This window comes from Massilia polaris (genome assembly GCF_012927275.1).
In the GTDB taxonomy this organism is placed as follows: Bacteria; Pseudomonadota; Gammaproteobacteria; order Burkholderiales; family Burkholderiaceae_D; genus Telluria_A; species Telluria_A polaris.
Genome location: NZ_JABBGG010000006.1, coordinates 53484 through 110442, shown reverse-complemented (window position 1 = coordinate 110442; position 56959 = coordinate 53484). Strand labels below are relative to the sequence as shown.

At 65.1% G+C, this 56959-nt stretch carries 53 protein-coding genes and 1 pseudogene (1 of these 54 running past the window's edge); 32 read left to right on the top strand and 22 right to left on the bottom strand.

The features are described 5' to 3' along the window. A protein-coding gene (locus HHL21_RS11900) for an NAD(+) synthase (RefSeq protein ID WP_169466063.1) crosses the window boundary here: on the bottom strand, positions 1-370 show its beginning. The gene continues 1682 nt to the left of window position 1, outside the view; the window shows 370 of its 2052 coding nt (coding positions 1-370); its start codon is at positions 368-370; its stop codon lies beyond the left edge, outside the window. A 35-nt stretch (positions 371-405) separates the two neighbouring features. On the opposite strand from HHL21_RS11900, the gene HHL21_RS11895 reads away from it, so the two are divergent. Continuing rightward, positions 406-1551, top strand: a complete 1146-nt coding sequence (locus HHL21_RS11895; RefSeq protein WP_169466061.1) for a GNAT family N-acetyltransferase — start codon at positions 406-408, stop codon at positions 1549-1551. A 70-nt stretch (positions 1552-1621) separates the two neighbouring features. Here HHL21_RS11895 and HHL21_RS11890 read toward each other — a convergent pair whose 3' ends face one another. Further along, positions 1622-2560: a LysR family transcriptional regulator gene (locus HHL21_RS11890; RefSeq protein WP_169466059.1), complete on the bottom strand. Its 939-nt coding sequence runs from the start codon at positions 2558-2560 to the stop codon at positions 1622-1624. A gap of 265 nt (positions 2561-2825) precedes the next feature. On the opposite strand from HHL21_RS11890, the gene HHL21_RS11885 reads away from it, so the two are divergent. The 10 genes from HHL21_RS11885 to HHL21_RS11840 all read left to right on the top strand — a co-directional run bounded on the left by HHL21_RS11885 (position 2826) and on the right by HHL21_RS11840 (position 13692). Continuing rightward, complete coding sequence (locus HHL21_RS11885) at positions 2826-5126, top strand: TonB-dependent receptor (RefSeq protein WP_169466056.1); 2301 nt, start codon at positions 2826-2828, stop codon at positions 5124-5126. 122 nt (positions 5127-5248) lie between these two features. Continuing rightward, positions 5249-6121, top strand: a complete 873-nt coding sequence (locus tag HHL21_RS11880; RefSeq protein WP_169466054.1) for an alpha/beta fold hydrolase — start codon at positions 5249-5251, stop codon at positions 6119-6121. A 26-nt stretch (positions 6122-6147) separates the two neighbouring features. Then, on the top strand, positions 6148-7341 hold the full coding sequence (locus tag HHL21_RS11875) for a substrate-binding domain-containing protein (protein ID WP_169466052.1): 1194 nt from the start codon (positions 6148-6150) through the stop codon (positions 7339-7341). Between the two features lies 1 nt (position 7342). Next, positions 7343-8104, top strand: coding sequence for an ABC transporter ATP-binding protein (locus tag HHL21_RS11870; protein WP_169466050.1), 762 nt, complete (start codon positions 7343-7345; stop codon positions 8102-8104). Continuing rightward, positions 8097-8837: an ABC transporter ATP-binding protein gene (locus tag HHL21_RS11865; RefSeq protein WP_169466048.1), complete on the top strand. Its 741-nt coding sequence runs from the start codon at positions 8097-8099 to the stop codon at positions 8835-8837. The genes HHL21_RS11870 and HHL21_RS11865 overlap by 8 nt, the downstream gene beginning before the upstream one ends. A 47-nt stretch (positions 8838-8884) precedes the next feature. After that, positions 8885-9871 carry a branched-chain amino acid ABC transporter permease gene (locus tag HHL21_RS11860; protein WP_169466472.1) on the top strand — a complete coding sequence of 329 codons (987 nt, stop codon included), beginning with the start codon at positions 8885-8887 and terminating at the stop codon, positions 9869-9871. A gap of 9 nt (positions 9872-9880) precedes the next feature. Continuing rightward, a complete protein-coding gene (locus tag HHL21_RS11855) occupies positions 9881-10939 on the top strand; it encodes a branched-chain amino acid ABC transporter permease (protein ID WP_169466046.1) in 1059 nt (352 codons plus the stop codon). A gap of 246 nt (positions 10940-11185) precedes the next feature. Beyond that, the gene (locus HHL21_RS11850) at positions 11186-11842 is read left to right on the top strand and encodes a choice-of-anchor J family PEP-CTERM protein (protein WP_169466044.1); all 657 of its coding nucleotides are present in this window, start codon (positions 11186-11188) and stop codon (positions 11840-11842) included. A 22-nt stretch (positions 11843-11864) separates the two neighbouring features. Beyond that, the gene (locus HHL21_RS11845; RefSeq protein ID WP_169466042.1) at positions 11865-12272 is read left to right on the top strand and encodes a post-PEP-CTERM-1 domain-containing protein; all 408 of its coding nucleotides are present in this window, start codon (positions 11865-11867) and stop codon (positions 12270-12272) included. Further along, positions 12259-13692 carry a PA domain-containing protein gene (locus tag HHL21_RS11840; protein WP_169466040.1) on the top strand — a complete coding sequence of 478 codons (1434 nt, stop codon included), beginning with the start codon at positions 12259-12261 and terminating at the stop codon, positions 13690-13692. The genes HHL21_RS11845 and HHL21_RS11840 overlap by 14 nt, the downstream gene beginning before the upstream one ends. 157 nt (positions 13693-13849) lie before the next feature. Here the strand turns inward: HHL21_RS11840 and ppa are convergent, their stop codons facing one another. The 5 genes from ppa to hemC form a co-directional block, all read right to left on the bottom strand. Continuing rightward, positions 13850-14389 carry an inorganic diphosphatase gene (gene ppa, locus HHL21_RS11835; protein ID WP_169466038.1) on the bottom strand — a complete coding sequence of 180 codons (540 nt, stop codon included), beginning with the start codon at positions 14387-14389 and terminating at the stop codon, positions 13850-13852. A gap of 97 nt (positions 14390-14486) precedes the next feature. Continuing rightward, positions 14487-15683 (bottom strand): heme biosynthesis protein HemY, encoded by a 1197-nt coding sequence (locus HHL21_RS11830; RefSeq protein WP_169466036.1) that lies wholly within the window; start codon positions 15681-15683, stop codon positions 14487-14489. A gap of 3 nt (positions 15684-15686) precedes the next feature. Beyond that, complete coding sequence (locus HHL21_RS11825; protein WP_169466034.1) at positions 15687-16844, bottom strand: uroporphyrinogen-III C-methyltransferase; 1158 nt, start codon at positions 16842-16844, stop codon at positions 15687-15689. Further along, positions 16841-17611 carry a uroporphyrinogen-III synthase gene (locus HHL21_RS11820; RefSeq protein ID WP_169466031.1) on the bottom strand — a complete coding sequence of 257 codons (771 nt, stop codon included), beginning with the start codon at positions 17609-17611 and terminating at the stop codon, positions 16841-16843. The genes HHL21_RS11825 and HHL21_RS11820 overlap by 4 nt, the downstream gene beginning before the upstream one ends. Then, on the bottom strand, positions 17604-18569 hold the full coding sequence (hemC, locus tag HHL21_RS11815) for a hydroxymethylbilane synthase (RefSeq protein ID WP_169466029.1): 966 nt from the start codon (positions 18567-18569) through the stop codon (positions 17604-17606). Before hemC ends, HHL21_RS11820 begins: the two co-directional genes overlap by 8 nt. A gap of 156 nt (positions 18570-18725) precedes the next feature. On the opposite strand from hemC, the gene ppc reads away from it, so the two are divergent. Continuing rightward, entirely contained in the window at positions 18726-21545 is a 2820-nt protein-coding gene (gene ppc / locus HHL21_RS11810) for a phosphoenolpyruvate carboxylase (RefSeq protein WP_169466027.1), read from the top strand. A gap of 62 nt (positions 21546-21607) precedes the next feature. On the opposite strand, the gene HHL21_RS11805 is transcribed toward ppc, so the two are convergent. Then, entirely contained in the window at positions 21608-23569 is a 1962-nt protein-coding gene (locus HHL21_RS11805) for a methyl-accepting chemotaxis protein (RefSeq protein ID WP_169466470.1), read from the bottom strand. Positions 23570-23903: 334 nt separating this feature from the next. Between HHL21_RS11805 and HHL21_RS11800 the strand changes: the two genes are divergently transcribed. Beyond that, positions 23904-25190: a PAS domain-containing protein gene (locus tag HHL21_RS11800; protein ID WP_169466025.1), complete on the top strand. Its 1287-nt coding sequence runs from the start codon at positions 23904-23906 to the stop codon at positions 25188-25190. A gap of 69 nt (positions 25191-25259) precedes the next feature. On the opposite strand, the gene rpoD is transcribed toward HHL21_RS11800, so the two are convergent. Further along, entirely contained in the window at positions 25260-27761 is a 2502-nt protein-coding gene (rpoD, locus tag HHL21_RS11795) for an RNA polymerase sigma factor RpoD (protein WP_169466023.1), read from the bottom strand. A 561-nt stretch (positions 27762-28322) separates the two neighbouring features. Here rpoD and HHL21_RS11790 point away from each other — a divergent pair. The 4 genes from HHL21_RS11790 to HHL21_RS11775 are packed head-to-tail and all read left to right on the top strand — an operon-like array spanning position 28323 to position 31354. Then, positions 28323-28811 carry a ProQ/FINO family protein gene (locus HHL21_RS11790; protein ID WP_169466021.1) on the top strand — a complete coding sequence of 163 codons (489 nt, stop codon included), beginning with the start codon at positions 28323-28325 and terminating at the stop codon, positions 28809-28811. 10 nt (positions 28812-28821) lie between these two features. Further along, the gene (locus tag HHL21_RS11785; RefSeq protein ID WP_169466019.1) at positions 28822-29397 is read left to right on the top strand and encodes a 3'-5' exonuclease; all 576 of its coding nucleotides are present in this window, start codon (positions 28822-28824) and stop codon (positions 29395-29397) included. Positions 29398-29399: 2 nt separating this feature from the next. Then, entirely contained in the window at positions 29400-30086 is a 687-nt protein-coding gene (locus HHL21_RS11780) for a c-type cytochrome (RefSeq protein WP_370659713.1), read from the top strand. Then, positions 30083-31354 carry a c-type cytochrome gene (locus HHL21_RS11775; RefSeq protein WP_169466017.1) on the top strand — a complete coding sequence of 424 codons (1272 nt, stop codon included), beginning with the start codon at positions 30083-30085 and terminating at the stop codon, positions 31352-31354. Before HHL21_RS11780 ends, HHL21_RS11775 begins: the two co-directional genes overlap by 4 nt. On the opposite strand, the gene HHL21_RS11770 is transcribed toward HHL21_RS11775, so the two are convergent. After that, positions 31351-32505 carry a type IV pilus twitching motility protein PilT gene (locus HHL21_RS11770; protein WP_169466014.1) on the bottom strand — a complete coding sequence of 385 codons (1155 nt, stop codon included), beginning with the start codon at positions 32503-32505 and terminating at the stop codon, positions 31351-31353. The two genes, HHL21_RS11775 and HHL21_RS11770, sit on opposite strands and share 4 nt — an antisense overlap. 177 nt (positions 32506-32682) lie before the next feature. Between HHL21_RS11770 and HHL21_RS11765 the strand changes: the two genes are divergently transcribed. Then, positions 32683-33375, top strand: a complete 693-nt coding sequence (locus HHL21_RS11765; RefSeq protein WP_169466007.1) for a hypothetical protein — start codon at positions 32683-32685, stop codon at positions 33373-33375. Here the strand turns inward: HHL21_RS11765 and HHL21_RS11760 are convergent. Then, entirely contained in the window at positions 33372-34010 is a 639-nt protein-coding gene (locus HHL21_RS11760; protein WP_169466004.1) for a class I SAM-dependent rRNA methyltransferase, read from the bottom strand. The two genes, HHL21_RS11765 and HHL21_RS11760, sit on opposite strands and share 4 nt — an antisense overlap. Before the next feature lie 173 nt (positions 34011-34183). Here HHL21_RS11760 and HHL21_RS11755 point away from each other — a divergent pair, with 173 nt between their 5' ends. After that, positions 34184-34978, top strand: coding sequence for a head GIN domain-containing protein (locus tag HHL21_RS11755; RefSeq protein ID WP_169466002.1), 795 nt, complete (start codon positions 34184-34186; stop codon positions 34976-34978). A 10-nt stretch (positions 34979-34988) separates the two neighbouring features. Here HHL21_RS11755 and HHL21_RS11750 read toward each other — a convergent pair whose 3' ends face one another. From HHL21_RS11750 to purU, 3 genes are all read right to left on the bottom strand, one after another. Further along, positions 34989-35453 carry a copper chaperone PCu(A)C gene (locus HHL21_RS11750; protein WP_169466000.1) on the bottom strand — a complete coding sequence of 155 codons (465 nt, stop codon included), beginning with the start codon at positions 35451-35453 and terminating at the stop codon, positions 34989-34991. 61 nt (positions 35454-35514) lie between these two features. After that, positions 35515-36057: a YaeQ family protein gene (locus HHL21_RS11745; RefSeq protein WP_169465999.1), complete on the bottom strand. Its 543-nt coding sequence runs from the start codon at positions 36055-36057 to the stop codon at positions 35515-35517. 22 nt (positions 36058-36079) lie between these two features. Beyond that, on the bottom strand, positions 36080-36943 hold the full coding sequence (gene purU, locus HHL21_RS11740) for a formyltetrahydrofolate deformylase (protein ID WP_169466466.1): 864 nt from the start codon (positions 36941-36943) through the stop codon (positions 36080-36082). A 202-nt stretch (positions 36944-37145) separates the two neighbouring features. Here purU and HHL21_RS11735 point away from each other — a divergent pair, with 202 nt between their 5' ends. From HHL21_RS11735 to HHL21_RS11710, 6 genes are all read left to right on the top strand, one after another. Continuing rightward, on the top strand, positions 37146-37355 hold the full coding sequence (locus HHL21_RS11735; RefSeq protein ID WP_169465998.1) for a phasin family protein: 210 nt from the start codon (positions 37146-37148) through the stop codon (positions 37353-37355). A 42-nt stretch (positions 37356-37397) separates the two neighbouring features. Further along, positions 37398-37940, top strand: coding sequence for a hemerythrin domain-containing protein (locus HHL21_RS11730; RefSeq protein WP_169465997.1), 543 nt, complete (start codon positions 37398-37400; stop codon positions 37938-37940). A gap of 136 nt (positions 37941-38076) precedes the next feature. Continuing rightward, the gene (locus HHL21_RS11725; RefSeq protein ID WP_229496352.1) at positions 38077-38466 is read left to right on the top strand and encodes a KGG domain-containing protein; all 390 of its coding nucleotides are present in this window, start codon (positions 38077-38079) and stop codon (positions 38464-38466) included. A 124-nt stretch (positions 38467-38590) separates the two neighbouring features. Then, positions 38591-39097, top strand: a complete 507-nt coding sequence (locus HHL21_RS11720) for a YgjP-like metallopeptidase domain-containing protein (protein WP_169465996.1) — start codon at positions 38591-38593, stop codon at positions 39095-39097. 311 nt (positions 39098-39408) lie between these two features. Continuing rightward, positions 39409-39705 (top strand): EAL domain-containing protein, encoded by a 297-nt coding sequence (locus tag HHL21_RS21415; protein WP_206085740.1) that lies wholly within the window; start codon positions 39409-39411, stop codon positions 39703-39705. Further along, positions 39705-40808, top strand: coding sequence for a GGDEF domain-containing protein (locus HHL21_RS11710; RefSeq protein WP_169465994.1), 1104 nt, complete (start codon positions 39705-39707; stop codon positions 40806-40808). The genes HHL21_RS21415 and HHL21_RS11710 overlap by 1 nt, the downstream gene beginning before the upstream one ends. 3 nt (positions 40809-40811) lie before the next feature. On the opposite strand, the gene HHL21_RS11705 is transcribed toward HHL21_RS11710, so the two are convergent. Beyond that, on the bottom strand, positions 40812-41351 hold the full coding sequence (locus tag HHL21_RS11705) for an LOG family protein (protein WP_169465992.1): 540 nt from the start codon (positions 41349-41351) through the stop codon (positions 40812-40814). A 158-nt stretch (positions 41352-41509) separates the two neighbouring features. Between HHL21_RS11705 and HHL21_RS11700 the strand changes: the two genes are divergently transcribed. Then, positions 41510-42040: a zinc ribbon domain-containing protein gene (locus HHL21_RS11700; protein ID WP_169466464.1), complete on the top strand. Its 531-nt coding sequence runs from the start codon at positions 41510-41512 to the stop codon at positions 42038-42040. 29 nt (positions 42041-42069) lie between these two features. Here the strand turns inward: HHL21_RS11700 and HHL21_RS11695 are convergent, their stop codons facing one another. The 5 genes from HHL21_RS11695 to HHL21_RS11675 all read right to left on the bottom strand — a co-directional run bounded on the left by HHL21_RS11695 (position 42070) and on the right by HHL21_RS11675 (position 50530). Further along, a complete protein-coding gene (locus HHL21_RS11695) occupies positions 42070-42735 on the bottom strand; it encodes a TetR/AcrR family transcriptional regulator (protein WP_169465990.1) in 666 nt (221 codons plus the stop codon). Positions 42736-42815: 80 nt separating this feature from the next. Next, positions 42816-44924 carry a gluconolaconase gene (locus HHL21_RS11690; protein WP_169465841.1) on the bottom strand — a complete coding sequence of 703 codons (2109 nt, stop codon included), beginning with the start codon at positions 44922-44924 and terminating at the stop codon, positions 42816-42818. A 79-nt stretch (positions 44925-45003) separates the two neighbouring features. After that, positions 45004-48636: an EAL domain-containing protein gene (locus HHL21_RS11685; protein ID WP_169465987.1), complete on the bottom strand. Its 3633-nt coding sequence runs from the start codon at positions 48634-48636 to the stop codon at positions 45004-45006. 194 nt (positions 48637-48830) lie between these two features. Next, positions 48831-49772, bottom strand: coding sequence for an esterase/lipase family protein (locus HHL21_RS11680; RefSeq protein WP_169465985.1), 942 nt, complete (start codon positions 49770-49772; stop codon positions 48831-48833). Then, positions 49772-50530, bottom strand: a complete 759-nt coding sequence (locus tag HHL21_RS11675; protein WP_169465983.1) for an RNA methyltransferase — start codon at positions 50528-50530, stop codon at positions 49772-49774. Before HHL21_RS11675 ends, HHL21_RS11680 begins: the two co-directional genes overlap by 1 nt. Positions 50531-50711: 181 nt before the next feature. Here HHL21_RS11675 and HHL21_RS11670 point away from each other — a divergent pair, with 181 nt between their 5' ends. Both HHL21_RS11670 and HHL21_RS11665 read left to right on the top strand, forming a co-directional pair. Further along, a complete protein-coding gene (locus HHL21_RS11670) occupies positions 50712-51491 on the top strand; it encodes an inositol monophosphatase family protein (protein ID WP_169466462.1) in 780 nt (259 codons plus the stop codon). Positions 51492-51735: 244 nt separating this feature from the next. Then, complete coding sequence (locus HHL21_RS11665; protein ID WP_169465981.1) at positions 51736-53115, top strand: DEAD/DEAH box helicase; 1380 nt, start codon at positions 51736-51738, stop codon at positions 53113-53115. Between the two features lie 60 nt (positions 53116-53175). Here the strand turns inward: HHL21_RS11665 and HHL21_RS11660 are convergent, their stop codons facing one another. Continuing rightward, positions 53176-53352, bottom strand: coding sequence for a hypothetical protein (locus HHL21_RS11660; protein ID WP_169465978.1), 177 nt, complete (start codon positions 53350-53352; stop codon positions 53176-53178). Positions 53353-53647: 295 nt separating this feature from the next. Here HHL21_RS11660 and otnI point away from each other — a divergent pair, with 295 nt between their 5' ends. From otnI to HHL21_RS11640, 4 genes are all read left to right on the top strand, one after another. Next, a complete protein-coding gene (gene otnI / locus HHL21_RS11655; protein WP_169465976.1) occupies positions 53648-54442 on the top strand; it encodes a 2-oxo-tetronate isomerase in 795 nt (264 codons plus the stop codon). Positions 54443-54522: 80 nt separating this feature from the next. Continuing rightward, positions 54523-55377 (top strand): hypothetical protein, encoded by an 855-nt coding sequence (locus tag HHL21_RS11650; protein ID WP_169465973.1) that lies wholly within the window; start codon positions 54523-54525, stop codon positions 55375-55377. A 17-nt stretch (positions 55378-55394) separates the two neighbouring features. After that, positions 55395-55856 (top strand): hypothetical protein, encoded by a 462-nt coding sequence (locus HHL21_RS11645; protein ID WP_229496350.1) that lies wholly within the window; start codon positions 55395-55397, stop codon positions 55854-55856. Between the two features lie 124 nt (positions 55857-55980). Next, positions 55981-56370, top strand: coding sequence for a TraR/DksA family transcriptional regulator (locus HHL21_RS11640; RefSeq protein WP_229496347.1), 390 nt, complete (start codon positions 55981-55983; stop codon positions 56368-56370). A gap of 13 nt (positions 56371-56383) precedes the next feature. Here the strand turns inward: HHL21_RS11640 and HHL21_RS11635 are convergent. Continuing rightward, a pseudogene (locus HHL21_RS11635) lies at positions 56384-56955 on the bottom strand (SDR family oxidoreductase). Positions 56956-56959 lie beyond the last annotated feature (4 nt).

The following is a 56959-nucleotide window of genomic DNA, read 5'->3' as shown; positions in this document are numbered from 1 at the left end:
TCTTCGGCACCACTCCCAGCACGCGTCCGCCCGCGACCACCGCGGCACAGTTAAACAGTTGATGGCCGACGCGCAGCGGCAGGCCGACGATAATGGCAGCAGACAGCTTCGCGGAAGCCGCTACGACCTGCTGCAACGCGTCCTCACATGCATCTAGCAGCGCGCGCTGCTGGAACAAGTCATCGCAGGTATAAGCCGGCAGGCCCAGCTCCGGGAAGGCGACTAACACGGCGCCACGTCCCGCCGCTTCCTGCGCAAGGCGGATCGTTTCGGCCGCATTAAAGCCCGGATCGGCCACCTTGCAGCGAGGCGTGGCGACGGCGACGCGTGCGAAATCGTGCGAGTAAAGGTTGAAAAAGTTATTCTTCATGACTTCCGCGCAAAAATACGAGTGGTTTTATATAAATGAATTATCGCACGCATATCGTTTCTTCCCTGGCCGAGATCGGCCAGCCAGCATGGGACGCCCTGGTCGCGCGCCAGGGCAAGCCCAACCCTTTCCTGTCGTATGCCTTCCTGCACGCGCTGCACGAGTCGGGCAGCGCCTGCGCGGAGACGGGCTGGCAGCCGCAGTTCATCGTGCTTTACGACGGCGCGGAGCTGGCCGCTGCGATGCCGCTGTACGTCAAGTCGCATTCATATGGCGAATATGTGTTTGACTGGGCCTGGGCGGACGCCTATCACCGCAACGGCTTCGAGTACTACCCCAAGCTGCTGTCGGCGATTCCGTTCACGCCGGTGACCGGCCCGCGCCTGATGGCGGTTGATGCGGCTGCGCGTGCCGCGCTGATCGACGTGCTGCGTGCGACGCAGCAGGCCTCTGGCGTGTCATCGACGCACATCCTGTATCCGCCGGAGGAAGAAGCCCAGCAACTGGCGGAAGCGGGCTATATGCTCAGGAGCGGCGTGCAGTTCCATTGGCTGAACGCGGGCTACCGCGATTTCGACGAGTTCCTCGCCACGCTGGAGCGCAAGAAGCGCAAGAACATCAACGCCGAGCGGCGCAAGGTGCAGGAGGCCGGCGTGGTGCTGCGGCGCGTGCGCGGCATCGACGCGGCCGAATCCGACTGGCGGCTATTCAACCGCTGCTATCGCCACACCTATCGCGATCACCACTCGACGCCATACCTGAACCTCGACTTCTTCCTGCGCATCGGCCGGACCATGCCGGAAAATATCATGCTGGTGATCGCAGAGCGGGACGGCGAACCGGTGGCGTCATCGATGGTCATTCACAACGAAGACACGCTGTTCGGTCGTTACTGGGGCGAGCTTGAACACGTCCCGTGCCTGCATTTTGAAACTGCGTACTACCAGCCGCTGGAGTTCTGTATCGAGCAGAAAATCGCTGTGTTCGAAGGCGGTGCGCAGGGCGAGCACAAGATGGCCCGTGGATTCCTGCCAACACGAACCTGGTCCGCGCACTGGCTTGCGCATACGGCGTTTGCCGACGCGATTGAGCGGTTTCTCGAACGCGAGAGCGGTGGAATCGAAAGCTACATTGATGAACTTAACGAACGCAATCCATTTCGCCGCCGCATATCCGAATGAGTGATTGAGTGAACTTAGGTTGCGACGCAACGGCGTGCTATGCCCTCGACCTCACCCGAACATAGACCTGTCAGGGTCCAACTCGCAGCGGACGCACCGGTTCACTTGTTTGCATGAACAGCGAAGGCCGCGCCTCTGCATATTCGCGCAGCAGGTTCCAGACCGCCCGCACCCGCTGCAGGCGGTACAGGTCGGTCGGCGCCGCAAGCCAGAACGAGCGCTCGGCATGGAATTCAGTGAGGACCGGAACCAGCCGCCCGTCATCGGGTACCGCATACGGCGGCGCCATGATCAGTCCCATGCCCGCAGCAGCGGCCTCAATCTGCGCCGGCATCCCCGTGCAGCACAGCCGCCGGCGCGGCGTAAATCCAAGCTCGGTCAGGTAGTTCAACTCAGGACTGGCCAGCCGGTCCTGTACATAATCGACAAAGTCATGCCGCGCCAGGTCCAGCTGGGTGCGGATCGGCGGGTGCTTGGCCAGGTAATCTGGCGACGCATACAGCTGCATGCGGAACGTGGCCAGCCGCGTAATCATGTACCGCCCCGTCGTCGGCGGATCGAGCATCACGCCAAGGTCAGCCTCGCGATTGGCCAGGTTGGCGAAGCGCGGCAGCACCAGCAGGTCGACGCTCAAATCAGGATGCGACTGCAGCATCTTCACCATCAGCGGCGCCACCACGCGCACCGCGAACAGCTCCGGCACGCCCAGCCGCACCACGCCCTGCACCGACACCTCATTCCCGCTCAGCTGCTCGGTCGCCGCCAGCGCCGCGCTTTCCATCGCCTCCGCATGCGGCAGCAGCCCCTGCCCCATTTCGGTGAGCTCATACCCCTCGCGGCTGCGGTCGAACAGCGTCGTGCCCAGCTGCGCCTCGAGCCGGTCGATGCGCCTTGCCACCGTGGTGTGCTCGACTTCCAGCCGCCTCGACGCCCCGGACAAGGTCCCGGCCCGCGCCAATTCGAGGAAGAAGCGCAGGTCGGTCCACTCCGGCAGCGTGTGGTTATTCATGGTGCGAATATGGCTTATTCATGAGCAATATTGTGCACCACTGCACATTGCCGTGGCAATCCCCCTGAAATCAAATATAAATCCAGATCAATACATGGCTCCCGATGCCCTGCTAAGGTGCGCTGCCCTAGCAACGTGCACCATTGTGCAATTTTGCACAACCGTTGGGCGTGTTGTTAGCTTTCGAACACGATGAAATAGGGGCACACTCCGTTGCGTGCGATTTTTGTCCCGCATATACCACTAATAAAAGAAGGAGACACAGATGCGTCTTACCAAAAAGAAACTGAAGCTGTTGAATCGCTCCGCCGCTGCACTGCTGGCCATCTCGGGCAGCACCATGGGCCTGGCACACGCCCAGACCGCGCCAAGCGCGGCACCGCAGGCCACCAGCACCGATGTGGCCACTGAAACCAACATGGGCAAGGTCCTCGTGACCGCCCGCCGCCGCGAAGAAACCCTGCAGGACGTGCCGGTCTCCGTCACCGCCTACACCGCCGAGCAGTTGTCCAAGCAAGGCATCCCGGACATCACCGCCCTCGCCTTCTCGCTCCCGAACACCACCCTCAAGTCGTCGCGCGCGACCAACTCGACCCTGACCGCGTTCATCCGCGGCGTCGGCCAGCAGGATCCGCTGGCTGGCTTCGAGGCCGGCGTCGGCATCTACCTTGACGATATCTACCTGGCCCGCCCGCAAGGCGCCGTGGCCGAGATCTATGACGTCGAGCGTATCGAAGTGCTGCGCGGCCCACAGGGCACGCTGTACGGCCGCAACACCATCGGCGGCGCGGTCAAGTACGTGACCCGCAAGCTGGCGCCAACCACCGACGTGCGCCTGAAGGCCACCGTCGGCAACCACGGCCAGCGTGACGGCGTCCTGACCGCCAGCACCCCGATCGGCGAAGTCACGCGCATCGGCGCATCGATCGCCAAGTTCACCCGCGACGGTTTCGGCACCAACCTCACCACCGGCAAGGGCAACTACGACAAGGACCTGACCGCAGCGCGCGTCTCGGCCGAATTCACGCCGACCACCGACCTGTTCATCCGCATTTCGGGTGACGCAACCCAGGATGATTCGAACCCGCGTAACGGCCACCGCCTGATCCCGGGCCGCAGCAGCGGCGCGCCTATCCTCGGCAATGTGTATGACACCCGCGCCAACCTGACCAAGGCCCTCGGCCAAGACCAGGAAGTCAAGGCGCATGGCGTTTCGGCATTGATCGAGTGGGGCATCTCGAACGAACTGACCTTCAAGTCGGTAACGGCGGCGCGCAAGGACAAGTCGTACGCTCCAATCGACTTCGATTCGCTCGCGGCCACCGACTTCCATGTGCCTGCGCTGTACAAGAACAAGCAGTTCAGCCAGGAGTTCCAGGTCACCTACACCGGCGACAAGATGCAGGGCGTGGCGGGCGTGTACTACATCGACGCGAACGCATTCAACATCTTCGATACCATCCTGGCCGCCCCGTTCGCCAGCTCGACCTACACCAAGGGCGACATCGACACCAAGGCATGGGCAGTGTTCGCGGACGCGAACTACAAGGTCAACGACGCATTGAGCGTGTCTGCCGGCGGCCGTTACACCGTCGACAAGCGTGAAGCCAGCATCCTGCGCCAGATCTACCTGGGCACGGGCGGTTCGCAAGGCCTGGGCAATCCAAATGCCGTGTTCTTCCGCACCGATACCGACTTCACCCGCGGCGAACTGGAGCGCGAAGACAAGAAGTTCACGCCAAAGATCGGCGTCGCCTACAAGATGAATGAAGACCACAACGTGTACGCATCGTGGGCGCGCGGCTTCAAGGGCGGCGGTTTCGACCCTCGCATGAACGTGTTCGGCACCAAGCTGACGCCGGCCCAGGCCCGTGCGGGCTATGCTCCTGAAACGATCGACACCTTTGAACTTGGCCTGAAGTCGGCGTTCAACAACGGCCGCTTCCTGACCAACATCGCGGTCTTCAACAGCGACTACAAGGACGTGCAGATTCCTGGCTCGGTCGCAGTCGACACCAACGGCGACGGCCGCGACGACAGCTTCGCGGGCGTGACCACCAACGCAGGCAAGGCCAAGATCAAGGGCTTCGAGCTCGAGGCGAACGCCCGCGTTACCGACAACTTCACGCTGTCGGGCATGTACAGCTGGATCGACGCCGAGTACACCCGCTTCATCGTTGCGGGTGTCGACCAGTCGGCCAACCGCGTGTTCCAGAACACGCCAAAGAACTCGGCCAACCTGCGCGGCGCGTACGACATCCCGATGCCGGTCATGGGCCGCGGCGGCCGCCTGACCCTGTCGGCTAACGTCTCGCACAAGGACGACACCAACCAGTTCGAGACCAAGTCGCTGCTGGACCAGGAAGCCTACACCCTGTGGGATGCCAGCGTCGTCTGGACCAGCGCGAATGGCAAGATCCGCGCCGGCCTGCATGGCAAAAACCTCGGCGATAAAGAGTACAAAACCGGCGGCTACCTGTTCCCTACCCTGGGTAACGAAGGTGTGCTGACAGCGTTCTACGGTAATCCGCGCACGGTATCGGCAACGCTCGATTACCGCTTCTGATTCACCCGTAACCCGATCGAAACGCAGCACCCATGGCTGGCCTTCATGGCCAGCCATGGCGGGCTGCGCCCTGACGATCCCGAATACCGATAAATACAACCACCTTGCCCAGGATCTGCAGCGTGTCCACATTTTCTGAAATCAGCTACACCAGCACCGATGGCCTGGCCCTGTATGCGCGGGACTATGCATCGCACAGCGGCCCCGCGCGGCTGCCGGTGATCTGCATCCACGGGCTGACGCGCAACTCGGGCGACTTCGACGAGCTGGCGCCATGGATCGCCAGCCAGGGCCGGCGCGTGATCGCCGTCGATGTGCGCGGCCGCGGCAACTCTGCGTGCGATCCGAACCCGGCCCACTACCAGCCGCTGGTCTACGCCGGCGACATCGTCAAGCTGGCGCGCGACCTTGGCATCGAGCGCGCCGTCTTCATCGGCACCTCGATGGGCGGCATCATCACGATGACAATAGCACTGCGCAAGTCGCGCCTGATCAGCGCCGCCATCCTCAACGACGTCGGCCCGATCCTGTCCGAGAAAGGCCTGGCGCGCATCGCCGGCTATGCGGGCAAGGCCACGCAGCCCGCGTCATGGATTGAAGCGACCGAATACATCAAGAACATCAACCAGTCCGCATTCCCCGACAACACGATGGAAGAATGGCGCAAGTGGGCGCAGCGCGCCTTTGCAGAAAATCCACAGGGCGAACTGGTCATGAGGTACGATCCAAACGTCGCCCAGCCCATCCATTCCGGCAAACAGAAGTCGCAGTCGCTGATGTCGAAATACGCTTTCCGCCGCCTGGCGCGCAAGCGTCCGACACTGCTGGTGCGCGGCGCGCTGTCGGACCTGGTGGAAGCGGAACAGGCCAGCTACATGCAGAAGGCCGCACCGACAATGCTGTACGCGGAAGTACCCAACGTAGGCCATGCGCCGATGCTGACCGAGCCCCCGGCCCGCGAAGCGATCCGGACGTTTTTGTCGCAAGTCGATTAAGCAGTACCAAAATCAAGGAGACAAGCATGAACAAGAGGACTATCCTGCCGGTCGCCGTGCTGGCCGCATTCACCGCCACCCTGCCGCTCGGCGCCATCGCCGCGCCAGACCTGAAGGTCGCGCTCATCGCAGGCAAGACCGGCGTGCTCGAAGCGTACGCGAAGGAGACCGAAACGGGTTTCATGATGGGCCTCGAATACCTCACCGGCGGAAAGATGGAGATCAACGGCCGCAAGCTGAAGGTCATCGTCAAGGACGACCAGAGCAAGCCTGACCTGGGCCGCACGCTGCTGGCCGAAGCCTACGGCGACGACAAGGTCGATATCGCGGTCGGCACCAGCTCCTCCGGTTCGGCCATCGCGATGCTGCCGGTCGCCGCCGAATACAAGAAGGTGCTGATCGTCGAACCTGCAGTGGCCGACGCCATCACCGGCGACAAGTGGAACCGCTACATTTTCCGTACCGCGCGCAACTCGATGCAGGACGCGCTGTCCGCAGCCGCCTTACTCAAGGGCGGCAGCGTCGCCTACCTCGCGCAGGACTACGCGTTCGGCAAGGATGCGATCAAGGCCGGCAAGGAAGCGCTGGCCGCAACCGGCAGCAAGGCCAAAGTCGTCCACGAAGAATACGCACCGCAGACCGCGACCGACTTTACCGCCTCGGCCCAGCGCATCTTCGCGGCGCTCAAGGACAAGCCGCAGCCGCGCGTGCTCGGCATCGTCTGGGCCGGCCCGAGCCCGATGAACAAGATCGCCGACATGCAGCCAGCCCGCTACGGCATCGCGCTGGCGCCGGGCGGGAACATCCTGCCGGTGATGAAGACCTGGCGTAACTACGCCGGCACCGAAGGCACCATTTACTACTACTATGACTTCCCGAAGAACAAAATGAACGACTGGTTCGTCGCGGAGCACATGAAGCGCTTCAAGGCGCCGCCTGACATGTTCACCGCCGGTGGTTTCGCGGCCGCCAGCGCGGTCGTCACCGCCCTGAAAAAGGCCGGTTCCGGCGACACCGAAAAGCTGATCGCCGCGATGGAAGGCATGGACTTCGACACCCCGAAGGGCAAGATGAGCTTCCGCAAGCAGGACCACCAGGCGATGCAGTCGATGTACCACTTCCGCATCAAGAAGGCCCAGAAAGACGAATGGGACCTGCTGGAACTGGTGCGCGAGATCCCGGCATCCGAACTGCCTGTACCGGTAAGGAACAAGCGATAACATGACCACGCCTTCGCTGTCGACCCGCGACCTGACCATCCGCTTCGGCGGCCATGTCGCGGTGAACCAGGTCAGCGCCGATTTTTATCCCGGCACCCTGACCGTCATTGTCGGCCCCAACGGGGCCGGCAAGACCACCTACTTCAACCTGATCTCGGGCCAGCTGCCTGCCACGTCGGGCAGCGTGCACCTCGACGGCGTCGACATCACGCGTTATGGCGCGGCCAGGCGCACGTCGATGGGCGTCGGCCGCGCCTTCCAGCTGACCAACCTGTTCCCCAACCTGTCGGTCATCGAGAACGTGCGCCTTGCGGTGCAGAGCCGCGCCGGTATCGGCATGAACATGTTCTCGGTATGGTTCTCGCACAAGGAACTGATTTCGCGCGCCGAGCATTACCTCGAACGGGTTGCGCTGGCCGACCGCCGCGACACCCGCGTCGCCGCGCTGTCGCACGGCGACAAGCGCAAGCTTGAAGTCGCGATCCTGCTGGCGCTCGAACCGGAAGTGATGATGTTCGACGAACCGACCGCCGGCATGAGCGTCGACGAAGTCCCGGTCGTGCTTGACCTGATCCACCAGGTCAAGGCGGAGCGCAGCAAGACCGTGCTGCTGGTCGAGCACAAGATGGACGTAGTGCGATCGCTGGCCGACCGCATCATCGTTTTACACAACGGCACCCTGGTCGCCGACGGTAATCCGGTCGAAGTCATGGCCTCGCCGATCGTGCAGGAAGCCTACCTTGGAGCACCAGAACATGCATAAGCCGAGCGATGCCGAACCACTGCTGCAGCTCTCAGGCGTGCACACCCACATCGGCGAGTACCACATCCTGCAAGGCGTAGACCTGGTGGTGCCGCGCGGCGGCCTGTCGGTCCTGTTGGGACGTAACGGCGCCGGCAAGACCACCACGCTGCGCACCATCATGGGCATGTGGCATGCGAGCGCCGGCAGCATCAGCTTCGACGGCCGCGACATCACCAGGCTGCAAACGCCGGATATCGCGATGGCGTCGATTGCCTACGTGCCGGAATCGATGGCGGTGTTCTCCGCGCTGACCGTGCGCGAAAACCTGTACCTTGCGGCGCGCAACGGTCCCCTCGACACCCAGCGCCTGGAATGGATCTTCGGCTTCTTCCCGGCGTTGAAAAAATTCTGGAACTACCCGGCCGGCCTGCTCTCTGGCGGCCAAAAGCAGATGGTGGCGATCGCCCGCGCGATCGTCGAACCGCGCAAGCTGCTGCTGGTGGACGAGCCGACCAAGGGCCTGGCCCCGGCCATCATCAACAACCTGATCGACGCCTTCCGCGAGCTGAAGGACACCGACACCACGATCCTGCTGGTCGAACAGAACTTCAACTTCGTCAAGAAGCTGGGCGACACCGTGTCGGTCATGGACGACGGCCGCGTCGTGCACGCCGGCCCGATGCAGGACCTGGTCGACGACCGCGACCTGCAACAGCGCCTGCTCGGCCTCTCGCTCGACTCCCATCAATAGGAATCAACACCGTGACTGTCCCAATTTCCTCCACCGCGACCGCTGACATGGTCATCCCGGCAGCGAAGCGCGACTACGCGCCCGCGCTGCTGGTGCCGGCGCTGATGCTGGCCGCGCTGCCGCTGGTCGGCGACTTCCCTACCTGGGTCACGCTCACCATCGCCGGCCTCGCGATGGGCATGATGATCTTCATCATGGCCAGCGGCCTGACCCTGGTGTTCGGCCTGATGGACGTGCTTAACTTCGGCCACGGCGCTTTTGTAGCGGTGGGCGCGTTCGCCGCCACCACGGTCCTGATCCCGATGAGCGGCGCGCTGCAGGCAGACTCGCTGCTGCAGAACCTCGGCGTGCTGGCCTTGGCGGTGACGGTCGCGATGGCGTCGACCGCGCTGATCGGCGTCGCGTTCGAGCGCATCATCATCAAGCCGGTCTACGGCCAGCACCTGAAGCAGATTCTGATCACGATGGGCGGCATGATCGTCGCCGAACAGCTGATCAACGTGATCTGGGGCGCGGAACAGATCCCGCTGCCGCTACCGGCCAGCCTGCGCGGCGCGATCCTGCTTGGAGACTCCGCGATCGAGAAGTATCGCCTCGTCGCCGTCGTCGTCGGGCTGGTCGTGTTCGTGGCTATGCTGCTGATCCTGAACCGCACCAAGATCGGCCTCCTGATCCGCGCCGGCGTCGAAAACGGCGAAATGGTCGAGGCAATGGGCTACCGCATCCGCCGCCTGTTCGTGGCGGTGTTCGCGGCTGGTTCCGCGCTCGCGGGCCTGGGCGGCGTGATGTGGGGCCTGTACAAGGAGACGCTGTCGGCGTCGATGGGCGCCGAGATCATGGTGATGATCTTCATCGTCATCATCATCGGCGGCCTCGGTTCGGTGGCCGGCTGCTTCATCGGCGCGCTGCTGATGGCACTGGTCGCGAACTACGCCGGCTTCCTGGCGCCGAAGGTGGCGCTGGTCTCCAACATTATCCTGATGATCGCCATTTTGCTGTGGCGGCCGGCCGGGATGTACTCCAACGGCCGCTAAGGAACGCACATGCTCAATCGAATCCTCTCCGGCGACCTGCCGCGCAGCCGTGCGCTGTCCGCCGCCCTGCTGCTGGTGCTCGCCGGCCTGGCGCTGGCGCCGTTCATTACCACCGGCGCGCGTCCGCTCAACACCGCCGCGACGATCTGCGTGTACATCGTGCTGGTGGCGTCATACGACCTGCTGCTGGGGTACACCGGCATCGTGTCGTTCGCCCATACGATGTTCTTCGGGATCGGCGCGTATGGCCTCGGCCTGGCGCTGGCCGACGCCGACCCGACCTGGGGCGCCATCTTCGTCGGCGTGCTGCTGTCGCTGCTGCTGACGGTGGCCCTTGCATTGGTCGTGGGCCTGTTCGCACTGCGCGTGCGTGCCATCTTCTACGCAATGATCACGCTGGCCGTGGCGTCGTCGTTCGCGGTACTGGCATCGCAGCTGTCGGACTTCACCGGGGGCGAAGACGGCAAGACCTTCAGCGTTCCCGACCTCCTCAGCCCGAGTTTCTCGCTGCTGGAGAACGAGGTGTTCGGCCGCTCGGTCGACGGCAAGGTGATCACCTATTACATCGTGTTCACCGGCTGCCTGCTGCTGTTCCTGTTCCTGCTGCGCCTTGTGAATTCGCCGTTCGGCCGCGTGCTGCAGGCGATCCGCGAAAACGAATTCCGCGCCGAGACGCTCGGCTACCGCACGGTAATGTACCGCATCTGGGCCAACTGCCTGGCGGCGCTGGTGGCCGCACTGGCCGGCGCGCTGATGGCGCTGTGGCTGCGCTATGTCGGCCCCAAGACGATGCTCGGCTTCGAGGTCATGACCGATATCCTGCTGATCGTCGTCATCGGCGGCATGGGAACCATGTACGGCGCGGTGATCGGCGCTGCCCTCTTCATCATCGCCCAGAACTACCTCAAATCCGCCATGGCCGAATACCAGCCGGCGCTGGAAGGCATCCCTGTCCTGGCGGAAGCGTTGCACCCGGACCGCTGGATGCTGTGGCTGGGCGTGCTGTTCATCCTGTCGATCTACTTCTTCCCTACCGGCATTGTCGGAAAGCTGCGCCCGGCGCGCTGAACCTGTTTCTCTCGACGGTGGTATTCGGGGCGCTTCGGCGCCCTTTTTTTTCGCCAACACTGCGCATGCGATGCGCCCGTTGCGCGCCCGAACGCGTCAACTTCTAGTCGCGATGGTTCAACTGTCAAGTTAGCGCGAGCGCAAAAGTTCGGCTGGCTTCTGAACATATGATGGACTTGCCAATGGCCTCGACGTATGCCAGCGCGAGGGTGACCCAGGACCTGGCAATACAAAAGGAACAAACCCATGAAAACCTACAAGAACATTGCGGCGGCGGCGACGCTTGCGCTCGCGGCGATCCTGCCCGCGGCCGCGCTCGCACAGGCAGTCGACGTGCTGTCCGAAGGCTTCGACGACATCGAGGTGCTGCCCGGCTGGTCGCTCATTAATAACAGCGTACTGCCCGGCGAACCCTGGTTCCAGGGCAGCGCCGAAGTGTTTCCCGCCCACCTGGGTGCGCCCACTGCCTACATCGCGGCCAACTTCTTCAGCGCCGCCGTCGGCGAAGGCGCCATCAACAACTGGCTGATCACTCCCACCCTCGACCTGATCGGCCCCACCACCCTTACCTTCTTCACCCGATCCGCTCCGGTCGCCGGCTACAACGACACGCTCGAAGTGCGTTTCAGCGAAGGCAGCGGCAGCGACCCCGCCAGTTTCGACACCCTGCTCGCCACCATCGGCGGCGCCACACCCTATCCCGGCGCGTGGCAGGAGTTCAACCTCGCGTTGCCGCATGTCGGCGAAGGCCGCTTTGCCTTCCTATACACGGGCGACGCGGAGGTGTCGAACTACGTCGGCATCGATACCGTCAGCGTACTTTCCGTTCCCGAACCGTCGGCTTACCTGATGCTGGGCGCCGGCTTGTTCGCATTCACCATGCTGCGTCGACGACAGGCGTAGCAGCAACCTGGAGGATCGAATCATGATGAACGAGAGAAGCTCGCCGGGGGCAGCCCTGGCGGCGATGCTGGCGCTCGCAGCTTTATCGCTGCCTCCTTCCGCCGGCGCGGCCGGGCAGGAAGGCGTGGTTGTGGTGCGTGACCGTGAAAGCGGACAGATGCGCGCACCCACCCCAGCCGAACTGCGCGCCCTGCGCGCGCAGCAGAAAGCGATGGCGCCGGCACCGGCCATCGCCCCCTCCGTTCAACGTCCTGACGGCACCCGCCACCTGCACCTCGGCGAGCAGGGCATGGTGTATTCGGTCCTCAAGCGCGACGCCGCGGGCAAACCGGTGATTGGCTGCACCGGCGGCGAACACGCCGCGCGCGCAGCCGTCGAACAGCCCGCTCCGGGCGCCGCAATCAAGGAGCACGGCCATGATCGCGAATAAAGCCGTGCTACTTAGCCGCGCCGCGCTGATGGCGTTCGCATGCTCGATGTGGGCAAGCGCGCAAGGCGCTGCTGTCGTCACCATCGTCAACAACAATGCCCCGAACGAAGGTTTCAACGACCCCACGCCGGTCCAGCCGGTGGGTGGCAACACTGGCACCACGCTCGGGCAGCAAAGGCTGATCGCGTTCCAGCATGCCGCGGGAATCTGGGGCGCGACGCTGTCAAGCAATGTCCCGGTGCGGGTCGGCGCCAGCTTCGTCCCGCTGGCCTGCACGGCAGATACCGCCGTGCTCGGGTCGGCCGGCGCCAACGACATCTTCAGCGACTTCCCCAATGCGCCCCGGCCCAACACCTGGTATCCAAGCGCGCTGGCCAGCAAGCTGGCAGGCGCCGACCAGGCCCCCGACGGCGAGCCGCACATCCGCGCGCGCTTCAACTCGCGCCTCGGCCTGTTCCCCGACTGCATGCCGGGCTCCGGTTTCTACCTGGGGCTGGACAACAAGCACGGCGACAAGATCAACCTCGTGACGGTACTGCTGCACGAAATGGCGCACGGGCTCGGGTTCCAGGGTTTTACCGACGAACAGACTGGCGAGCCGTACGAAAAGCGCCCATCGGTATGGGACCACCACCTGATCGACAACCGCAGCAACAAGCTGTGGGTCAACATGAACAACGACGAACGGCGCGTGTCGGCACTCAGCGAGACCGGGCTGTCGTGGAATGGCGAGTTCGTGACCGGGCAGGTGCCGACGGTGCTGTCGCCGCAGTCGACGATGACGGTGTCCGGCCGTCGCGCGGGGGCAGCCAAAGGCGCGTATGAGGTGGGTGACGCGTCGTTCGGACCGCCGCTGGATCTGGCCGGCGTGAAGGGTGAGCTGATGCGGGTTGTGGATCAGGCGAATGGAACCGGCCTTGCCTGCGCAGCGCTATCGGCAGCGAACGCCGCCGCTGTCAAAGGGAACATCGCGCTGGTCGACCGTGGGGAATGTTCGTTCGTCGTGAAGGCGAAGTTCGTGCAGGATGCGGGCGCCAGGGGGATGGTGGTGGCCGACAATGCGCCGGGACCCGTGACGGGGCTGGGCGGCGGCGATCCTTCCATTGCGATTCCGGCGGTGCGCATCAGCGTGGCGGCGGGGACGGCGCTGAAGGCTGTCCTGAAGAAGCGTGCGCGTGGCAAGACCGGCATTGAGGCGAACCTGACCATCGATCCGGACCGGCTGGCTGGGACTGACAGTATGCGGCGGATTCGGATGTTTGTGCCGGCGGAGTTTGATCCGGGGTCATCAGTGTCGCATTTTACGACGGACGCGAAGCTGAACCAGCTGATGGAGCCGTCAATTAACGCGGACTTGATCCACGAAGTGAAGGCGCCGCGGGACCTCACGCAGGCGTTATTGCAGGATATTGGGTGGTGATTTCACGGCCCGGCATGCGGCAACGCGATGCAAAAATCGGCGGATAAGCGTGGCTGCCGCCGAGGCCGCATCCACCGATTTTGACGCCAAGACCCCTCAAACACGTAGGGCGGAAGAGCGAAGCGTCATCCGCCCTACAAATTCTTGCAGCAGCTAATTACTTACCGCTCTCAGCCTTGTATTTCGCAACGCCAGCAACGATCTCATCCTTCGCTTCGTCCGGTCCAGCCCAGCCTTCGATCTTGACCCACTTGCCCGGCTCGAGGTCTTTGTAGTGCTCGAAGAAGTGCTGAATCTGCTGCAGGCGCAGGTCTTGCAGGTCTTCCGGCTTTTGCCAGTGGCTGTAGATCGGCAGGATCTTGTCGACTGGCACGGCCAGGATCTTGGCGTCGCCGCCGGCTTCGTCAGACATCTTCAGCACGCCAATCGCGCGGCAGCGAACCACGACGCCTGGAATCAGCGCGAACGGGGTGATAACCAGCACGTCGCATGGGTCGCCGTCGTCCGAAATTGTGTTCGGTACATAGCCGTAGTTGCACGGATAGTGCATCGCGGTGCCCATGAAGCGGTCGACGAAAATCGCGCCGCTCTCCTTGTCCACTTCGTACTTGATCGGATCGGCGTTCATCGGGATTTCAATGATGACGTTGAAATCGTTTGGCACGTCGCGGCCAGAGGACACTTTATTCAAACTCATGGGATTTCCTTAAATTGCAGACAGTAATCGAGGACGCCATTATAACGAACATTGCATGGTTCTTGTGCAACGCAGCAAGGGCATCCGCGGAATTTGGTTAGAGGATCGATGCCAGGGCGCACTGGCGGTAATGCGCGGCCGCTTCGGCTTCCTGGCCGAGCGCTTCGTGCATCTGCGCCAGCTTCAGGTGTGCTTCGCGCACCATGCGGCCTTCGGTCGCGTCGGACAGCGCCTGCTCGAGGTAGCGCTGGGCCTTACCCCACAGTTTCTGCTTGAGGCACAGGGCGCCGAGCGTCAGCGCCAGTTCGGCGTCGTTCGGGCGCTGGCGGATCCATTCTTCGCAGTGCTCGATCTGGACCAGCAAGGTCGGCGAGCCGGGCGCGCCGGCAGCTTCGCGGTAGGCGCGGACAACGCGGTCGTCCCACTCCACCTTCAGCGATTCTTCCGCCGTGATGCGCGCTTCGTCATGCAGGCCGCGCGCGTTCAGGGCTTGCGCCGCATGCGCCGCGATGTATGGCTTGACCCGCTCCGCCGTCGGCACCGTCGCCCACACGCGCTTGATCGATTCGGCGTCGTGCGAGCCGTCCGTCAGCAGCGCGTCGTAAGCCAGCTCGCGCAGGCGCGACGACAGGGCCGGATGCAGCGCCTTGTGCTTGTCGAGCGAACGGACCAGGCGCAGCACCTCGGGCCAGTTGCGGGCCTGCTGGTTCGCCTTCATCGCCCATTTCAGCGCGTGGATGTGGCGCGTGCCGCTGGCGTTCAGTTCCGCCACCGCGTCCAGCGCAGCCTCGGGCTGGTGATCGTCGACCAGCAGCTCGGTGACCGTCATCAAACGCGCGGTCTTGAGGTTGTTGTCGTGCGCGATACCGGCCAGCCAGGCGTCGCGGCGCGCCGACTGGCGCATGCGGTGAGCTGCGCGCGAGCCAATCAGCGCGGCCAGGCCGGCGTTTTCCGGCAGTTCGGCGGCGCGCGCCGCGGCCTTTTCGGCGTGGCCGAAACGGCCTTCGAACAGTGCCTTGAGCGCGTCGCGCAGACCCTTGTTACCGTCACGTTCGCGCTTGCGCTGGCGGTATGCCGCCACCTTGGCAGGCATCGAGACGGTGGCGCGGAAAGCGCGCACGGCAAAGTACAGGAAGGCGAACAGCAGGCCGACCAGCACCACGAAGAAGTTGAGCGAGACGTCGATCCGGTGCGGCGGGTAGAAGAACACCACGTTGCCCGGATTGAAGCGCGCCGTGACGGCGATGCCGATGGCCGCTGCCATCAATGCGACTAACCAGAGTAGAAGGCGCATGGTTTATGGCTTCGCTTTGTCGTTGCGCACAGCGTTCAGGCTGTCGGACAGCGTCGGCATCTCGATCGCCAGGTTGTTGGCCTGGACCTGGCGCAGCTGCGCCTGGGCGGTCTGGGTCGAACGCACACGGGTGTCGAAATACTTTATCAGCGCGTCCTGGGCCGTTTCGAGGTCGCTGCGGAAGGCCGCCTCGTTACGCGACAACAGGGCCAGGCGCGCGTTCAGCAGGCGCAGCTTGAGGTTCTCGCGCAGGAAGTAAGCCTGCGACGGCGACACCATCAGCGCGGCCGGTTCCTCGACGCTGCGCACGCGAATCAGCTGGCGCACTTCGGTCCACATCTCGTCGCTCCAGTTGCGCCACGTCTGCTGGACGCGATCGGCAAGGCCCATCGGCTGCTCAGGCAGCGCCGGTGCGGCCTTGGCGCCCTTGGCGGCCTTCGCCACTGGGACGCGTTGCGGCTGGTCGGCGCGCGATGGCAGCACCGGCTTTTCGTCGGCCAGCATCGGCAGCGTGTCGACTTGTGCGATCACGTTATCGAGGCGCAGCGCCACGCCGGCCAGGTCCAGGCTTGGCAGCGCGCGCAGTTTTTCGGTATCGCGCGCGATGGCGCGGCGGATCGTGATGAATTGCGGCTTGTCGGAGCGCGACAGCGAACGGTCGGCGTTGGCCAGCGCGATCAGCGCGCCCTGCACGTTGCCGGCCAGTTGCAGCTGCTGGCTGGCGGTCGACAGTACCTGTTCGACTTCCGACAGCGCCCATTCGTCGCGGCTCTTCGACAGGTCCTGGTACAGCTGTTCCAGCGCGAGCTGCTGGCTCTGCGCCTCGACCTGGCGGTTTTCAAGTACGCCGACCTTGGCCTGCAGGTCGCGCTGCTGGTCTTGCACGCCGCGCGCCAGCGCGCTGGTTTCGGTGGTGGTCAGCTCGTTGCGCTGCAGGCTCTTGGCCATCTCCTGGCGCAGCTTGTAAATACTGTTGCGGCTCGACCAGGCTTGCGCGGCGAGCAGCAGCGCCAGCAGGATCACGATGATCGTCAACGGACGCTGCACGAAATCGCGCACGCTCTCGTCAGCGGGCCGGCTGCTGCGCACCTCTTGCGGTACGGCAGGGGTAGGAGCGCCGGGCGCGCCGTTCTGGTCAGGTAATGTAGGCAAATCGTTCATCTTTGAGATTGTAACGCGGCAAGCAAACGTTCGTCGCCCGAACCGGTGAGCGTCAGTCGGGTCAGTCCAAGAGTGTTCGCGGTTTCGGCGATGCGCGCATGCGGCACGATCAAATGCTGCTGTTGCATTTTCGCGACAGCCGCTTCAGGGTCCAGCTCATGCAGCAGGGTCATCAGGCCGCGCAGCGCCTCCGAGCTCGTAATTATCCAGTCCTTCGGCGCTGCGATCAACCCGGCGAGGGTGGCGGCCAGTTCCGGCGTCATTGGCGGGACGCTGCGGCGGTAGGCGGCCACCGTCGACACGGTGGCGCCGGCGGCGCGCAGGCCGTCGGCCATCAGTTCGCGCCCGCTCTGGCCGCGCACGATCAGCACCCGCTGGCCGGCAAGGGCGCCCAGGTCAAGCGCTTGCAGCAGGTTTTCCGAGTCGCTGCGCGACGGGTCGCGCGGGCTGACGATGGTGGCGTTGGCGTCGGTGAGGCCATGGCGCGCCAGTGCAGCGCGGCTGCCCTCGCCCACCACGGCGATCGTTACGCCGGCCGGCCACTGGTCGATGAAGGCAAACGCGGCATCGATGGCGTTGGGCGACACGAACGCCACCATCGCGAACGCATCGAGACCGGCCAGTTCGGCGCGCAGCGCGGTGTGGTCGTCCAGCGGCGAGATTTCAAGCAGCGGCAGCAGCACCGGCTTGCGGCCCAGCGCTTCGACCGCGCGCGCCAGGCCTTCGCACTGCGCGCGCGGACGTGTGATGACGACCGTATCAGACATCCGGCGCCGCGTCGGCCTGCGCCTTGCATGCGGCCAGGATGGCGTGGGCATCCTGCTGCTGCAGCAGGTCCGACACCTGCTGCCCGAGTACTTCCGGCGCATGCGCCGCGCCGCTCAGTTCAGCGCGCGCGCTGCGCTTGCCGTCCGGGGTGGCGACCATCGCGGTCAGGTGCATGCTGTCGCCCACCACGGTGGCAAAGGCCGCCAGCGGAATCTGGCAGCTGCCGCCGAATACCTTCGATACCTTGCGCTCGGCGCGCACGGCCTGCTCGGTGGCAGTGTGGTTCAGCGGCGCCAGCACGGCGCGCAGGTCGATATCGGTGCGGCCCGACACGATCTCGATGGCCATCGCGCCCTGCCCCGCCGCCGGCAGGCTGTCGTCCGGCGTCAGCGTGGTGCGGATGCGCTCAGGCAGGCCGAGGCGCTTGAGGCCGGCGGCGGCCAGGATGATGGCCGAATAATCGCCGCGATCGAGCTTGCCGAGGCGGGTGTCGAGGTTGCCGCGCAGCGGCTTGATGACCAGGTGCGGATAGCGCGCCGCGATCAGCGACTGGCGACGCAGGCTGCTGGTGCCGACCACCGCTCCCGGCGGCAGTTCATCGAGGCTGGCGTAGTCGTTCGAGACGAAGGCGTCGCGCGGATCTTCGCGCTCGAGCACGGCGGCAAGCTCGAAGCCGTCCGGCAAGTCCATCGGCACGTCTTTGAGCGAATGCACTGCCAGGTCGGCGCGGCCTTCGGCCATCGCCACCTCAAGCTCCTTGACAAACAGGCCCTTGCCGCCCACCTTGGACAAGGTGCGGTCGAGGATCTGGTCGCCGCGCGTCGTCATTCCGAGGATCTCGATGCTGCACTGCGGATATAATATAGACAACTGTGCGCGCACGTGTTCAGCCTGCCACATGGCAAGGCGGCTCTCGCGCGAAGCGATGATTAACCGGGAAGGCTGCGGTGGCGTCAATTCAGTTGCTCTCAAAACGATTTCTTTCACTGTCGTTGCCCTAACCGGCGGATGCCAGTTATCGGCGCATGCATAAGATCACAAATTTTATCATGCGCCTCCTTTGCAGACCGTGGCCATAAGCCTTTGCACCAACATTTCACTCTGTGGTCCAACATGGCAAACCTAGCATCTGTCCAAGAAAACCCAGCCGGCGCTGACAAAGACGCGCCGCTGAAAGAAGATATCCGCCTGCTCGGCCGCCTGCTCGGCGACGTGCTGCGCGACCAGGAAGGCGAGGACGTGTTCGACATCGTCGAAACGATCCGCCAGACCGCCGTGCGGTTCCGGCGCGAAGCCGACCCGGTCGCCGGCGAAGAGCTGACCGCCCTGCTCCACAAGCTGACGCGCGACCAGACCATTTCGGTGGTGCGGGCGTTCTCGTACTTCTCGCACCTGGCCAACATCGCCGAAGACCAGCACCACATCCGCCGCCGCCGCGCCCACCTGCTGGCCGGCTCCGCGCCGCAACGGGGCAGCGTCAGCTTCGCGTTGTCGCGCCTGAAGGAAGCGGGCGTATCGGGCGATACGGTCCAGGATTTCTTCCGCGACGCGCTGATCGCGCCGGTGTTGACCGCCCACCCGACCGAAGTGCAGCGCAAGAGCATCCTCGACGTCGAGCACGACATCGCGCACCTGCTGGCCGAACGCGACCGGCCGCTGACGCCGCGCGAACGCGCCGCCAACCTGCGGCTGCTGCACTCGCGCGTGGCCACGCTGTGGCAGACGCGCATGCTGCGCTATTCGAAGCTGACGGTGGCCGACGAGATCGACAACGCGCTGTCGTACTACCGCATTACCTTCCTGCGCGAGCTGCCAGGCCTGTACGACGACATCGCCGAGGAAATCGCGGCCCAGTACGACCAGCCCGACAACGCCTTCACGCGCCCGGACGCATCGTACGTCCAGATGGGCAGCTGGATCGGCGGCGACCGCGACGGCAACCCCAACGTCAACGCCGCCACCATGTGCCACGCGCTGGTGCGCCAGGCCACCACCATCCTCGACTTCTACCTCGACGAAGTGCACGCGCTGGGCGCCGAACTGTCGGTGTCGACGCTGATGGTCAAGGTCTCGCCCGAACTCCAGGCGCTGGCCGACTCCTCGACCGACGTGTCGCCGCACCGCGGTGACGAGCCTTATCGCCGCGCACTGATCGGCATGTACGCGCGCCTTGCCGCCAGCGCCCGCGAACTGGGCGCGGCCCACGTGCTGCGCAAGGAAGTCGGCAACGCGGCGCCGTATGCCGACGCTGCCGAATTCGCGGCCAACCTCGGCGTGCTCGCCGATTCGCTGCGCGCCAACCACGGCGAACTGCTGATCGCGCCGCGCCTGGCAAGGCTGCAGCGCGCCGCCGCCATCTTCGGCTTCCACCTCGCCTCGCTCGACATGCGCCAGACCTCCGACGTGCACGAACGCGTGCTGGCAGAGCTGTTCGACAGCGCCGGCATCGAAGGCGACTATGCCGCGCTCGACGAAGCGCGCAAGGTGCAGCTGCTGCTGGCCGAACTCGACCAGCCGCGCCTCCTGTATTCGCCGTACACCGACTACACCGAAGAAACCAACTCCGAGCTGGCGATCCTGCGCGCGGCGAAAGAGATCCGCAGCCGCTACGGCGTGCGCGCGATCCGCAACTACATCATCTCGCACACCGAAACCGTGTCCGACCTGCTGGAAGTGCTGCTGCTGCAAAAGGAAACCGGCCTGCTGCGCGCCAAAGCCGGCCAGCTCGACGTGATGGTGATCCCGCTGTTCGAAACCATCCCCGACCTGCAGCGCGCACCCGACATCATGCGCGAGTGGATGGCGCTGCCGTTCGTGCACCAGCTGATCGACCACCAGGGCCGCCTGCAGGAAGTCATGCTCGGCTACTCCGACTCCAACAAGGACGGCGGCTTCCTGACCTCGAACTGGGAACTGTACAAGGCCGAAGTCCAGCTGGTGCGCGTGTTCGCCGACGCCAGCGTCAAGCTGCGCCTGTTCCACGGCCGCGGCGGCACCGTTGGCCGCGGCGGCGGTCCGAGCTACGACGCGATCCTGGCGCAGCCTCCCGGCACCGTCAACGGCCAGATCCGTCTCACCGAACAGGGCGAAATCATCGCCTCGAAGTTCTCCAACGCCGACATCGGCCGCCGCAACCTCGAACTGCTGGTCGCCGCGACGCTCGAAGCGAGCCTGATGCCGAACGCCGAAGAAGCCTCGCACGTCGAACGGCTGGCTGGCTTTGAAGCGGTGATGGCCGACCTGTCCGCGCGCGCCTACAAGGCTTACCGCAACCTGGTGTACGAGACGCCCGGCTTCACCGACTACTTCTTCGCCGCGACGCCGATTGCCGAGATCGCGGAACTGAACCTCGGTTCGCGTCCGGCGTCGCGCAAGTCGACCCGCCGCATCGAAGACCTGCGCGCGATCCCGTGGGGCTTCTCGTGGGGCCAGTGCCGCCTGCTGCTGCCGGGCTGGTACGGGTTCGGCTCCGCCATCGGCGAATGGCTGGCGGATGGCGACCGCCGCGCGGAACGGCTGGCGACGCTGCGCGCGATGTACCAGGAATGGCCATTCTTCGCCACACTGCTGTCGAACATGGACATGGTGCTGGCCAAGACCGACCTCGCCATCGCCTCGCGCTATGCCGGGCTGGTGGCGGACGCCGACCTGCGCGAGCGTATCTTCCGCCGCATCTCGGCCGAGCACGCGGGCACCTTGCGCTGCCTCGAAGAGATTACCGAGACCGAAGAACGGCTGGCCAAGAACCCGCTGCTGGCGCGCTCGATCCAGAACCGCTTCGCCTACCTCGACCCGCTGAACCACTTGCAAGTCGAGCTGATCCACCGTCACCGTTCGGCGTCGGGCGACCCGGACCGCGCCGACCCGCGCGTGCACCGAGGCATCCACCTGTCGATCAACGGCGTGGCGGCGGGCTTGCGTAATACCGGCTAAACCGGCGTAGACAAAAAAATGGCCGGTTCATCACCGGCCATTTTTTTCGTTCATCGGAAAGCTTAACACTCTTCCCAGTTCTCGGTTGCTTGTTCGCGTGGCGCAGGCTTGGCCTTGCGCTGGGCGGCTGGGCTCGCGATAGCCGGGCGCACCGGCGCGGCAACCGCAACCGGTGCGCGCACCGCCGCCTGCGTTTCCTCCAGTGTGAAGATCGCCACTACGTCGGCCAGTCGCGCCGACTCCTGCTGCAAGGCGCCGGCCGCAGCTGCCGCTTCCTCGACCAGCGCGGCGTTCTGCTGCGTCACATTGTCCATCTCGACGATCGACTGGTTGACCTGGCTGATGCCGTGGCTCTGTTCATTGCTGGCCGATGCGATCTCGCCCATCAGGTCGGCCACTTGCTTCACCGACGTCACGATCGCGTGCATCGTCGCACCGGCGGCATCGACCAGGCGGCTGCCGGCTTCGACCTTGCCGACCGAGTCATTGATCAGTTCCTTGATTTCCTTGGCCGCCGCGGCCGAGCGCTGCGCCAGGTTGCGCACTTCGGTGGCGACGACTGCGAAGCCGCGGCCCTGCTCGCCGGCGCGCGCTGCCTCAACAGCAGCATTCAGCGCCAGGATGTTGGTCTGGAACGCGATGCCGTCGATGACGCTGATGATGTCCGCGATGCGGCGCGAGCTGTCGGTGATCGAGCCCATGGTCTGCACCACTTCGCCCACCACCGCGCCGCCCTTTTCCGCCTGGCCGCTGGCAGCCAGCACCAGCTGGTTGGCCTGGCGCGCATTTTCCGCGTTCTGCTTGACGGTCGAGGTCAGCTCTTCCATCGTGGCGGCGGTTTCTTCGAGGCTCGATGCCTGCGATTCGGTCCGTGCCGACAGGTTCATATTGCCCGCCGCGATTTCGCTCGATGCGTCAGCGATGGCATTGGTGCTGGTGCGAACATTGGTCATCGTGCGGTTCAGCGACGATACGAAACGGTTGAAGCCTTCGGCCAGTGCGCCGACTTCGTCGCGCGTCTCCACGGCCATCCGGCGGGTCAGGTCGCCATTGCCGTCGGCGATTTCGTTCAGCATGGCGGCAGCGCGAGCCACCGGCGCGGTGATCGCGCGGCTGACCAGGAAAATGATGAACAGGCCGATGCCGCCGCCGATCACGCCCGCAACCAGCGCAGCAATCGTTGCCGAGCGGGCGAGGCCGCCCAGGATTTCCGCTTCCGGCACTTCGGCGATCAGGTAGAGATTCAGCTCCGGCACGAACGACGATACGACGATGAGTTTTCCGCCAGCGCCGTCGACGGTAACGTGCGTGAATTGCGCGTTATTCAGCAGCTTTCCCGACACTTCCTGGCTAAAGCCCGGCATATCCTTCAGCAGGTGCTTGCCGTCGGCAACTTTCGGATCGCGGTGGATGACGACGTTGCCGTCCGGACGCACCATGTAGACGTAACCGGACTTGCCAACCTTGTAGTTGCGCACCGTGTTGGCCATCTGCTCGACGGACAGGCCCATACCGGCCACGGCCAGCTTGCCGCCGCCCGCATCGACGCGTGCATTAATGAACAGCATGGTCTTGTTCATCGACACGTCATGGTCCAGGTTCAGTTCGAACGGCTTGCCGCCGGCGAGGAACCTCGGCAGCCAGTCATCCTGCGACGTGGTCTTGTCGAGCATGCGGTCGAAGCCCTTTTCGGTCAGGAACTTATTGGTCCTGTCGGAAGCCCAGAACACCAAGCTAGCGTTGCTGGTCTTCTTGAGTTGCTGGGAATACGCCTGCCACGCCGCAACGCCTTCGTCGGCCAGGCCGTCGACTTCCCACTGGTACAGCATGGTGTTGTTCGCCAGTCCCAGCGACATGGCCAGCGGCACCGCGATCTCGCGCCGTACGTCATTGCGGATCTCGCCAACCACCGCTGGCAGCTCTTGCTGGACGGCGCGCTCGCGCAATCCCCCGGCGGTCAGGGTGACGCTTAACACGGCGGAAATGATAACGAACAGCAGCATGCAGGCTGCCATGCTGGCCATCAGCTTGGTCTTGATGGACGCATTGCGGAGGAAGCGGACTGGCACTTTGGGATCCTTGGTGTATTGGTGACTTGCAGCAGGTTGATCGGCATAAATACATTGCCATACAGCATGTTCAAACTCTGCGCATCCAGCGTCAAGAATATTCAGTTCGCATACCGTTTTCGGCGCGGGAACTGTTGTGCCGACGCCTAAAAATTAAGCAAGTATTAATGAACGTGTTAAAGAAACCTGATGGAACTATTAGTATTATTTCCTGTTGATACATATAAAATTGACCGATTTTTTTAACCAATGGGGTACCGTGCAGATGGGGACTGTCGAGATGAGATGGATGGCCCGGACCGGCGGCGTGATGGCGCTTGCCGCCGGCCTCGGCGTGCTGGCGGCTGGCTGTGCCGGACAGATTCCACTTGCCGCGTCCGGACTGCTGTCGCTGGCGGCAGGCGCGCTAATCATCCACCACGACCGGCTGCGCCTGCGGATCGAGGCACACAGCGGGCAACTGGAGCAGTCGAACCAGCAGCTGCGCGCGGAAATCGGCGTGCGCAAGGCGGCCGAGGGTGCGCTCGAAGCCAGCGAAAAGCGCCTTCACGCCATCCTCGCCACCCTGCCGATGCCGGTCATCGTCAAGGACGCCGAGTCGCGCATCCAGCTGATGAATCACGCCGTCGAAGAGAAATGGGGCGTGCTTTTCAAACAAGTCATCGGCACGACCGGGTGCGACTGGGTGCCGCCCGCGTACCTGCAGTCGGTGCTGGCGGACGACCGGGCGGTATTCGCAGCGCGCGAGGTCGTGGTCAAGGAATCGCAGGTTTGGAACCATGTGAACGGACGCCCGGTCGCGTTCGAGTCATACAAAAAGCCGGTGTTCGGCGCCGATGGCGAGCCGCACAGCCTGATCTGCGTGTACGTCGACATCACCCAGCGCAAGCACGCGGAAGACGCGCTGCAGCGCTCCTTCCTGCAGCTGCGCGGCCTGACCGCCGAGCTGGAAATGCTGAAGGAAGAAGACCGCAGGCGCATCGCCCAGGGCATCCACGACGACCTGGGACAGAACCTGCTCGCACTGAAGATCGACGTCGAGATGCTGCACGCGCGCGCCAGCGAACGGCATCCCCGGCTCAAGCGGCGCGTCGGCCATGTGCTCGACACGATCGACGCGACCATCCGCTCGGCACGCGCGATCATGAACGACCTTCATCCAAGCACGCTGGAACTGGGGCTGCCGGTGGCGCTGGAGTGGCTGGTCGGCCAGTTCGAACATCGCAGCGGCATCCGCTGCACGCTGCGCGTCGTCGGCGACCGTGAGCCGCTGCCGGATGCGCGCCGCACATCGGTCATTTTCAGGATGGTGCAGGAAGCGCTGCTGCACGTGCTTGGCCACGCGCGGGCCAGCCGGATCGACGTCACGCTGGCGCTCGGCGCGCAAAGGCTGTCGATTACGATTTCCGATGACGGCGGAGGGATTGGGTGCGGGGAGGAAGCTGAACTGCGCCTGCGCGCGGTTCGCGAACGGGTGGACGTGTTCGGGGGGGAGCTGGGGATTGAATGCGTTGAGGCTGGAGGGACGCGCTTGTCGATCTTGATTCCGACCGAGACCGGGGCGACGGCTGAGTAGCAGAAACAAATTCGGCGGATGCGCCCGAGGCCGCATCCGCCGATTTAATGCCAGCAGAGCGTTCCTGCTTTAGTGGTTATGCAAGAAGCTCTTCAGCTTGTCCGAACGCGATGGCTGGCGCAGTTTGCTCATCGCCTTCGCTTCGATCTGGCGAATACGCTCGCGCGTCACGTCGAACTGCTTGCCCACTTCTTCCAGCGTGTGGTCGTTGGACATCTCGACGCCGTAACGCATGCGCAGCACCTTCGCTTCGCGCGGGGTCAGCGAATCGAGCACTTCCTTGATCACGTTGCGCATCGACGCGTGCAGCGCTGCGTCGAGCGGCGCCAGCGTGGTGTTGTCCTCGATGAAGTCGCCCAGCTGCGAATCGCCGTCCTCGCCCATCGGCGTTTCCATCGAAATCGGTTCCTTCGCGATCTTCATGATCTCGCGGACTTTATTCTCAGGCATCTCCATCTTCAGCGCCAGGGTCGCGAGATCCGGCTCGCTGCCGGTTTCCTGCATGATCTGGCGCGAGATGCGGTTCATCTTGTTGATCGTCTCGATCATGTGCACCGGCACCCGGATGGTGCGGGCCATGTCGGCGATCGAACGCGTGATCGCCTGGCGGATCCACCAGGTCGCGTAGGTCGAGAACTTGTAGCCGCGGCGGTATTCGAACTTGTCCACCGCCTTCAGCAGGCCGATGTTACCTTCCTGGATCAGGTCGAGGAATTGCAGGCCGCGGTTGATGTACTTCTTGGCGATCGAGATCACCAGGCGCAGGTTGGCCACCGTCATTTCACGCTTGGCGTGGCGCGCGCGCTTCTCGCCCGCCGCCATCTGCTTGTTAATCTTGCGCAGGTCCGCCAGCGGCAGCGCCACACGCGCCTGCAGGTCGATCATGCGCTGCTGGAGTTCCTTGATGGCCGGGACGTTACGGCTCAGGACCGCGCTGTACGGATACGCGCAGTCGACTTCGCGGTCGACCCATTCCAGGTCGGTCTCGTTACCCGGGAAGACCTTGATGAAGTGCGCGCGCGGCATGCCGCAGCGGTCGACGCAGATCGCCAGCACGGCCTTTTCGATATGGCGTACTTCGTCCATCTGGCCGCGCAGCGTGTCGCACAGCTTCTCGACGACCTTGGCGGTGAAGCGGATGCCCAGCAGCTCGTTGGAGATGACTTCCTGCGCCTTGACGTAGTTCTTGCTCCCGTAGCCGTCCTTCTCGAAGGCCTTGGCCATCTTGTCGAACTGGACTTCGATCAGGCCGAACTTCTCCAGCGCGCCCTTCTTCAGCTGCGCCAGCTGTTCGGTGGAGAAACCGGCCGCGCCGCCATTGGCGTCGCCGTCTTCTTCTTCGTGTTCTTCTTCGTCGTCTTCATCGTCGGATGCGGCGGCGTGCGGAGCGGGCGCCACTGGCGCGGACGTTTCGTTCAGGTCGACGAAACCGTCGACCACTTCATCGACCTTGATTTCGTCTTTGGCGATCTTGTGCGACAGCGCGATGATTTCCGCGATCGTGGTCGGGCAGGCCGAAATCGCCTGGACCATGTCTTTCAGGCCGCCTTCGATACGCTTGGCGATTTCGATCTCGCCTTCGCGCGTCAGCAGCGCGACCGCGCCCATTTCACGCATGTACATGCGGACCGGGTCGGTGGTGCGGCCAAAGTCGGAATCGACCGTCGACAGCGCGGTGGCGGCCGCCGCTTCGACTTCGTCGTCGCTGGTGGCGGTGGCGACCGTGTCGGTCAGCAGCATCAAATCGGCGTCAGGAGCGCGCTCGTAGACGGCGATGCCCATGTCGTTGAAGGTCGCGATGATGCCTTCGATCGCTTCCGGATCGATGATATTTTCAGGCAGCTGGTCGTTGATCTCGGCGTAGGTCAGGAAGCCGCGGTCCTTGCCCATGTTGATCAGGTTCTTGATCTGCTGGCGGCGGCGCTCCAGGTCCGCTTCCGAGGTCTTCTCGTCGCCGCCCAGGATGTTCGACAGGCCGTTCTTGGCCTTGCGTTCCTTCGCCTTCGATACCGCCTTCAATTCGGCGCGTTCGAGCGTGTTCAGCGCCGCGACTTCGTCGTGCTCGGGCATGAACTCGCTCGGCTTGCGGCCGCGGCGGCCCGGCACCTTCACCGACGGCAGCAGGTAGCCGGAGGTGTCGATCGAGGCCAGCGTGGCCGCGTCGCTGACGACCGACGCGGTGGTGTGGCTGATGACCGGTTCATCCACCTTCTTGACCGCGACCCGCACCTTCGATGCGCGCGCCGCCGTTGGTGCAGCAGCTTGCGCGGTGGCCGGCGCGGCTTCAGCGGCCGCCGGCGCAATCACTTCAACAACTGGTTCCGCAGCGGCCAGGCGCGAACGCTTGCGCACCACCACCGGCACCGCGCCCGCCCCAGCCGGCGCCTCGGCGCCGGCGTCGTCAGCACCCACCGCCGCCAGGCGCGAGCCCTTTTTCACGACCGTCACCGGCGCTGCCGCTTCCGTTTCGAGGAAGTAGGAAGTCGCGGTTTTCGGAACGGCCAACTGCGCCGTACCCTTGCGCGGGGCCTTGGTGGCGGTCAGTGTCAGTGTCTTGGCGGTGTTTTTCATTAAAACTCTCCAGTCGAGGCGTGCGGCATGCCTGCGAAGTCAATAATCCACCTGGGCCCGCAATGCGGACCCGATGGAACGTGAATTGGGATAGCCCTAGCTAAGGGCGATACGGCTGGAATGCAAGCACCACCGTTCGCATTGGCGTCCGGATGGCAAGGCGTAAGTCGATTGTGCGGTGATCAAAATGGCGCTGTGCATTACAAAACGAAAAAAAGCCCGCTGGCAAAAACGGGCTTGAATCTATTTTTCAGGGAAGAATAGAGGAGACAGGTGCTATTATGCCGCATAGCAACATATCGCGATAATTGAATAACCAAATACCGGATATAAGCATTTCGCATAGCTGCATGCAAAGCCCCGTTTCACCTTCCGGTGAACCCTGCGCAGTGTCAAGCCGTACGCAAGGCAAGCGGCGGATGATACACGATTTCGCCCCGCCGCGCCCGCGTTGGTAGAGGGAGTTTGATGAACTGTCAACAGGGTTCCATGCAGTTGTTGCCAATTTGGCCCATCCCTTCCGAATGTGCGCGTGCTATCCTTCCGGTTCCAGCTCTTACAATGAAGTCAATGAATCCAACACCCCTTGCAGCCGAGCCTGCGGAAGCTTCCGCGCCTGCCGTCGTACCAGCACCAGCCCAGGCCGCAGCACCGCAAAGCGCCCGCAGCCTGCTCAAGCAGCTCCAGCATCAGTTTCCGGCGTTCCGCAACTGCCTGCCGCTGGCGATCGGCATCGACAAGCAGCTCCTCGCGCGCATGCCCGAGCTTGACCGCAAGACCATGCGCAGCGCGCTCGGCATCCACACCGGATCGCTGCGCTACCTGCGCGTCATGGAAAAAGCCACCCAGCGTTTCGACCTCGACGGCAATGCCGGCGATGAAGTGACCGAGACCCACCGCGCCCACGCCAAGGAAGTCCTGCAGCAGCGCTTCAAGAAGGAAGCCGAGCGCAAGAAAGCCGAACGCGACGCCGCCCAGGCCGAAGAAGCCGACCGCCTGCGCCAGGAGAAGCTGCAGCAGCTCGCCTCCAAGTTCTCGCGCAACGGTTAACCGTCCCTTGATGACGCCTGACCAGGAAGAACTGCTGCCGCCGTACGACGGCATCAAGCTGCACGATGTACGCATGGTCAGGTCCGAGCGCGACGCCGCCGAAGCACTGGCGGCGCTGCTTGCCTCCGATGCGCTGGGCTTCGATACCGAATCCAAGCCGACTTTCGCCAAAGGCGAAGTGTCGACCGGCCCGCACCTGGTGCAGCTGGCGACCGACGACGCGGCCTACCTGTTCCAGATTGGCGCCTCGCCTTCCGTCGACGTGCTGCGCGCAGTGCTCGAATCGCACGCGATCCTGAAGGTCGGCTTCGGCCTGACCGACGACGTGCGCCGCCTGCGCAGCAAGCTCGGGATCGACGCCAACAATGTGCTCGACCTGTCCACCGCGCTGCGCCGCGGCGAACGCAACACGCTTGGCGCCAAGACCGCGGTCGCGCGCTTTTTCGGCCAGCGCCTGCAGAAATCCAAAAAGATCACCACCACCAACTGGGCGCTGCCGCGCCTGACCGAAAAGCAGATCCTGTACGCCGCCGACGACGCCCATGTGGCGCTGCGCGTGTACCGCCGCTGGCGCCAGGACAGCTGATCATGCGCGCCCGGGTCCTGCTGCTGCTCATGGCCTGCGCCGCCGGGCCGGTCGCGGCCGAAAGACCCGCCACCTTGCCGGACACGATGGAACAACGGGTGCTTGCCTGCACCAGCTGCCACGCGCGACCCGACCGCAACGATGCCTTCTTTCCGCGCATCTCGGGCAAGCCGGCCGGCTACCTGTACAACCAGCTGGTCAACTTCAAGACCGGCGCGCGCCAGTTCCCGATGATGACCTACATGGTCAGCCACCTGCCCGGCGCCTACCTGCGCGAAATCGCCGGCCATTTCTCGCAGCAGCACCTGCCGCCGCTTCCGGTGGCGCAGATAGCGCTCCCCGCAGCCGTCATGGAACGCGGGCGCGTGCTGGCCATGCAGGGAGACCGCGCCATCGGCGTCCCGGCCTGCATCGCCTGCCACGGCAAGGCGCTGACTGGCGTCGCGCCATCGATCCCGGGGCTGGTCGGCCTGCCGCGCGACTACGTCAACGCACAATTCGGCGCCTGGAAAAACAAGGTGCGGCGCGCCCATGCGCCCGACTGCATGGCCGGTATCGCCAACCGCCTGAGCCTTGACGACGTGTCGGCCGTGTCAGGCTGGCTGGCGGCGCAGCCGGTCTCGCCGTCGGCGCGCCCTGACACCAGCATCGCGCGGCCGCTGCCGATCGCCTGCGGTAGCGCGCCATGAAAAAATCCGCCGTCATTGCGATCGCCATCGCCGCTGCCGCAGCCGCGGCAGTCGTCATAGCCTGGCCGCGCGAGCAGTTCGTGCCCGCCAGTTCGCCCCAAGCGTGGGCCGCGACACCCGCCAACATCGCGCGCGGCGCTTATCTGGCGCGGGCCGGCGACTGCATGGCCTGCCACACGGCGCGCGGCGGCGCGGAGTATGCTGGCGGCCGCGCGATCGAGACGCCGTTCGGGCGCATGGTCGCGCCGAACATCACGCCCGACAGCGAAACCGGCATCGGCGCCTGGAGCGCGGACGACTTCTGGAACGCGCTCCACAACGGCAAGTCGCGCGACGGCCGCCTGCTCTACCCTGCCTTCCCGTACACGAACTACACGCAGGTCACGCGCGGCGACTCGGACGCGCTGTATGCCTTCATGCGCACGGCCCCCGCGCAGAAGCGCGCCAGCGAAGCGCACCAGCTGCGCTTCCCGTACAACCAGCAGCTCGCCCTCGCGCTCTGGCGCCTGCTGTACTTCAAGCCGGCCGTGTTTGAACCGGCGCCGTCGCGCAGCGCCGAGTGGAACCGCGGCGCCTACCTGGTCGAGGGCCTCGGACATTGCGCGGCCTGCCACAGCAGCCGCAATACGCTGGGTGCGCCGAGCGGCGGCCTGGCGGGCGGGCTGATTCCGGTGATTGGCTGGTACGCGCCGTCGCTGACGTCGGATGCCGAAGCGGGACTGGGAAGCTGGGAGGCGCCGCACATCGTGCAGCTGCTGCGGACCGGGGTGTCGCCGCGCGCGACCGTGGTCGGGCCGATGGCTGAAGTGGTGCAGCAAAGCCTGCAGCACCTGTCGGAGCCGGATCTTGGCGCGATGGCCGTGTATTTGAAATCGCTGCCGCACGCGCCGGTGGAGAAGCCGGAGATCGTCGCCGGGCCGCAGCATGAACAGCGTATTGCGCAAGGCAAGCGGCTGTACGAGACCCATTGCATCGACTGCCACGGCGGCGACGGCAAAGGCCTGCCGCCGCACTACCCTCCACTGGCGGGCAACCGCGCGGTGACGATGGACTCGCCGGTGAATGCGATCCGCAGTGTGATGAACGGCGGCTTTGCGCCGGGAACCGCGGGCAATCCGCGGCCGTACGGCATGCCGCCGTTCAGCCATGTGCTCAATGACATGGAGGCGGCGGCGCTGCTGACCTACCTGCGCAGCAGCTGGGGCAACCGGGCCGCGCCGGTGTCGAGCGGCGCGGTCAATCGCTACCGCGCGGTGCCGCTGGACTAGGCTGCGTTAAGCATCGCCGCGTAGCACGCGTCGGCAAAGCCGATGCGGTCGGTGGTCGCATTGCGCGCGTCTTCCATGCTGATCTTCTTCTCGCGCAGCAGGTACACCAGCGCCGAATTCATCGAGTGGCAACCGGCGTTGAACTTGCCGGTCCCGCCATCCATCAGCGTGCGCACATCGCCAAACCGGGCCGACTCCACCATCCGCACAACTTCCGGATTCGAGGTCAGGCACTCGGTGGCCAGGAAATAGCGGTCGCCGTCGACCGACGGCAGCAGCGCCTGGCACAGCACGCCGCGCAGCGCATTCGCCAGCGCCTGCGACTGCGCTTCCGAATTCCCCAGCAAGCGGTTCATCTTCTGCAGTCCCAGTTCGGTCGAGCGCGCGTGCAGCGACGCCAGCACCAGCGGGCCCGATTCGGCCAGCGCCAGCGCCTCCTGCGCGGTCTGGGAGTCGCGGATCTCGCCGATCACGATCACGTCCGGGCGCTCGCGCAGCGCATCCAGCGCACCGAGGTAGTAGCTTTCGACGTCGCCGTCCTGTCCCACTTCGCGCTGGGTGATGATGCATTTGCGCTGGGGGATCAGGGTCTCGACCGGGTCTTCGATGGTGATGATGTGGCCCGAGCGCGTCTTGTTGATTTCATCGACCATCGAGGCGATCGTGGTCGACTTGCCCTGGCAGGTGTCGCCGATGATCAGCACCAGGCCCGAGGTCAGCTGGGCGAAGTCCTGCTCGGCCGTGCGCAGGCCGAGGCTGGCCAGCGCCAGCGGCTCTTTCGGAAAGCGCCGGATCACGCAGCCGAGCCGCTTCTTGCCCTGGAAGGTGAAGCAGTTGGCGCGAATCCGCGCGGTGTGCAGGTCGATCGAGCGGTCGAAGGCGCGGTCCTTGATCCGCGCTTCCCAGTCCGGCTCGATCACTTCGAAGAATTCTTCCAGCTCTTCCTTGGTGATCGGCGAATCGGTCACCGCGACCAGGCCCTTTGGCTGGCGCAACAGCAACGGGCTGTTCTGGTGAATGATGATGTCGGAGAACACCAGCCGCGAATTGAGCAGGTGCAGGATCTGTTCGACCAGGGTTCCGAACACCGGATGGTCTTCATTCTCCACATACGACAAGGTGCGGATTTGCGACGACTCGTGGTTTTCCATGTGCTGGTCTCGGGAATGCGTGGGAACGGAAGTGACGGTAATTATAAGACTAGTACTCCCAAGAAATTGATAAACCGAAATATAAATTTATCGGCCCCAATCCGGCGGCGCTCAAAAATCGCTTGGCAAGGGCAACAGGAAGGCGCAGGATTAGTCCATACGGAGGAGGAAACCATCGTGAAAACGACCTTGTTCATTGTGATCGCCCTGGCCGCGTCGCCAGGTCTGGCCATGGCCGAACAAACCGCTGACTTGTCGTTCGAGCAACGCTGCGAGCGCGAAATGAAGCCGCGCTTCGACGTCAGCCTGAGCGAGGCGGGCCACCATATCGACAATACCGTGTCGAGCCGGGTGCTCAACAACCGCAGCGTGCACAGCTACGCCGGCGAGTTCATGTTGGGGATGACGGCGCTGGAAACCCGCACCAGCGTGCTGTTCGATGGCCCGACCATCAGCGACAAGGCCTCGGGGCGCGAATGCGTCTCGCCGCGCATCGCCGTCGAACTGGTGGTGCCGCGCATGTCAGTGTACGTGGCGCGCGAGTTTTCACCCGCCTCGTGCAGCTATCGCAAGATCCTCGAACACGAAATGCGCCATGTGCAGCTGTACCGCGAGCAGTTCCCGAAGGTCGAGGAGCGCGTGCGCGCCAGCCTGGCGGAACGCTTCCGCGACCGGCCGCTGTACGCCCGCCACGGCGCCGGGTTGGCCGCGCTGCAGGCCGAAGTCGACCAGTGGCTGCGCCCCTTCATCAAGGGCGAGATCGCGCGGATCGAAGTGGCGCAGGTGGCGATGGATACGCCCGAAGAGTCGTTCCGCCTGTACGGCGCCTGCCAGGGCGAACTGGCCAGCAACCTGCATGGCCGCTATTAGCGGAACCGGCTCTTGTGGCCGGTCTTCAGGTCGAGCGAGAACTGCACCCCGCCTTCATTGACGATCACTTGGTCGGGCGGCTCGTCGCCGGCCAGCGCGCCGCTGGTGACGGGCAGCCCTTCCCCTTTGCGCACCAGGTCATCGGCGCGTTCCCACACATTCGGGCAGCCGGTTTCGGCGAGCAGGGCCTGCACGATCGGCACCTTCCAGGCGTCGACGCCGCCGGCCTGGAACTCGCAGATCAGGTAGCCGTCCTTGCCGCCGTAGCCATCGACCAGCAGGCCTGGCAGGCCGTCCGCCTCGGCATTCACGCGCCGCACCACCAGTCCCGGCCTGGCCCTGGCCGCGGCCGGCGCGCTTTTCTCCAGCGCCAGCTTGACGCGGCGCTTGATCAGCGCATGGTCGATCGGCTGGGCCTCATCGAGCGTCCACACCCGCGCGCGGATCTGCGAGCGCGAGTTGTAGGCCGCGCGCGCGAGGAAGGTGCGCGCGGACGACTGCACGATGGCGGTGGCGCCCGGCTTCATCTTTTCGCTGTTGCGGCCCTCGACGCGCTCGATGGCGGAGGCGTAGATCCACGGTTCGCCGGCCAGGATGCTTTTTTCCTTGCCCTGTTTGATAGTAATGATCAGCATTTTGATTCCAAAAAAAGATAAAGGGGCGATAGCGCGCCGGGGCGGAATATCGCGCCGCCGTGCATCCTGGCAGGCGCTGGCTGCAGCCTGTCGCAAACGCCTGGCCGCTGCCCGGGCGCTGCCATACGATGCTCGAAAGTACCCATTCTTACATTAACGACCGAGGAGACGACATGAAAACCCAGGCAAAAACCACTATCCGGCCGCGCCGCATTGGCCTGCGCCACCTTGTACTGGCGGTGGCCGCGTTTGCCATGGCCGCGCCGGTGGCGATGGTATCCGCCTCCCCGCTCGACTGGATCGGCGGCGAAAAAGTACGCGGCAGCGGCGCCGTGAAGAAGCAAGCGCGCGCGGTCGCCCACTTCACCGGCCTGTCGCTCAGCGTCCCGGCCCAGCTCGAGCTCAGGATCGGCAACCACGAAGGCATCACCATTGAAACCGACGACAACCTGCTGCCGCTGATCGAAACCGTCATCGACAACGGCACCCTGAAGATCCGCCCGGTGAAGAAAAACATGCACCTGCAGGCCACCACGATGAAGATCATCGTGCGTGCGCGCGCGGTGGACCGCGTTGCGCTGGGCGGCTCGGGCGCGATCCGCTCGGACGCGCTGCGCGGCGGGCGCATGCAGTTCGACCTGGGCGGCTCGGGATCGATCGACGTCAAGAGCATCGACGGCGACGCGGTCTCGGTGACCGTGGGCGGCAGCGGCAACTTCAAGGCCGGCGGCGGCAGCGCCAAAACCGTCTCGGTATCGATCGGCGGCTCGGGCGACGTCGACCTCGGCAAGATGGCGGCGGCCGAGGCCAGCGTCAGCGTGGCCGGTTCCGGCACCGCCGAGGTGTGGGCGCGCGACACGCTCAGCGCGACCATCGCCGGCTCGGGCGACGTCAACTACCACGGCGATCCGAAGGTCAGCCGCTCGGTGGTCGGTTCGGGTGACGTCAGCCGGGTAGCGGCGCGCTGAATCGCCTCGCTCAGTGGTGGCGCGACGGGCCCGCGGACGGGCCGGTAAAAGTCAGCGGCTTGACCGGCACCTTGAGCGTGATGCGCTCGCGCTTCTTGTCCTGGTGTTCGACGACGATGGTCAACGGCACCACCTCGCCTGCCTTGAGCTGGCGTTTCAGGCCGATCAGCATGATGTGATAGCCGCCCGACGCCAGGTCGACGCCCTTGCCTGCCGCCAGGTCGATGCTGTCGACCTGCTCCATTTTCATCATCTGGCCGCGCATGTCCATCTGGTGGAACTCCGACCTGGCGGCGGCCGGCGTGCTGACGCCGACCAGGCGCGCGTCGCCGGCCGACTGCAGATGCATGAACACGCCGGTGCTTTCCTGCTGCGGCACGGTGGCGCGTATCCACGGCGCGGTGACGCTGACCTGGGCCAGGGCATGGGTCGACAGGGCCAGCAAGGCAGTCAGCGCGATCAGGTGTTTTGGCATAAGGAATCTCGTCGGGAAGCGGCGTTGGGCCAGATTATAGTCGCAACCGGGGTGGCTGCGGTCACCGGCCGCCACGGAAGGTCTCGCGCTCGACCAGCACGGTGTTGGCGCCGTCGGTCAGGTAGATCTGGCTGTCCTGGATCGTGCACTGCAGCTGCATGTTGCGGTTGGCGAGCTTCTCCAGCTGCGCGCTGGCGTCGGCCGGGATGTTGATGATGGTGAGGTTGCGCGCCCGTTCCAGCTTGTTGGCGATCTGCTTGTACCAGATATGGCTGGTGGCGCTGTAGCTGTACACGATCACCTGCTCGGAACGGCCGCACGCTTTCATGATGCGCTTCTCGTCCGGCTGGCCGACCTCGATCCACAGCTGGATCGCGCCGGTCAGGTCTTTCTGCCACAGGTCGGGCTCGTCGGTGTCGAACAAGCCCTTGGTGAAGGTCAGCGCCTCGTTCGCGTGGATCGCGAACGCCAGCAGCCGGATCATCATCCGTTCGTCGGTCTCGGACGGATGCCGCGCCAGGGTCAGGTTGTGGTCCTGGTAGTAGTGCCGGTCCATGTCCGCGATCTGGACGTCCGCCTTGTAGATTGTCGCTTTAAGTGCCATTGATGCTTGCTTGCCTAAGTTGTTAGAAGACGACAGTCTTGTCGCCGTTTTGCAGGACGCGGTGCTCGACGAACCATTTGACGGCCCGCGCCAGCACCACGCATTCTACGTCGCGCCCGATCGCGGCCAGCGTCTCGGCGCTCATCGCGTGGTCGACCCGCTCGACATCCTGCTCGATGATCGGGCCTTCGTCCAGGTCGCCCGTGACGAAGTGGGCGGTCGCGCCGATCAGCTTGACCCCGCGCAGGTGCGCCTGCGCATACGGGCGCGCGCCCTTGAAGCTCGGCAGGAACGAGTGGTGGATGTTGATCGCCCTGCCCTTCAGCGCCGCGCACAGCCCCGGCGACAGCACCTGCATGTAGCGCGCCAGCACCACCAGGTCGACCTGGTGGGTGTCGATCAGGTCGAGGATGCGCGCTTCCTGTGCCAGCTTGGCCGCGTCGCCCGCGCCGGCCGCCAGCGGCAGGTGGTGGAACGGGATGTTGTAGCTGGCCGCCAGCTGGTAGAAGTCCATGTGGTTCGACACGATCGCCGGAATCTCGACCGGCAGCAGCCCGCTCTTGTAGCGGAACAGCAGGTCGTTCAGGCAGTGGCCGATCTTCGACACCATCAGCATCACGCGCGGCTTCACCTTCGCGTCATGCAGCTGGCCGGTCATCTGCATTGCGTCGCACAAGGCTGTGAAGCTGGCGCGCAGCGCGGCCTCGCCGATGCCGGCGTCCTCCAGCGCGAAATGCACGCGCATGAAGAACAGGCGCGACTCCGGGTCGCCGAACTGCGCCGAATCGATGATGTTGCAGCCATGTTCGGCCAAAAAGCCGGAAACACGATGCACGATGCCGCGCTGGTCGAGGCAGGACAGGGTCAGGATGTATTCCGGATGCATGGTGGCCATGGTGTCAATAATTAGCTCGCGAACCATGTATTGTCGCACGCGCCGTTGCTCCCGTGCACGCGGCTTGATCGAATACGTGCACTGCACCATCCGCCGGAACTTGGCCATTCAAACAACGTCTATCCGATGCTCGCCCGAGCACGTCCGCCGCTGCCACCGCGGCTCCCTCATCGTCCTATGCCGAGGTACACCAATGCAATCACTGGCAAACAATCCCGCACGGCGATCCCATGTTGAAACCCAGATCAATTTCTTCACTGAACTGGCCCGCCGCAGCTTCGACTCCGCGCGCAAGCTGGGCGAACTGAACCTCCGGCTGGGCCGGCAACGGCTGGAGGAGTCCATCAACAGCGGCCGCCAGATGCTCGCCTGCATGCAGCCCAGCGCGGGCAGCCAGCACTAAAGTGGCCGGCCGGACCTTCCCACCATCGATACGGAGTGCAATATGGACAAACCACGCAAGAACCCGGCGCCGGATGCGCTGGCACTGCTCAAGGCCGGCCACGACAAGGTCAAGAGCCTGTTCCGCGAGTTCGACGGCCTGCGCGGCAGCGGCGACGAGGACGGGCGCAAGGGCGAACTGGTCGACGATATCTGCTACGAACTGACCGTCCACACGATGATCGAAGACGAGATCTTCTATCCGGTGCTGCGTTCGATCATCGACGACGACGACATGATGGACGAAGCCGATGTCGAACACGCCGGCGCGCGCGAGCTGATCAGCCAGCTCGAGGTGATGTTCCCGGGCGACGACCACTACGACGCCACCGTCACGGTGCTGGGCGAGGAAATCGCCCACCACATCGACAAGGAAGAAACCGACATGTTCGACACCGCCCGCCGGGCCGGGCTCGACCTGGAAGAGCTGGGCAAGCAGCTGGCGGCGCGCAAGGAAGAACTGGACCAGGACCTGTCCGCGCCGGCGCCGTCGAGCGACGCCATCGCAGCGCGCGACAGCGGGCGCCGCCAGCGGCCACCGAACTGAGGCTGGAACTAAAGCGAGGGCCTTCCCTCTAACCCACGAGCGCGGCAAATCCGCGCGCTCGATGCACGGAGAGTGGCCGGCAGGCGTTCCGGCCGCATCCAGTTCCAGCACAGACGATGCACACAGGGAGATCGACATGGCGACAAGCAAGGAAGGGGGCAAACGCTCCGGCACGCAGCAAAAAGCCGGCAGCGGCAGCGGACAGGGACCGGCCAAGCGCGGCTTCGCCGCGATGGATGAAAACCAGCAGCGCGAGATCGCCAGCAAGGGCGGCCAGGCTGCTCACCAAAAAGGAACGGCACACGAATTCGATTCGGAAGAAGCACGCCGTGCGGGACAAAAAGGCGGCGAGGTGGTCAGCCGCAACCGTGAACACATGGCCGATATCGGCCGCAAAGGCGGGGAAAGCCGGCAGTCCGCCAGCCGCGCCGCGCCGGCCGGGGGCGGCCAGGCGGAACGCCGCCCGGCGGAACGCCGCCCGGCGGAATCCAACGGCAACCGGCAGGGAGGCAAGGAGAAAGAATAAGCTTGCTGCCACGCGCGCCTCGCCAGGCGCCCTCGAATCGATAACCGCGCTCTTGTGTTGCACCGGGCGGGACGCACGCCCCGCCCGGTTCTTTTATGGGCGCGAGATGTGATACATTGCGCGCATGCAATCCCTGAAATATCTCAGCGCGTATTCCGACCAGACGCGCGCGCAAGTCAGCCTCCTGATCGCGCAACACAAGCTCGCCGACGTGCTGCGCAAACGCTACCCTGCCGCCCACGGCATCCGCACCGACCGCGCGCTGTACGACTACATCCAGGACCTGAAATCGGAGTTCTTGCGCAATGCCGAGCCGATCAACAAGGTCGCGTTCGACAGCAAGATCCACGTGATCCAGCATGCGCTCGGGCTGCACACGGCCATCTCGCGCGTCCAGGGCAGCAAGCTCAAGGCCAAGCACGAAATCCGGGTGGCCAGCATGTTCAAGGACGTGCCGCTCGAATTCCTGCGCATGATCGCCGTGCATGAACTGGCGCACGTGAAGGAAAAGCAGCACGACAAGGCGTTCTACAAGCTGTGCACGTACATGGAACCGAACTACCACCAGTACGAATTCGACCTGCGCCTGTACCTGACCGAACTGGACCTGTCCGGCCAGCGGATCTGGTAACAGCCCGCAAGGCGGAACAGCGAAGCGTCATCCGCCGAGCCGGATCGGGCGCAGCCTCCGCCACCTCCCCCGCCAGTGTTTCCTGCGCGCCAAGAAAATGTTGCAATGTCACACAATTCGTGATGGAATTGTTATTGTCCATATCGAATATCTCGACAATTTCCGTATGTCAATATAGAGTCATGGCGGTCCACGACACGCGCGCGTGATCCGCCCGCCACGCCCCCGCCGGCAGCCTGTCCAATCGCCCCCATTTTTGAATGCGACGTTCGCCGCGCCCTTGGCGTGGCTTTCACCCGAGAACACCAGCGATGCAGCAGCAACCGATTTCGTCCGCCCGCCTCCCTCGCCTGTCCTGCGCCGCAGGATTTGCGGCGTTTGCGTGCGGTGCCGCCGCGGCTGGCGAAAACGCGGCTACCGCAGACCCGGACCTGAGTTTCAGCGGCTTCGGCAGCCTCGGCGTCGAGACCGAACAGCAGCGCCGTTTCCTGCGCGGGCACGGATGCGACCAGATGCAGGGCTACCTGTTCAGCCGCCCGCTGCCGCCGTCCGCGATCGCCGGCCTGTTGTGCCGCCAGGCGCACGATGCGCTGGCGGGAGCCGCGTGATGGCCCTGGCTAGCCGCCTGCGCCGGTTGCTGCTCGGCTCCGACCCGCGCCTGGCGCGCATGCTTGGGTACTGGGCCGCAACCTGCCTGCTCTACCTGATCGGCGGGATCCTGGTGGTACTCCAGGTGCGCGCCGGCGCCGCCGACCGCGACAGCGCCATGCTGTTGGTCGGCATCGGCGTGGCCGGCGTGGCGGCATTCGCGCTGCTGGTACGCGCCAGCGGCGTGCTGCGCATCTCGCCGTCCATGCTGGCGGTTTGGCAGGCCTTGTATGCCATCGCGTGCAATATCGGCGCTTACGTGGTGACCGGGCCACTGCGCGGCGTGTACCTGATATTCCTGCTGGTGGTGATGGTCTTCTGCGCCTTCTCGCTGCGTCCACGCCATACCATCTTACTGTGCGCCTCGACGCTGGCGATGCTGGGCGCGACCATGCTGTGGCTGGTCGCTTCCGACCGCGTCGCCTATCCAGCCTACATCGAAGGCGTGCACTTCGTCTCTGCGGCGTGCGCGCTGGTGTCGGTGACCTTGCTCACCGGCGAGATGAGCAAAATGCGCCTGCGCATGAAGCAGCAGAAAGAAGACCTGCTCGATGCGATGGCGACCATCCGCCAGTTGGCCACGCTCGACGAACTGACTTCGCTGGCCAACCGGCGCCACATGAACGAAGTGCTGGTGGAGCAGGAGCGCCGCCATGACGCCGCCGGCCAGCCTACCTGCATCGCGCTGATCGACCTCGATTTCTTCAAGAGCGTGAATGACCGCTACGGCCACGCGGCCGGCGACGCCGTGCTGCGCGCATTTTCAAACGCGGCGCGCTCGGCACTGCGTTCGCAGGATGTGCTGGCGCGCTGGGGCGGCGAGGAATTCCTGCTGCTGTTGCCCGGCGCTCCGCCGGACCAGGCCAGGATGGTCGTGCGGCGCATGGCCGAACGGGTGGCGGCGGCGCCGCTGACCGAGGTGGCCAGCGATCTTCGCATCACCTTCTCGGCCGGCATCGCGCAACGGCAGCCAGGCGAACCATTCGCCGACACCATCACGCGCGCCGACAAGGCGCTGTACGACGCCAAGTCTAGCGGCCGCAACCGGATCCGCGAAGCCTGACGTTCAGGCGCCGCGCATGCGCGCGATCAGCGCGTCGGGCTGGTCTTCGACGATCAACAGCTGCGCGTGCTGCGGGCGCACGAAACCGTGCGCATGCTGGTGCGCGATGAAGCTCACCAGGCCATCGTAGAAACCGTTCACGTTCAGCGCGCCGACCGGCTTGGCATGGATGCCGAGCTGCGACCAGGTCAGCATCTCGAACAGCTCTTCCAGCGTACCCATCCCTCCCGGCAGCGCGATGTAGCCGTCCGACAGCTCGGACATCATGGCTTTGCGTTCGTGCATATCCTTGACGACGAACAGGCGCGTCAACCCAGAGTGCGCCAGTTCGCGGTCGACCAGCTGGCGCGGAATCACGCCCGACACCTCGCCGCCGAGGCGCAGCACCTCGTCGGCGATCACCCCCATCAGGCCGACGTTGCCGCCGCCATAGACCAGCGCGATATTGTGTTCGACCAGCGCACGCGCCATGGCGCGCGCCGATTCGTCGAAAATCGGGGAAGCGCCGTGCAAGGCGCCGCAGTAGACTGCAATCGACTTCATCAGATTTGCTCCGAGAAACCTCGTCCTTCAGGACGAGGAGTGAAAGGAGCCGACTGCGAATTGCGCAGCAATTCGGGCCCCGTAAAAAGACATGCCGCAGCAGTCGATGCCTCGGTTGTAAGTGTGGAGCCATGGTCGACGATTGCTGTCGAACCTGGATGAAACTGGTTTACCGTTACCGCGTCAAGTCGCTGGCCGGCTTGCTGAACAAGCAGGCCAGGACGGTCAACTTCGTGTGGAACTACTGCAACGACAGGCAGAAGGATGCGCTGCGTTTCGGTCGCCGCTGGCATACCGGTTTTGACCTGATCAAGCTCACCACGGGGTGCAGCAAGGAGCTTGGCCTTCACTCGGGTACGGTCAACGACGTGTGCCAGCAGTACGCAAAGTCGCGCTCCGGGTCGCGCCGGCCCTGCCTTCGCTATCGCGGCAGGAAGTCGCTGGGCTGGGTGCCGTTGAAAGGTGAAGAAGTGAACGAGCGCTTTACCACCCAGATCTGCTCGAATTGCGGCGCTGTCGCCGATTCGCGGCCGAAAGGTATCGCAGACCTTGGAAGCTTGTTCACTGAACATGCGAAAGAATGGCGTTGCTGTGATTGCGGAGCGGTACATGATCGTGATCTCAATGCTGCGCTAAATATTCTCCGTCGCGGACGTGCGACGCTAGCTGTAGGAATCGCCGACGTTTAGGTCGGGGAGACGTCAATGTTTACCTGCTTTTACTTGAGTTTCTTGAGATAGTCTTCGGACAGCTTGTTGAACAGGACGCGCGTCTCGCCGCGCAGGTAAGGGGCGAGCTGCGACAGCACCTGGTAGCAGCCGCGCGCCAGCGCATCGGCCATGGCCTGCTGCTCGGTGTACTTGCGCGGGTTGCGCACGTATTCGTACGACAGCCAGTAGGTCGCCACCACCACCATGTTGGTGGCCATCGCATTGATTTCGGCGTCGGTGGCTTCCAGCGACTGTTCGCTGCGCAGGTCTTCGCACAGCTGGGTGGCGACCTTGATCTTGTGCGCGAGGATCAGCTTGAAATGCAGTTCCAGCTTGCGGTTGCGCGACAACAGGTCGTTCAGGTCGCGGTAGAAGAAGCGGTAGCGCCAGATCAGTTCGAACATCAGGTGCAGGTACAGCCAGACGTCGTCGATGTTCGAGCGGCGTCCGTCCGGGACGGTCAGGATGCGTTCGATTTCGGCCTCGAACTGCACGAAGATCGAATTGACGATGTCGTCCTTGTTGCGGAAGTGGTAGTACAGGTTCCCCGGCGAGATATTCATCTCCTCCGCGATCACCGTGGTAGTGATATTCGGTTCGCCGAACTCGTTAAACAGCCCCAGGGACAATTCAAGGATGCGTTCGCGGGTACGGCGTGGAGCTTTCTGGAGCATGGCTGGGAGACGGTGTTTTTCTGTTCCAAGGATACCACCGAATGGCGGCGCGGCCCTAATACCGGCCCCGCCGCCACAGCTCACTCGATGGTGATGGCGAGATCGCGCCCGGCCTGCGCGACGTTGCCGGCGTAGTCGGCGGCCAGGATGCGGATGGTGTAGTCGCCCGGCGCCAGCCCGGCAGGATCCCAGCCGCCCTGGCGCGCCACGCCGTCGCGCACCGTGTTGGTGACCTGGTACAGGAAACGGGTCGTCTTGCTGCCGTAGACCGTGATGCCGCTGCCGTCCGCGTACGCGACCTTGACGCTTTCCTCGTCCGGCGGCAGGCGGTTGAATTCGATGTTCACCAGCGGTTCCTCGAAACCGGCGAGCGGCGCGCCGCCGGCGCCAAGCAGCTGGTAGCCCACCTTGTACAGCCCCAGCCTGCGGCGCGCGGCGTTGCCGTCGCTCTGGTCGAAGGCGTCGACTACGATCGCCAGCGGACCGGCGCCGGCCGCCACCGCGAGGCGTTTGCCGCGCTGCGCCGCCAGCGCCTTGCCGTCGCGGCCGACCAGCGCGATGCCGGCAATGCGCGGCGCCACGCCGTCCGACAGCCCGGGGAACGGCAGCGCCAGCGCATTGCGTTCGACGCCGTGGGGACGGTGCACCAGGTGCACGTGGTACATGCGGTTGACGCTGCCGATCGCGTCGCCCGCCGCGAAGCGCGCGCCGCGCCGCACGCGCACGCGCTGCAGCTTGCCGGCGTCGTCGCGCACCGCGGCGAAGCGGCTCGTGTCGAGCAGCTCGTCGCGGCCCGTGCGCCCCACGCGCATGTGGATGTAGCTGAAGTCGCCCACGGCGATGCCCTCGCCTACCCCGCCGTAGCCCCAGTTGGGCAGCGGGCTGCTGACCTTCTCGGCGGCCACCGCGAGCACCGGCTCGCCCATCGCCGCCTGCACGTCGAGGCCGTTGTGGAAGTGGTGGCGGCTTTCGCCTTCGTAGCTGCCGCGCACCTCGCCGACGATGCCGACCACTTCGTGCCAGCTTTGCTGCGGGCGCACCGGCCATGGGAACGGCGCCGGCGGCGTCTCGGCCGCCATGGCGGCGGCGTGGTCGTCCAGCGGCGGCGCCGCGGCGCCCTGGCGCCTGGCGACTTTGCGCACCGCGCGTTTCAGCGCGTCGGCCACATACAGCGAGCCGTCCGGCCCGAGCGCGATGCCGGCCGGACGCGCGAAGCGGGCGGCGCGTTCGTCGCCCGGATGGAAGTCGATGCCGATCCCGGTCAGGCCGCGCAGCTCGCCCGCAGGCGACACCTGCAGGATGCGCCCGCGCGCCATGTCGCCCACATACAGGAAGCCATCGTGGGTCAGCGCCAGGCTGACCGGCCGCCGCATCAGCGGCTGTTCGGCGTCCAGCGGCGCGCGCGCCACGGTCGACACCACGCCCTCGCGCGACACCTTGCGGATCGCGCCGTTCTGGCTGTCGGCCACCAGGATGCTGCCGGCCGCGTCCACCACCAGCGCAGCAGGCGTGTCGAAGCGCGCCGCGTGCGCCGGGCCGTCGAGGTCGCCCGGCACGCCGTCGCCCGCGACCGTGGTCACGGCGCCGTCGGGCGCGATGCGCCGGATGCGGTCGTTGTAGGTGTCGGCCACGAACACAGTGCCGGACTGGTCGACCGCCACGCCGACCGGGCCGTTAAACAGCGCCTCGCCGCCCTTGCCGTCGCGGTAGCCGGGCTGGCCGCTGCCGGCCAGCGTGGTGACCACGCCGGCCGGCGTGACCTTTCGGACCGCGTGGTTGCCGGTGTCGGCGACATACAGGTTGCCGTGGCTGTCGATCGCGATCGCCGACGGCGTATGGAACAAAGCGGCGGGGCCGGCGCCGTCGGCGAAGCCTTCGCGCTGCCCCGCCAGGGTGGCGATGCTGCCGTCGGGCGCCACCCTGGCGATGCGGTTGTTGTCGCCGGCGTCGGCCACATACAAGTTGCCGGCGCGGTCGATGGCAAGGCCGAACGGATCGGCAAAGCCGGCCGCAGGGCCGCCTGCGACGGTGGTCACGTAGACCGGCCAGCCAAGTTCGGTGCGGGCCTGGACGATGGCGCCGATCTTCGCGCCGATGCGCGAGCCGGGGCCTTGCGGCCAGAAGACGGCGGCGGCGATGGCCGCCGCCAGCGCCGCGAGGGCGATCGGGGTTCGGTGCTTGCGGGTCAAACCAGGTCCTTTCCAGGCCGCGGCCCGGTAGTGGCAAACGCATAGCCTACCGTACCCGGCCGGTACAGGCAAACCCCGGTCAGTGCACCGACTCCTTGCGCGTGCTGCCGTGCTGCAGCGCCTGGGCGCGGAAGCCTTCGCGAACGTTATCGCGCAGCGCGGCCCCTTCCCATGGCTTGGTGTAGAAGCGGTCGATGGCGCCGTGGTTGATCGCATCCATGATCGGCGTCAGGTCAGCATACGCCGACAGCATGATGCGGAAGGTGGTCGGGCACAGGTGCTTGACCCGCTCCATGAACTCGGTCCCGCTCATCACCGGCATGCACTGGTCGCACAGGATCACCTGCACGTTGTGGCGCGCCAGCACGTCGAACCCTTCGGACGCGCTTTGCGCCGTCAGGATGCGGTAGCCGTCCTGCGCCAGGAAGTCGGACAGCACGTCGAGCATGAAGGCGTCGTCGTCGACGATCAGCAAGGTTTGCTGGTATTCGTCAGGGCCGTCGACCGGCGTGCGGAGGGCCTCCCCTTCGAGGATCATGCGTTCGAATTCCGCGGGCGGCACCGGACGGCTGAAATAATATCCCTGCATTTCGTCGCAGCCGTGGCGGCGCAGGTAGGACAGCTGGGCCTCGGTTTCGACGCCCTCGGCCACCACGTCCAGCTTCATGCTGTGCGCCATGTTGATGATCGCGAGGACGATCGCCGCGTCATCCGGATTCGAGGTGACCTCGCGCACGAAGGCGATGTCGATCTTCAGCTTGTCGATCGGGAAGCGCTTCAGGTAAGCCAGGCTGGAATAGCCGGTGCCGAAGTCGTCGATCGAAATTTCGATGCCGAGCGCCTTCAGGTTGCGCAGCACGGCGATGGTATCTTCCGCGTTCGACATCAGCGAACTCTCGGTCAGCTCCAGTTCGAGCAGGCCAGGCGAGATGTCGTGCCGGCTGATCGCGTCGAGCACGTCGTCCTCGAGCCCGCCGGCAAAGAACTGGATGCCCGAGACGTTCACCGACAGCCGTACCGGGCCGACCTTGGACTTGCCCCACTCGCTGATCTGGCGGCAGGCCTGGTTCAGCACCCAGGTGCCGACCCGCACGATCAGGCCGGTCTCTTCGAGGATCGGTATGAACAGCGCCGGCGAGACCATGCCGTGGCCGGGACGGTTCCAGCGGATCAGCGCTTCCGCCCCGCTGATGCGGCGCGATGCGATGTGCACCTTGGGCTGGTAGTACAGCACGAATTCGTCATGGTCGATCGCGCGCCGCAGCGCGTTCTCGAGGTCGAGCCGGGCCAGCGACTGTGCGTTCATCTCCGCGGTAAAGAAGCGGAACGCATCGCGCCCGGCCTCCTTGGCGCGGTACATCGCGGTGTCGGCATACTTGATCAGCGTCTGCGCGTCCGCGCCGTCGTCCGGGTAGATCGTGATGCCGATGCTGGCGGTGGCGGTCACCTCATGGCCGTGCAGGTCGAACGGCTTGCGCATCGCCTCGCGAATTTTCTCGATCACCGGCAGCGCCGTCTGCGGCCCGTCCGGCAGCGCGATGATGGCCGCGAACTCGTCGCCGCCGAAGCGGCCGACCGTGTCGCGCGAGCGCACGCTGTTGACCAGGCGGCTGGAGAACTGGCGCAGCAGTTCGTCGCCGATCGGATGGCCGAGCGTGTCGTTGACGTTTTTGAAGCGGTCGACATCGAGGAACAGCACGCCGACCGCCCAGCGGCTTTCTTCGGCATGGCGCAGCGCGCCGGTCAGCTTTTCGTAGAACTTGCTGCGGTTCGGCAGGCCGGTCAGCGTGTCGAAGTGGGCCAGCTGCACCAGCTGCTCCTGTGCGTGCTTGCGTTCGGTGATGTCGCGCGCGACCGCCACCAGGATCCAGCTGGCGCCTGAGCGCAGCGTGCGGCGCTGCACTTCGACCGCCACGGTGGAGCCGTCGCGCCGTACCAGCAGCAGTTCGGCCATCGCGTCGGCGTGCTCGCCGCCCTCCAGCTTGGCCAGCACGTCGTGCAGGCGCGAGCGCACCTCCACATGCAGCGCGGGACTCTCGCAGCCGAGGAACTCGTCGCGCTCGTAGCCGAGCATGCGGCAGGCGGTGGCATTGACGTCGACGAAGCAGGTGATCGCGCGGTCGATCAGGAAAATCGCGTCGCCGGTGGCATCCATCGCGGTGCGGAAGCGGCGCAGGTCTTCGTCGAGCCGGATACGCACTTCCATGTCCGCCGTCAGCTGGGCGTGGTGGCGCTTGATCTCCTCGTACAGGGACAAGTTCTCGTAGGCGGCGGCGATCTGCGCGCTGATGGTGACGGCGACCCGTTCATCGACTTCGGAGAATTCGGCGGCCTCGGCCTTGTCGACCAGGTACAGCCAGCCGTGCACGCGTTCGCGCGAGGCGATCGGCACGCCGAGGAAGGAATGCACTTGCGGGTGCCCTGTCGGCAGTCCCAGTACGCTGGGGTCGCCGTCGATGCCGCTCACGCGCACCGGCGCATGCTGGCCGAGCAGCTTGCCAAGCACGCCGGCGCGCGGCGCGTTGCGCACCACCCGGCCCTCGCCGCCTTCGCCGCAGCAGGCGAAGTACTGAAGCGTGTCCATGCCGTCTTCCAGCATGCCGATGCAGGCATACCTGGACGCGCAGATGCCGTGCGCGACGCGGCAGCCGTTTTCGATCAGCGCGGCCGGGTCGCGCTCGGCGCCCAGCTCGATGCCAAGCTCGATCAGCGCGGTCAGGCGCAGGCTGACCGCCTGCAGGCTGGACAAGGAGGTAGACAGGCGCTGCGTCATCTGCAGGCGTTCGGAGACCGGTTCGGCGGCGTCGCCATCGCCGGCGCGCGCGTGCTGCGCGCTGTCGGCATCGACTTCGTTGAGGAAGTCGGCGAGCGTGTCGCCGACCGCGAAGCCAGGGCCGGCGCCGGCGCCGGCAGCCTCGCGCTCGTCCGCATTGGCGCCGGCGGCCATGCCGAGCGCTTCGTGCACGGTGCGCAGGATCACGTCGGGCGACGACGGCTTCGGCAGCACCCAGCGCACGCCGCATTCGGCCGCCATGCGGCCGGCTTCGCGCTCGCGGTACAGCGCCGTGTAGAAGATCACGGGCAGGTCGGCGGTCTCGGGATCGCTGCGCAGGCGGTTGACCAGTTCGTAGCCATCCATGCCCGGCATCAGGACGTCCGATATGACCAGGTCGGGCTTGTGCTCCTTGATGATTCTCAGCGCGTCGGGGCCGGTGGCCGCCTCCACCAGGTGGTGGCCGCCGTAGCCCAGCAGGGTGCGCAGGAATTCGCGGTTCAGCACATGGTCGTCGACGATCAGGATCGTGGCCTGGCCCGCGGGCACCGAGGCCACGGCCGGCGCGCGCTGCGGATCGAGGAACTCTTCCAGCTGGACCACAAAGGTATCGGGCTCGATCGGTTTGGCGATGTAGCCGTCGAAACCGGCTTCCAGCAGCTTTTCGCGGTCGCCGACCATCGCCAGCGCGGTCACGGCCAGCACGGGAATAGCGCGCAGGGCCGGGTCTTGCTTGAGCGCCGCCACCACGCCATAGCCGTCGAGCCGGGGCAGGTGGACGTCGCAGATGATCAGGTCGGGAGCGGTGTCGCGCGCGGCCTGGATGCCGCTGATGCCGTCGTTCGCCGTGAGCGGAGTGAAGCCAAATGCGTTAAGCAGATAGACCATCAACTCCATGTTGGTGGGGTTGTCTTCGATAATAAGGATGCGTGCTGGCACTGATGCACTCCCGATGGTTAAACCTGGCCAGGTGTTGCTGGCGATGCGCGTCGACCTCCCGCGCGCTGCCAAAAGCGGGGAGGAACACGCCCCATTCCCGTTTGTAACATCGTGACATACTTTCAGATGGGGAAGCAATTGCGTCGTGTCACAGTTTCCTCGACACGCCCTGTAGGAATGTAACACGCAGGCGCCTATTCCAAGGCCGGCGTCTCCCGAGCAAGTTCATGCAGGATGCATGAAAGGATGTGTGGATTCGACCCAAGCGCGACATGGCCGACGCCGCCGAATGCGATGTTGCGCGCACCCGACAGGCAGCTTGAGGTCTGCGGCGCGACGATATTGTCGTGATGACTATAGATGGACGTGACCAGCCGGCGCGCTTCGGCGCCCTCGCCCGCCGCGAGCTCGCGCAGCCAGGCGCTTTCCGGCGCGTCGCCGCGGCGCGCGCGGCGCATCTGGCGCGCGTTGGCGCCCAGCCCGAGACTGGCCAGGCTGGTGCCGTGGTGGGGCGTGCCGAGCGTGATGATGCGCGCCACCCGCCCGGCGCCGTGCTGGCGCAGATAGGCGCGCGCCGCCAGCCCGCCCATGCTGTGGGCGAGGATGGTGACCCGCGCCGCCCCGCTGGCCTGGCACAGGTCCTCGACCGCGCGCGCCAGCGCCGGGACGTAGCCGTCGATGTCGCCGCCGAGCGGCTCGAGGTCGCGACAGGCGTGGCTGATGCGGGCGGCATCGAGCAGCGGCAGCAGGTGGATCCAGTAGCCGCTGTTGCAGCCGTACCCGTGCACCAGCAGCACCGGCGCCACCGGCGAGCCGGGAAAAATGCGCTGCGACGGCCGCGCGCGCGGCATGATCCACGACGACTGCAGCATCGAGGCGCGGAACTCCTCGCCGAACAGGCGCAGGCGGCCCGCGCTGCCGAGGCGGAATTCCTCCGGGGTCGGGCTGGCCGCGCGGCTGCTCATCAGGAAATTGTTGGCCGCGATGGCCGCGCGCACCAGCAGCACGGCCAGCACGCCGAGGGCGAGCGCGGCCAGCATGCCGATGGCGGCGTAGCGCACCAGGGCAAAGGCGATCGCGCCGGCCGCCGCCGCTTGCACCAGCAACAGCAATTGCAGCAGCAGGCGCGCGCTCATCAGTCCACCCGGTCCTTGAGGATCTGGCGCGCGATGCCGCGCAGGATGTTGACTTCCTCGGTCTCGAGCTGGGTGCGTGAAAACAGGCGCTTCAGGCGCGGCATCAGCTTTTTGGGATTGCCGGCGTCGAGGAAGCCGATCGCCACCAGCGCCCGTTCGAGGTGCTCGTACATGCCCTCGATCTCGGTCACGCTGGCGGCATCGCCGTGGAAACCGATGGCGCTCGGCTGCGCCGCGCCGGTTTCAGCCGCCATGCGGCACTCGTAGGCCAGCACCTGCGCCGCCTGGGCCAGGTTGAGCGACGAATACGCCGGGTTGGCGGGAATATTGATCAGCACGTTGCACTGCTCGACAATCTGGTTCGGCAGGCCGAAGCGTTCGTTGCCGAAGACCAGCGCGGCGTTCCGCCCCCCTTGCCCGGCCACATGGCCGGCGAAGGCGCGCGGGGTCCACACCGGCGGCGAGAATTCGCGCAGGCGGGCCGACACGGCGGCGGCGAAGTGGCAGCCTTCCAGCGCCTCGGCCATGCTGCCGACGATGCGCGCGCCCGCCAGCACCTCGAGGGCGCCGCTGGCGAACGCCACCGCCTCGGGGTCTTCCAGCGCGCCTTGGCAACGCGGGTTGACCAGCACCAGTTCCGAAAAACCCATGGTTTTCATGGCGCGCGCGACCGCGCCGATATTGCCTGCGCGGCTGGTTTCGACGAGGATAAAGCGCAGCCGATTGAAAAGAGATGTGCTTGTTTCGGGCATGATCATTTAAAATAGCGCCATCGCGCAGCGTCGAGTGTGAAAAAGCCAGGGCTTCCAAGCCCGCGATTTTAACCAGTTCGCCGCCGCACCGCTCTTTAATTCATTCTTGTTTCACTAGCGCACATAGCGCCCTGACGGGGCGCCGTGCGCGTTAGCGTTCTATTCAACGGAAGCCCACATGCACCCAATGCTCAATACGGCGATCAAGGCCGCCCGCCGCGCCGCCACCGTGATCAACCGCGCGTCGTTCGACGTCGACCGCGTGACTGTCACCGAAAAACAACACAACGATTTCGTGACCGACATTGACCAGGCAGCTGAACAGGCGATCATCGAGACCCTGCTCAAGGCCTACCCTGGCCACGCCATCCTGGCCGAGGAATCGGGTGCATCGGCCAACCTGAACGACGAGAGTGAATATTCGTGGATCATCGACCCGCTCGACGGCACCACCAACTTCATGCACGGCTACCCGAACTACTGCATCTCGATCGCGCTGCAACAGCGCGGCGTGACCACCCAGGCTGTCGTGTACGACCCTGTGCGCAACGACTTGTTTACCGCGACCAAGGGCGCCGGCGCCTTCCTCAATGAAAAACGCATCCGCGTGACCAAGCACGACCGCGTCGGCAATGCGCTGTTGTCGTCCGGCCACGGCGCCGGTCCGCGCGCGCTGGCGGACTACCTGAAGATGTACGGCGTCATGGCCGAGCGTTGCCACGGCATCCGCAGCGCCGGCGCCGCCGCGCTCGAGCTGGCCAACGTGGCCGCCGGCCGCAGCGACGGTTTCTTCGAAAAAGGCCTGAAGCCGTGGGATATCGCAGCCGGCGCGCTGCTGGTGACCGAGGCGGGCGGCATCGTCGGCGAATTCAGCGGCGAATCCGACTACCTGCACAAGGGCGACATCATCGCCGCCAGCCCGAAAGTGTTCGGCCAGATGGTCACCCTGCTGTCGCCGTTCGCTTAAGCACGCTTTTGCTTCTTGGCGTAAAATACGGCCTGACCTGACGAAGGGGCTCCCAGCCCCTTCCCTCCCTCAGCGGTAATTTCCACGGCGAAACTTTTTCTTTCCATCTGGAATAGCTGTGTTTATACTGCAACATTAAGCGGCACCGCTTCCAGTCTCCCTGCCGCCTCTGATTTTTCAATCGATTGCCTGCGACTGGCGCCATCACGATGGCGACGGGCCGATCTTACCAATAAAGTTCACAATGTCATTTACCACTCTCGGGCTGTCCGACGCCATCGTTCGTGCAGTCACAGAAGCAGGCTATACCCAGCCAACCCCGATCCAGACCCAAGCGATCCCTGCCGTCATGAACGGCGGCGACCTGCTGGCCGGCGCCCAGACCGGCACCGGCAAGACCGCCGGTTTCACCCTGCCGATCGTGCACCGCCTGTCGACCGACAAGATCGGCGCCGGGTTCACCAACAAGACCAGCCAGCGTTCGATCCGCGCGCTGATCCTGGCCCCGACCCGCGAACTCGCGGCCCAGGTCGAGGAAAGCGTGCGCAGCTACGGCAAGTACACCAACTTGAACTCGGCCGTGATTTTCGGCGGCGTCGGCATCAACCCGCAGATCAAGCAGCTCAAGCAAGGCATCGACATCCTGGTCGCCACCCCGGGCCGCCTGCTGGACCACATGGAACAGCGCACCGTCGACCTGTCGAAGGTCGAGATCCTGATTTTGGACGAAGCCGACCGCATGCTCGACATGGGCTTCATCCGCGACATCAAGAAAGTGCTGGCGGCGCTGCCGCCGAAGCGCCAGAACCTGCTGTTCTCGGCCACTTTCTCGGAAGAGATCAAGGCGCTGGCCGATGGCCTGCTGAACAAGCCTGCGATGATCGAAGTGGCGCGCCGCAACTCGACCGTCGAAGTCATCGCCCAGAAGATCCACCCGGTCGACCGCGACAAGAAGCACCCGATGCTGGCGCACCTGATCAAGTCGAACAACTGGAGCCAGGTACTGGTCTTCACGCGCACCAAGCACGGCGCCAACAAGCTGGTCGACCAGCTCGGCGCGGACGGCATCGGCGCGCTGGCGATCCACGGCAACAAGAGCCAGACCGCGCGTACCCGCGCGCTGTCCGAGTTCAAGGACGGCACCCTGCAGGTGCTGGTCGCCACCGACATCGCCGCGCGCGGTATCGACATCGACCAGCTGCCGCACGTGGTCAACTACGACCTGCCGAACATTCCTGAAGATTATGTGCACCGTATCGGCCGTACCGGCCGTGCCGGCGCCACCGGCGAAGCGGTATCGCTGGTATGCGTGGACGAGCACGACATGCTCAAGGACATCGAGAAGCTGATCAAGCAGACCCTGCCGCGCCAGGTCATCGAAGGCTTCGAGCCTGACATGAATGCACGCGCCCAGCCGATCCAGCTGCGCAGCGGCGCGCCTGGCCATGGCGGCCGCGGCGGCCGTCCGGGCGGCGGTGGCGGCGCCGGCCAGGTGATTCGTGTCGGCGCGGGCGGACGCGGTTCGTCCAAGCCGCGCAGCGCAGGTCCTGGCGGTGGCGGTGGCGGCAACAGCCGCGGCCCGCGTACGGCGGCGCCCCAGCGTTCTGGCGGCCGCGGCCGCTAAGCATCCCCGCTTCGCACGGCAAAGCCACCCCGGACCCTGGTCCCGGGTGGCTTTTTCGTGTCAGCTTCCCTTGTTGCCGTTGCGCGAATTGGCGGCGCCCCGGAGATGGTTGCCAAGATCGTCGACGTCGGCGGCGGCGTCGATCGCCTGCGCATTGCCGCGGCTGCTGTGCCGGTGGCTGCCCATGCCTTCGCGCTGCGCGCTTTGCTGGACTTCCAGCGTGTCCTGCGAATTCATGGTCGTTGCCTGTTGGTCATACCCTGGATCAACATCCTGCTCGCCTGGCCCGGCCGGGCCCTGGCGGCTGCCCTTCTGTTGATTATCCTGTTTGCCTCGCTTCGATTGTGCCATCGCCGTTCTCCTTTCGTCGGGTGCGGAACTGAACGCCGCTTCCTCATGCTAGGACGGCGACCGCGATCGTACAAGCGCTTGCATTCCACGACGCTTGCGCCCTGCTGGTATTCCTTGCTAAATATTTCGCGGTGTGCCGGCATCGCAAGCGGATAAGGCTGAGCAGTTGTATGATCGAGGCATGCCAAAACTTGCCGCCAACCTGTCCACCATGTTCACCGAAGTCGCTTTCCTCGACCGCTTTGCAGCGGCCCGGGAGAGCGGCTTCGATGCCGTCGAATTCCAGTTCCCGTACGCCTTCATTCCTGCCCAGCTCAGCGAGCGGCTCGAGCGCGCCCGGCTGCACCTGGTGATGCACAACATGCCGCCGGGCGACTGGGATGCGGGCGACCGCGGCATGGCCTGCGACCCGGACCGGATCGATGAATTCCAGGACAGCGTCGAACTGGCGCTCGAATATGCGGTCGCGCTCGGCGTGCGCCAGCTGCATTGCATGGCCGGGATCGTGCCGCCAGGCGTCAGCCACGACAAGGCGCGCGCGACCTACCTGGCCAACCTGAAATTCGCGGCGAACAAGCTGCATCCGCGCGCGATCCGCGTGCTGATCGAGCCGATCAACAGCCACGACCTGCCGGGCTACTTCCTGAGCGGCAGCCAGCAGGCGGCCGCCATCATCGCCGACTGCGGCGCGCCCAACCTGTTCCTGCAGTACGACATCTATCACCTGCCGCGCATGGAAGGCGGCGTGGCCGAATCGCTGCGCGCGCTGTTCCCCCTGATCCGCCATGTGCAGCTGGCCGATGTGCCGGGCCGCCACGAACCGGGCAGCGGCGGCATCGACTTCGCGCCGCTGTTCGCCCTGCTCGACGAGCTGGGCTACGACGGCTGGGTCGGCTGCGAATACTTCCCGGCAAACGATACCGTCGGCGGCCTCGGCTGGCGCGAGCGGCTGCTGCCCCACGCTCGGCGGAGTTGACCTTCAGCAAGATGCTCCTCAGATAGAGGCGCAAGAATAGGGACTTCCGGTACGCAACAATGCGGCCTGAAAGGATCCCCATGAACTTGCTCCGCCATCGCTCCACCGTCGCCGCGCTTGCCGCCTGCCTGTTGCTGGGCGGCTGCGCCGCCCCCCACGTCAGCCTGGCCGAAGTGCGCGAATTCGCGGGCGCCTCCGCCAAACTCGGCGGCTATGCCGAACTGTCGACGCGCTACCGCGACACTTACCTGCGCGAGCAACCCTACCTGACCCCGGCGGCCGACAAGCTCGCCAAGGAAACCGACGCCAGGCGCCGTGCCGTGCATGAGGATTTCCGCAGCGTCCAGAAGTCGGTGGTGCTGTACATGCAGACCCTGGCCCTGCTGGCCGGCGCCGACCGCTTCGACCTGACGCCGCAGCTGGACGACCTCGGCAACGGCCTGAAGGCGAACACCGAAAGCGGCCTCGAACAGCGGCACGTGACCGCCTGGACCGGCCTGACCCGGCTGCTGACGCGCGCCATCGCCTCCGGTTACCAGGGCCGCAGCGTCGAGACCATGGTGCGCGACGGCGATGCCGACCTGCAGGCGCTGGTCGGCGCCATGATCTCGCTCACGCGGCTGTACGCCAAGACCAACGAGAATGAGCAAAAGACGATTCTCGGCATCTTCGACATCGAGATCCCGTATGCGAACCGGCCCAACGACCGCATGCTGGTGACCCTGGCGAAAGTTCATTACCTCAACAAGTCGCAGGAGTACAAGCTGATCGACAAGCGCTACGCGCTGGCGCTGCAGGGCCTGACCAAGGTGTCGCTGGGCCACCAGAAATTGCGCGAGAATCTGCACAAGCTGTCCGGTGACGAAGTGCGGCGTACCCTTCAGAACTTCGGGCGCGACCTGCGCGTGATCCGCGAAGGCCTTTCCGAAAACTAAGAGCGACGAGGTGCCTGATGAACCAGCAAGCGCACGGATTGTCCACCGTGGAAGAAGTCGAGGCGCTGGCCGGCCAGCTGTCGCTGATCGCCGATGAACTGCACCAGCGCATCATGAAGGAAATCCAGCAGGACCGCAGCAAGCCGCCCAGCGCCACCCGCCAGGCGGCGCTGCGCGCGCTGTTCGACCATGAGCTGGTGCTGCGCCAGCGCGCCAACAGCCTGTATGCGGACGGCGCCAGCCTGGTGGTCCGGTCGCTGGGCCAGCCGCAGCGCCACCTGGCTGAACTGACCGCCAAAGCGGCCGAGAAAATCCGCAAGATCGCCGTCCTCAAGGACCTGACTGGCCTGGTGGCCGGCGTGCTCGCGCTGGCGGGCGCGGCGGCGACGGGGCAGCCCGCGCCGATCATTCTTGCGCTTGAGAAAATCAAACGCCAGGTCGAAGCGCTCGACGCGCACAAGGCCAGCAAGACCGCCTGAGTCCGCCCCGCCACGGGCCGCGCGGCAAGCGCGTGCGCCCATGTTCATCCACGCCTGAACGCGCTACACTGGTATTAGCCTGCCGTTGCGGCAGCTGTTTTCTTCCAGAACGTGGAGTACCGACATGATGAGCGGCAGGCACGCCATGAATGGCCTCGACCAGGGCCAGCTCGCAATCCTCGAAACGCTGCTCGAGCAGCGCCGCGCCGCCCTCGCGCGCCAGGATGATATCGACGTCGTCGAAAGCACGCACGACCTGCCGGTGCAGGAAATCGAGACCTCGCCCGCCGACAAGGCGACGGTACGCCTGCTGAACGACCTCGCGCTGGAAACGGCCGGCATGAACGCGGCCCAGATGCAGTCGGTCAAGCATGCGTTCGCCAAGCTGGATGACGGCAGCTACGGCGAATGCGAAGAGTGCGGCAACCCGATCGGCTTTTCCCGCCTGCAGGCGCGGCCCGATGCGCGCCTGTGCATTACCTGCCAGACGCGCGCCGAAAAGCGCGCGCCCTGACCGCCTGTATCCCTCAGCACATGTGCTGGCCGCCATTGATGGCGATATTGGCCCCGGTAACAAACCCGGCTTCCGGCGACGCCGGGTCGGCCACCAGCGCCGCCACCTCGTCCGGCTCGCCCAGCCTGCCCAGCGGAATCTGCGGCAGGATGCGGCCCATCAGGATCTCCTGCGGCAGCTGCCGCACCATCCTGGTGTTCAGGTTGCCGGGCGAGACGGTGTTGACAATGACGCCGTGGCGCGCCATTTCCAGCGCCAGCGCCTTGGTCAGGCCGTGCATGCCGGCCTTGGCCGCCGCGTAATTGGCCTGCCCGTAGGCGCCCTTCTGGCCATTGACCGACGGGATATTGATGATGCGGCCCCACTTCTGCGCCGTCATCGGCTCGATCGCCTGCTTGCCCATGTTGAATACGACAGGAAACGGTAGCCCTCGTCGCGTTGCGCCGCCATCCAGGCTTCCGGTGTAGGATTGGAAGGCGAGTAGGTCGCCGCGACCTTGAACCCGGCGGCGTGCAGGCGCCGGCAGATGGCGGTTCCGATGCTACCCATTCCGCCCGTGACGAGGGCTACTTTATTGTTTTCCATGGAT

Coding starts and splice junctions, on each gene's coding strand:
- HHL21_RS11895 (WP_169466061.1), top strand. CDS start 406: ATGAATTATCGCACGCATATCGTTTCTTCCCTGGCCGAGATCGGCCAG.
- HHL21_RS11890 (WP_169466059.1), bottom strand. CDS start 2,560: ATGAATAACCACACGCTGCCGGAGTGGACCGACCTGCGCTTCTTCCTC.
- HHL21_RS11885 (WP_169466056.1), top strand. CDS start 2,826: ATGCGTCTTACCAAAAAGAAACTGAAGCTGTTGAATCGCTCCGCCGCT.
- HHL21_RS11875 (WP_169466052.1), top strand. CDS start 6,148: ATGAACAAGAGGACTATCCTGCCGGTCGCCGTGCTGGCCGCATTCACC.
- HHL21_RS11870 (WP_169466050.1), top strand. CDS start 7,343: ATGACCACGCCTTCGCTGTCGACCCGCGACCTGACCATCCGCTTCGGC.
- HHL21_RS11865 (WP_169466048.1), top strand. CDS start 8,097: ATGCATAAGCCGAGCGATGCCGAACCACTGCTGCAGCTCTCAGGCGTG.
- HHL21_RS11860 (WP_169466472.1), top strand. CDS start 8,885: ATGGTCATCCCGGCAGCGAAGCGCGACTACGCGCCCGCGCTGCTGGTG.
- HHL21_RS11855 (WP_169466046.1), top strand. CDS start 9,881: ATGCTCAATCGAATCCTCTCCGGCGACCTGCCGCGCAGCCGTGCGCTG.
- HHL21_RS11850 (WP_169466044.1), top strand. CDS start 11,186: ATGAAAACCTACAAGAACATTGCGGCGGCGGCGACGCTTGCGCTCGCG.
- HHL21_RS11845 (WP_169466042.1), top strand. CDS start 11,865: ATGATGAACGAGAGAAGCTCGCCGGGGGCAGCCCTGGCGGCGATGCTG.
- HHL21_RS11840 (WP_169466040.1), top strand. CDS start 12,259: ATGATCGCGAATAAAGCCGTGCTACTTAGCCGCGCCGCGCTGATGGCG.
- ppa (WP_169466038.1), bottom strand. CDS start 14,389: ATGAGTTTGAATAAAGTGTCCTCTGGCCGCGACGTGCCAAACGATTTC.
- HHL21_RS11830 (WP_169466036.1), bottom strand. CDS start 15,683: ATGCGCCTTCTACTCTGGTTAGTCGCATTGATGGCAGCGGCCATCGGC.
- HHL21_RS11825 (WP_169466034.1), bottom strand. CDS start 16,844: ATGAACGATTTGCCTACATTACCTGACCAGAACGGCGCGCCCGGCGCT.
- HHL21_RS11820 (WP_169466031.1), bottom strand. CDS start 17,611: ATGTCTGATACGGTCGTCATCACACGTCCGCGCGCGCAGTGCGAAGGC.
- ppc (WP_169466027.1), top strand. CDS start 18,726: ATGGCAAACCTAGCATCTGTCCAAGAAAACCCAGCCGGCGCTGACAAA.
- HHL21_RS11805 (WP_169466470.1), bottom strand. CDS start 23,569: ATGGCCAGCATGGCAGCCTGCATGCTGCTGTTCGTTATCATTTCCGCC.
- HHL21_RS11800 (WP_169466025.1), top strand. CDS start 23,904: ATGGCCCGGACCGGCGGCGTGATGGCGCTTGCCGCCGGCCTCGGCGTG.
- rpoD (WP_169466023.1), bottom strand. CDS start 27,761: ATGAAAAACACCGCCAAGACACTGACACTGACCGCCACCAAGGCCCCG.
- HHL21_RS11790 (WP_169466021.1), top strand. CDS start 28,323: ATGAAGTCAATGAATCCAACACCCCTTGCAGCCGAGCCTGCGGAAGCT.
- HHL21_RS11785 (WP_169466019.1), top strand. CDS start 28,822: ATGACGCCTGACCAGGAAGAACTGCTGCCGCCGTACGACGGCATCAAG.
- HHL21_RS11780 (WP_370659713.1), top strand. CDS start 29,400: ATGCGCGCCCGGGTCCTGCTGCTGCTCATGGCCTGCGCCGCCGGGCCG.
- HHL21_RS11775 (WP_169466017.1), top strand. CDS start 30,083: ATGAAAAAATCCGCCGTCATTGCGATCGCCATCGCCGCTGCCGCAGCC.
- HHL21_RS11770 (WP_169466014.1), bottom strand. CDS start 32,505: ATGGAAAACCACGAGTCGTCGCAAATCCGCACCTTGTCGTATGTGGAG.
- HHL21_RS11760 (WP_169466004.1), bottom strand. CDS start 34,010: ATGCTGATCATTACTATCAAACAGGGCAAGGAAAAAAGCATCCTGGCC.
- HHL21_RS11755 (WP_169466002.1), top strand. CDS start 34,184: ATGAAAACCCAGGCAAAAACCACTATCCGGCCGCGCCGCATTGGCCTG.
- HHL21_RS11750 (WP_169466000.1), bottom strand. CDS start 35,453: ATGCCAAAACACCTGATCGCGCTGACTGCCTTGCTGGCCCTGTCGACC.
- HHL21_RS11745 (WP_169465999.1), bottom strand. CDS start 36,057: ATGGCACTTAAAGCGACAATCTACAAGGCGGACGTCCAGATCGCGGAC.
- purU (WP_169466466.1), bottom strand. CDS start 36,943: ATGCATCCGGAATACATCCTGACCCTGTCCTGCCTCGACCAGCGCGGC.
- HHL21_RS11735 (WP_169465998.1), top strand. CDS start 37,146: ATGCAATCACTGGCAAACAATCCCGCACGGCGATCCCATGTTGAAACC.
- HHL21_RS11730 (WP_169465997.1), top strand. CDS start 37,398: ATGGACAAACCACGCAAGAACCCGGCGCCGGATGCGCTGGCACTGCTC.
- HHL21_RS11725 (WP_229496352.1), top strand. CDS start 38,077: ATGGCGACAAGCAAGGAAGGGGGCAAACGCTCCGGCACGCAGCAAAAA.
- HHL21_RS11720 (WP_169465996.1), top strand. CDS start 38,591: ATGCAATCCCTGAAATATCTCAGCGCGTATTCCGACCAGACGCGCGCG.
- HHL21_RS21415 (WP_206085740.1), top strand. CDS start 39,409: ATGCAGCAGCAACCGATTTCGTCCGCCCGCCTCCCTCGCCTGTCCTGC.
- HHL21_RS11710 (WP_169465994.1), top strand. CDS start 39,705: ATGGCCCTGGCTAGCCGCCTGCGCCGGTTGCTGCTCGGCTCCGACCCG.
- HHL21_RS11705 (WP_169465992.1), bottom strand. CDS start 41,351: ATGAAGTCGATTGCAGTCTACTGCGGCGCCTTGCACGGCGCTTCCCCG.
- HHL21_RS11700 (WP_169466464.1), top strand. CDS start 41,510: ATGAAACTGGTTTACCGTTACCGCGTCAAGTCGCTGGCCGGCTTGCTG.
- HHL21_RS11695 (WP_169465990.1), bottom strand. CDS start 42,735: ATGCTCCAGAAAGCTCCACGCCGTACCCGCGAACGCATCCTTGAATTG.
- HHL21_RS11680 (WP_169465985.1), bottom strand. CDS start 49,772: ATGAGCGCGCGCCTGCTGCTGCAATTGCTGTTGCTGGTGCAAGCGGCG.
- HHL21_RS11675 (WP_169465983.1), bottom strand. CDS start 50,530: ATGATCATGCCCGAAACAAGCACATCTCTTTTCAATCGGCTGCGCTTT.
- HHL21_RS11670 (WP_169466462.1), top strand. CDS start 50,712: ATGCTCAATACGGCGATCAAGGCCGCCCGCCGCGCCGCCACCGTGATC.
- HHL21_RS11665 (WP_169465981.1), top strand. CDS start 51,736: ATGTCATTTACCACTCTCGGGCTGTCCGACGCCATCGTTCGTGCAGTC.
- HHL21_RS11660 (WP_169465978.1), bottom strand. CDS start 53,352: ATGAATTCGCAGGACACGCTGGAAGTCCAGCAAAGCGCGCAGCGCGAA.
- otnI (WP_169465976.1), top strand. CDS start 53,648: ATGCCAAAACTTGCCGCCAACCTGTCCACCATGTTCACCGAAGTCGCT.
- HHL21_RS11650 (WP_169465973.1), top strand. CDS start 54,523: ATGAACTTGCTCCGCCATCGCTCCACCGTCGCCGCGCTTGCCGCCTGC.
- HHL21_RS11645 (WP_229496350.1), top strand. CDS start 55,395: ATGAACCAGCAAGCGCACGGATTGTCCACCGTGGAAGAAGTCGAGGCG.
- HHL21_RS11640 (WP_229496347.1), top strand. CDS start 55,981: ATGATGAGCGGCAGGCACGCCATGAATGGCCTCGACCAGGGCCAGCTC.